35 protein-coding genes are annotated in these 40,558 nt (G+C 65.3%); 9 read left to right on the plus strand and 26 right to left on the minus strand.

Annotated elements, in window-relative coordinates; all coding sequences use genetic code 11:
• The first annotated feature begins 629 nt into the window (after window positions 1–629).
• A complete protein-coding gene (locus tag ABLE94_RS26510; protein ID WP_425476272.1) occupies window positions 630–1,163 on the plus strand; it encodes a nucleoside hydrolase in 534 nt (177 codons plus the stop codon).
• A gap of 424 nt (window positions 1,164–1,587) precedes the next feature.
• Here ABLE94_RS26510 and ABLE94_RS24310 read toward each other — a convergent pair whose 3' ends face one another.
• The 3 genes from ABLE94_RS24310 to ABLE94_RS24320 all read right to left on the minus strand — a co-directional run bounded on the left by ABLE94_RS24310 (window position 1,588) and on the right by ABLE94_RS24320 (window position 5,354).
• Window positions 1,588–3,003 carry a carotenoid oxygenase family protein gene (locus ABLE94_RS24310; RefSeq protein ID WP_348807579.1) on the minus strand — a complete coding sequence of 472 codons (1,416 nt, stop codon included), beginning with the start codon at window positions 3,001–3,003 and terminating at the stop codon, window positions 1,588–1,590.
• Between the two features lie 138 nt (window positions 3,004–3,141).
• Window positions 3,142–4,335, minus strand: coding sequence for a TY-Chap domain-containing protein (locus ABLE94_RS24315; protein ID WP_348807578.1), 1,194 nt, complete (start codon window positions 4,333–4,335; stop codon window positions 3,142–3,144).
• 98 nt (window positions 4,336–4,433) lie between these two features.
• Entirely contained in the window at window positions 4,434–5,354 is a 921-nt protein-coding gene (locus ABLE94_RS24320) for a hypothetical protein (RefSeq protein WP_348807577.1), read from the minus strand.
• A 443-nt stretch (window positions 5,355–5,797) separates the two neighbouring features.
• Here ABLE94_RS24320 and ABLE94_RS24325 point away from each other — a divergent pair, with 443 nt between their 5' ends.
• Window positions 5,798–6,565 (plus strand): T3SS (YopN, CesT) and YbjN peptide-binding chaperone 1, encoded by a 768-nt coding sequence (locus ABLE94_RS24325; protein WP_348807576.1) that lies wholly within the window; start codon window positions 5,798–5,800, stop codon window positions 6,563–6,565.
• Between the two features lie 143 nt (window positions 6,566–6,708).
• On the opposite strand, the gene ABLE94_RS24330 is transcribed toward ABLE94_RS24325, so the two are convergent.
• Window positions 6,709–7,032 (minus strand): hypothetical protein, encoded by a 324-nt coding sequence (locus tag ABLE94_RS24330; RefSeq protein ID WP_348807575.1) that lies wholly within the window; start codon window positions 7,030–7,032, stop codon window positions 6,709–6,711.
• Between the two features lie 460 nt (window positions 7,033–7,492).
• On the opposite strand from ABLE94_RS24330, the gene ABLE94_RS24335 reads away from it, so the two are divergent.
• Entirely contained in the window at window positions 7,493–8,485 is a 993-nt protein-coding gene (locus tag ABLE94_RS24335; protein WP_348807574.1) for a hypothetical protein, read from the plus strand.
• Between the two features lie 84 nt (window positions 8,486–8,569).
• Here ABLE94_RS24335 and ABLE94_RS24340 read toward each other — a convergent pair whose 3' ends face one another.
• The 3 genes from ABLE94_RS24340 to ABLE94_RS24350 all read right to left on the minus strand — a co-directional run bounded on the left by ABLE94_RS24340 (window position 8,570) and on the right by ABLE94_RS24350 (window position 11,672).
• Window positions 8,570–9,034: a hypothetical protein gene (locus ABLE94_RS24340; protein WP_348807573.1), complete on the minus strand. Its 465-nt coding sequence runs from the start codon at window positions 9,032–9,034 to the stop codon at window positions 8,570–8,572.
• A gap of 170 nt (window positions 9,035–9,204) precedes the next feature.
• Entirely contained in the window at window positions 9,205–10,875 is a 1,671-nt protein-coding gene (locus tag ABLE94_RS24345; RefSeq protein WP_348807572.1) for a thiamine pyrophosphate-binding protein, read from the minus strand.
• The gene (locus ABLE94_RS24350; RefSeq protein ID WP_348807571.1) at window positions 10,875–11,672 is read right to left on the minus strand and encodes a cyclase family protein; all 798 of its coding nucleotides are present in this window, start codon (window positions 11,670–11,672) and stop codon (window positions 10,875–10,877) included. Before ABLE94_RS24350 ends, ABLE94_RS24345 begins: the two co-directional genes overlap by 1 nt.
• Window positions 11,673–11,782: 110 nt before the next feature.
• On the opposite strand from ABLE94_RS24350, the gene ABLE94_RS24355 reads away from it, so the two are divergent.
• A complete protein-coding gene (locus ABLE94_RS24355; RefSeq protein WP_348807570.1) occupies window positions 11,783–15,145 on the plus strand; it encodes a DEAD/DEAH box helicase in 3,363 nt (1,120 codons plus the stop codon).
• 221 nt (window positions 15,146–15,366) lie between these two features.
• The gene (locus ABLE94_RS24360; RefSeq protein WP_348807569.1) at window positions 15,367–16,692 is read left to right on the plus strand and encodes a lipase family protein; all 1,326 of its coding nucleotides are present in this window, start codon (window positions 15,367–15,369) and stop codon (window positions 16,690–16,692) included.
• A gap of 41 nt (window positions 16,693–16,733) precedes the next feature.
• Here ABLE94_RS24360 and ABLE94_RS24365 read toward each other — a convergent pair whose 3' ends face one another.
• The 3 genes from ABLE94_RS24365 to ABLE94_RS24375 all read right to left on the minus strand — a co-directional run bounded on the left by ABLE94_RS24365 (window position 16,734) and on the right by ABLE94_RS24375 (window position 18,333).
• On the minus strand, window positions 16,734–17,033 hold the full coding sequence (locus ABLE94_RS24365) for a hypothetical protein (RefSeq protein ID WP_348807568.1): 300 nt from the start codon (window positions 17,031–17,033) through the stop codon (window positions 16,734–16,736).
• Window positions 17,026–17,481 (minus strand): CdiA C-terminal domain-containing protein, encoded by a 456-nt coding sequence (locus tag ABLE94_RS24370; RefSeq protein WP_348807567.1) that lies wholly within the window; start codon window positions 17,479–17,481, stop codon window positions 17,026–17,028. The genes ABLE94_RS24365 and ABLE94_RS24370 overlap by 8 nt, the downstream gene beginning before the upstream one ends.
• An 87-nt stretch (window positions 17,482–17,568) precedes the next feature.
• Window positions 17,569–18,333 carry a metallophosphoesterase family protein gene (locus tag ABLE94_RS24375; protein WP_348810134.1) on the minus strand — a complete coding sequence of 255 codons (765 nt, stop codon included), beginning with the start codon at window positions 18,331–18,333 and terminating at the stop codon, window positions 17,569–17,571.
• 332 nt (window positions 18,334–18,665) lie between these two features.
• On the opposite strand from ABLE94_RS24375, the gene ABLE94_RS24380 reads away from it, so the two are divergent.
• The 3 genes from ABLE94_RS24380 (at window position 18,666) to ABLE94_RS24390 (ending at window position 21,046) form a co-directional block, all read left to right on the plus strand.
• Complete coding sequence (locus ABLE94_RS24380; protein WP_348807565.1) at window positions 18,666–19,241, plus strand: hypothetical protein; 576 nt, start codon at window positions 18,666–18,668, stop codon at window positions 19,239–19,241.
• A gap of 147 nt (window positions 19,242–19,388) precedes the next feature.
• Window positions 19,389–20,528, plus strand: a complete 1,140-nt coding sequence (locus tag ABLE94_RS24385; protein WP_348807580.1) for a helix-turn-helix domain-containing protein — start codon at window positions 19,389–19,391, stop codon at window positions 20,526–20,528.
• A gap of 227 nt (window positions 20,529–20,755) precedes the next feature.
• Window positions 20,756–21,046, plus strand: coding sequence for a hypothetical protein (locus ABLE94_RS24390; protein ID WP_348810135.1), 291 nt, complete (start codon window positions 20,756–20,758; stop codon window positions 21,044–21,046).
• Between the two features lie 53 nt (window positions 21,047–21,099).
• On the opposite strand, the gene ABLE94_RS24395 is transcribed toward ABLE94_RS24390, so the two are convergent.
• From ABLE94_RS24395 to ABLE94_RS24470, 16 genes are all read right to left on the minus strand, one after another.
• Complete coding sequence (locus tag ABLE94_RS24395) at window positions 21,100–22,167, minus strand: DUF7159 family protein (RefSeq protein WP_348810136.1); 1,068 nt, start codon at window positions 22,165–22,167, stop codon at window positions 21,100–21,102.
• A gap of 477 nt (window positions 22,168–22,644) precedes the next feature.
• On the minus strand, window positions 22,645–23,709 hold the full coding sequence (locus ABLE94_RS24400; RefSeq protein WP_348810137.1) for an HNH endonuclease: 1,065 nt from the start codon (window positions 23,707–23,709) through the stop codon (window positions 22,645–22,647).
• Between the two features lie 74 nt (window positions 23,710–23,783).
• Window positions 23,784–24,479, minus strand: coding sequence for a hypothetical protein (locus tag ABLE94_RS24405; protein WP_348810138.1), 696 nt, complete (start codon window positions 24,477–24,479; stop codon window positions 23,784–23,786).
• Window positions 24,480–24,603: 124 nt separating this feature from the next.
• A complete protein-coding gene (locus tag ABLE94_RS24410; RefSeq protein ID WP_348810139.1) occupies window positions 24,604–25,617 on the minus strand; it encodes a nuclease-related domain-containing protein in 1,014 nt (337 codons plus the stop codon).
• Window positions 25,618–26,109: 492 nt separating this feature from the next.
• Window positions 26,110–27,254 (minus strand): IS3 family transposase gene (locus ABLE94_RS24415; protein WP_348810140.1). Its coding sequence is split into 2 segments (ribosomal slippage): window positions 26,110–26,987 and window positions 26,987–27,254, totalling 1,146 coding nucleotides; the frame shifts between segments, so codons are not numbered across the junction.
• A gap of 121 nt (window positions 27,255–27,375) precedes the next feature.
• Window positions 27,376–27,681 carry a hypothetical protein gene (locus ABLE94_RS24420; protein ID WP_348810142.1) on the minus strand — a complete coding sequence of 102 codons (306 nt, stop codon included), beginning with the start codon at window positions 27,679–27,681 and terminating at the stop codon, window positions 27,376–27,378.
• Window positions 27,682–27,860: 179 nt separating this feature from the next.
• A complete protein-coding gene (locus tag ABLE94_RS24425; RefSeq protein ID WP_348810143.1) occupies window positions 27,861–28,295 on the minus strand; it encodes a hypothetical protein in 435 nt (144 codons plus the stop codon).
• A 26-nt stretch (window positions 28,296–28,321) separates the two neighbouring features.
• Complete coding sequence (locus ABLE94_RS24430) at window positions 28,322–29,353, minus strand: hypothetical protein (protein ID WP_348810144.1); 1,032 nt, start codon at window positions 29,351–29,353, stop codon at window positions 28,322–28,324.
• A 170-nt stretch (window positions 29,354–29,523) separates the two neighbouring features.
• Window positions 29,524–32,709, minus strand: a complete 3,186-nt coding sequence (locus tag ABLE94_RS24435) for a helicase-related protein (protein ID WP_348810145.1) — start codon at window positions 32,707–32,709, stop codon at window positions 29,524–29,526.
• Complete coding sequence (locus tag ABLE94_RS24440; protein WP_348810147.1) at window positions 32,702–34,474, minus strand: hypothetical protein; 1,773 nt, start codon at window positions 34,472–34,474, stop codon at window positions 32,702–32,704. The genes ABLE94_RS24435 and ABLE94_RS24440 overlap by 8 nt, the downstream gene beginning before the upstream one ends.
• Window positions 34,458–35,657, minus strand: a complete 1,200-nt coding sequence (locus ABLE94_RS24445; protein ID WP_348810148.1) for a DUF6361 family protein — start codon at window positions 35,655–35,657, stop codon at window positions 34,458–34,460. The genes ABLE94_RS24440 and ABLE94_RS24445 overlap by 17 nt, the downstream gene beginning before the upstream one ends.
• Window positions 35,658–35,853: 196 nt before the next feature.
• On the minus strand, window positions 35,854–36,639 hold the full coding sequence (locus ABLE94_RS24450) for an endonuclease/exonuclease/phosphatase family protein (RefSeq protein ID WP_348810149.1): 786 nt from the start codon (window positions 36,637–36,639) through the stop codon (window positions 35,854–35,856).
• Window positions 36,640–36,690: 51 nt separating this feature from the next.
• Entirely contained in the window at window positions 36,691–37,380 is a 690-nt protein-coding gene (locus ABLE94_RS24455; protein WP_348810150.1) for a hypothetical protein, read from the minus strand.
• A 2-nt stretch (window positions 37,381–37,382) separates the two neighbouring features.
• Window positions 37,383–37,772 carry a hypothetical protein gene (locus ABLE94_RS24460; RefSeq protein ID WP_348810151.1) on the minus strand — a complete coding sequence of 130 codons (390 nt, stop codon included), beginning with the start codon at window positions 37,770–37,772 and terminating at the stop codon, window positions 37,383–37,385.
• A gap of 75 nt (window positions 37,773–37,847) precedes the next feature.
• On the minus strand, window positions 37,848–38,660 hold the full coding sequence (locus ABLE94_RS24465) for a hypothetical protein (protein WP_348810152.1): 813 nt from the start codon (window positions 38,658–38,660) through the stop codon (window positions 37,848–37,850).
• Window positions 38,661–38,667: 7 nt separating this feature from the next.
• Entirely contained in the window at window positions 38,668–39,681 is a 1,014-nt protein-coding gene (locus ABLE94_RS24470) for a nuclease-related domain-containing protein (protein WP_348810153.1), read from the minus strand.
• A 279-nt stretch (window positions 39,682–39,960) separates the two neighbouring features.
• Between ABLE94_RS24470 and ABLE94_RS24475 the strand changes: the two genes are divergently transcribed.
• Complete coding sequence (locus tag ABLE94_RS24475) at window positions 39,961–40,548, plus strand: hypothetical protein (protein ID WP_348810155.1); 588 nt, start codon at window positions 39,961–39,963, stop codon at window positions 40,546–40,548.
• The last annotated feature ends 10 nt before the right edge of the window (window positions 40,549–40,558 follow it).

Here is a 40,558-nt window from a genome sequence, read left to right on the forward strand (position 1 = left end):
CGCCGAACTATCATTCCGGGATGCCCCGCGAAACCTTCGGGTTTCGCGGGGCATCACCGCATTCCCGGCCCTTTTTCGCGCATCCACCGGTCGTGTTCACGCGGGCGCTGCTCGGTCCCGCGGTGCCCCCACGTTCACGCTCTCAGTGCACCGAGCGCGTGAGCATGCAGACACCACGTCGACAAGAACCAACCGCGCCACGCAGAGCAGAGTTCGCGCGGCACGTCCACGCTCGCGCGGCGCCCCGTCCTCGCGCGGACAGTGAACCGAGGGCGTGAGCATGCAGACACCGCGCCGGCATGCAGACACCGCGTCGACGAGCAGCACCCGCGCCACGCCGGTCTTCCCGCGGCACATGCTCGTTGGCGCGGCGCCGTCGTCTTCGCGCGCTCAGTGCACTGACCGCGTGAGCATGCCAGCACCGCGTCCACGAACAGCACCCGCGCCACGCCGGCCTTCACGCGGCACGTCCACGTTCCCGCGGCGTCTCCACGGTCACGCGCGCATTGCACCGACCGCGTGAGCGCGCGGGCACCGCGTCGACGAACAGCACCCGCGCCGTCACCGCCCGCCGGCCGGCAGAAGCAGACGATCCCAGCCCAGAAACCAAGCGGACGATACTGAACCACATGACGCGGAGAGGCACCGCGGGAACGCCCGTCCTCGTCGACACCGATGGAGGTCTGGACGACGTCGTCGCCTTACGTGCGCTGGCGGCGACCGGCAGATTGTGGGGTGTCACATCGACGTGGGGAAACGTGTCGGCGCCGGCGGCCGCGCGGAACGCGAGTCTCGCGGTACCGACCGTCCCGGTGTGGTCCGGCGCGAAGCGACCGCCGCCACGGTGGCGACCGTCGGCGGTTCATGGCCACGACGGTCTTGGGGACTCCACGACCGTCGCGCAGCGGATCTACCGGCCGACGTTGACTCCCGAACCGTCCGAGGTGATGATCGAGTTCGCCCGGTCGGAACCGAGCGGTGTCCTCCTGTGCATCGGTCCGTTGACGAACCTGGCGACGGCGCTCACTCGCACGGCAGCCGTACACAGTTGCGTCGCCTGCAGATCGTGGTGTCCGGCGGAGTCGGCGTCAGCCGATCACCGATGGACGCGCGGATCCGCGACACCAACACCCGGCACGACCCACAAGCGACTGCGTCCGTGATCCGGTCGGATCTCTCCATACGGTGGGTCGGGCTCGATGTGAGTCGTCGATTCATCCTGCGCCGCACGGACATGACAGCCGGCCAGATAGGGGGGTTCGCGGCGACGCGCTCCTATGGTTTGCGTCGACGCCCGCTGGGGCGGGGCTCCGGATGGTCGGCCCCGTGCCACGATCTGGTGGCCGCGACGGCGGCGGTCAATCCCGCAGCCTTCGCCTGGACCACCTCGACCATGCGGATCGCGACCCGTGGATCGAGCGCCAAGGTGTGCGGAACCACCGGACACCCAGGGCCATGGCCTGATTCGGACCGGTCCGAGGCCGCTGTGGACGTCGATCTCAACGCGGTGAGGGCGATGTGGAAACTCGCCCAGCTCGAGTCCAGAGACTGCCCGAGCGGGGACCACGAGCCTCTGCCCTGACGTTGTCAGCTCGCGTCTGCGTCGTCGGCCAGCCACGCCCCGTGCAGTCCCGCCGGCACCCGGATCGGCAGGTCGATGGTGGCGATCGGTCCGTCGGCGGGGGCGTCGGCGTCGAGAAGATAGAAGCTCGAGCGAAGGCTGTCCGGGTCGGTGCCGATCGCTCCCCAGTAGTCGTGGTGCGCGCCGGGTAAGAAGATCGGTTCGCCGATCGCCACGCCCGGGCTCCAATAGTCTTCGGTGCCCGCGGCGAGATCGTGGAACCACAGACTGTCGCGCGTGGCGTCGTCGTGCGGACCGCGCGCCACCGAGGCGACCCGGTGATGGTCGAGCGTGAGCAGGCGGTCGTCGACGCGCGGGAACTCCATGTCGAGTGCGTTGTCGCTGAGAACGTTCCGCGTGATGGAGCCACCGGCGTCGATGACGGCACGGGTGAGCGTCGACGTCGCCGGCCGGTCGACGTCGGCGAAGCCACCCGGATAGGTCCACTCCACGTAGTCGACGGTGATCGTGCCGTCCGGGTTGTCGAAGGCGTTGGCGAAGTGCCACACCCAGAACGGGTCGGTGTGCACCCACCGGACCGGGCCACCGTCGCGGGGGAGGAGTGCGATGCGGGCGCCGTCATCGGGTCGCCACGACAGCAATGAACCGCCCGTCAGCATCGCCTCGATGTCAAAAACCAAGGGACACAGAAACAGCACGACGTAATGCGCGGTCAACGCCATGTCGTGGATCATCATCGGATCGGTCACCCCGTCGACCGGTGTCGGGGTCCGCGTCACCTGACCGTCGGCGGCGATCACCGACCACGTCAGATACGGGGCCTCGAGAGCGTAGTTGAACACGATCAGCTCACCTGTTCGCGGATCGGTCTTCGGGTGCGCGGTGCTGCCCACCAGCATCGCGCCGTCGCAGTGGGTGGGACCGATCGTCGACAGATCCGTCGGATTCAGCAGGTACGGATGGTCGGATTCGGCCATCGCCATCAGCCGGCCCGAATGCCGGACGATGTTGATGTCGGGCAATTGGCGGAAGGTTCCCGCCAGGTCGGGACCGGCCTCCTCGGCGGGCGGGGTGTACCCGTCGGTGATGCCGGACCAGATGGCATGTCCGGCAGCCTCTTCCGCCGTCACCATCGGCGTCCGGACGAACTTGTTGGTATAGCCGACCCGCCCGCCGTCGAAGCGGATGCGATGGACCATGCCGTCACCGTCGAGCGGATAGACATACGAGCCGATCGGATCGAACCGGGGGTTCGGCCCGTTGCGGAGGTAACTGCCCCGCAGATCGGCCGGCAGGTCGCCGTGCACGGTGAGGTCGGCGACGTCGACCTCCTCACGTTGCGGCGCGAACACACCGGTGAGGTGACTGTGGTGGGCGATGTCGACCGGCGCGGGTCGGGTGGCGGGGGAGTCGGTGGTCATGGCTCTGGCCTCTCGGTACGACGTGGTCGGGGATCAGGCGTTCTCGACCGTGTCGATCCACCGGGCCATGGGAGTGAGCCTAGACCGAAATCGGACATCCCGGGGGCCGTGCGGCCGACCGCTCCCGAGATTCCGCCGTCACGCGATCGGTCGAATCCCCCGCCGCCCGGAATCCGGGAGCGCCACGATGCGTAAGGCCGCGCGCAGCTTGGCGGCCGTGGCCGCCCACGATCGCGCCTCGTGACGGCATGCGTCGCGTTCCTCGGCGTCACCGGAACGGTTCGCGTCGTCGGCGGAGGAGTTCCACGACGATTCCTGCTCCTCGCAGATACGGATGTACCGCAGCACCGCCGAGCGGTCGTGCTCGCAGATCTCGGCGACCTCGTGTGGGTTCAGGGTGGCGTTGTCGAGGTCGAGGTGCAGGATGGTGAGCAGTGCATCGGGTAGTGACCCCTCCTCGTCGGGGTCAGAATCCGTTGCTGTGGTGTGTTTTTCGCGGGTGGTGGCCAGTCGGACGATGCGTGGCGCGTCGTCCTCGACGAAGGTGAACCAGTCGTTGAGGGCGCCGTTGATGTTCTCCGGGACGAAGACGGCGGCATCGATGATGCGTTGGGCGACGACGGTCCGGCCGCGCAGGAGCAGGCGTATCGCCGCGTGGTCGGTGGGCTGTGCGGCGATCACCGTCGCGGCGTGCGCGGGATCGATCACCTTGTCGGTGAGGACGGTGAACACCTCGATGCACGGCGCGGAACCGCACACCCGCAACCAGGACGCGTAGGGCCGGGTCGGCAGCGGAAGGTCCCCGTCCTCGTCGAGGTCAATGGTGCATCCGGCGGCGGTCTCGAGCATGGTGTGGATCAGTGACCGCAGATGATCGGCGTCGTGCGGTGCGGTCCCGATCCGCAGGGTGGGTTCAGGCTCGGGTGACGGTGGCAGGAACGGGGCGGCGAGGAAGGCCGGATGCACCACCTGCCACACCTGGCGCAAGGTGTCGACGGTGAGCGAGGCGAGGTCATCGGCACGAGCCCGACTGCCCTCGGCGATGTAGCTGCCGTTGCGCAGTCGCCGCCAGCCCAGCGCACGGAGCTGCTCGACCTGCAGGAGATGGCGGTCGACGACGCCGTCGGGGGCATCGGCGCGCACCGTGATGCGTACCCGATGGGCGCCGGTGAGGGTGATGTCCAATCGCGTGGCCGTATCGTCGGCCACGAGGCCGGTCACCTGAAGCCAGGTGCTCTCCGAGTCGGAGAGATCACCGAGCACGTCCGCGAGGACCGCCCGGAATCCGCGCCAGGCGTCGTCGATCGACGAGTCGAAACCGTTGGTGCTCATCGAATCTCCTTTCGTCGGAGAGGGGTGGACCTCTCCTCGGCCACTACGTTACGGCGGGGGTACGACATATCCGTGCCCCGTTGGCGGGCGGTGGCGACTCACGCACCGCCGACGATGTGCGGGGTCGGCGGTGTGAAGCCGGTGTTGTCCGGCAGTGGGCTTTCACCGAGGTCCGTGCCGACCTCTCTGACGGTCTTCACCGTCTCGAACGGCGACGCTCCCTGCCGCGCGAGGGTGTCGTCGTACCAGGCGAACCACGGGAATCCGTACTGCGCGTACTCCTCGATCGTCAGCGGCCGATGATGCGGCGGCTCGTCGGTGAGCTGCTGCCACGACGCCGAGTCGATGATCCGGACCGACGCTCGCTCGCTGACATCCTGACACCAATTCTCGTGCGGCTGAATCGGTGTGGCGATGGACTGTGCGATGGACCCGCCGGCGCCGAGACCCATCGCAGGGTCATCGGGTGGTGCCGCGAAGCAGAGACCGTCGGCGACGATGGGCGCGATGTGCTGCCACTTGTCGCGACGGAGCGGCACCACCGAGAACTCGAGGGCGCCACTGTGGGCACCGGTCAACTGCTCGGCCACCGTGTACCCGGTGCCGAGGCGCCGCGCGACGAACTGCCGCACCGTGGTCGCGTCCACCCGGTAGCCGTCGAGCCACGGTTGCTCGTCGGTCTCGAGGTAGTCCCCGGCGTCGAAGTCCGGTTCAGCGGTGAAGGCGTCACCCGTGATCGCGTTGATTCCTCCCACACCCACCTTCACCAGGAACGAATAGCCCTTCGGCGCAGTGAAATCGATCCACGCGGCCTCTGACTGCCACATCGGCATCAGGACGTCGGCAGCACCATTGGTGGTCTCCCGAAGGGCGAAGCTGCCCAAACTGGGCGGCAGGCCGTAGGTCGTGTCGTCGTCGGGGACACGCAGTGTCCGGTGGAAGGTGATGTGCAGGACCGCGGCCGGATCGACCTCGGGGAACGCGAAGGTGAGCGTGTTGTGGTCGGTGGAGACGGTCATCGGGCAACCTCCTGGATCGGATGTGTGTGCCACGGTAGTGATGGGGTACGACAAAGTGCGTGTGTGATGTCGGACCGAGGTCGGACGACCCTCACGCGTCCCTTCTGTTCGCTTCACGCGGTCGGTTCGTGGCGACGCGGTACCCCCGCGCTCACGCTGGCTGTGCAATGACCGCGTGAGCGTGCGGGCGCCGCGTCGAGCAGAAGCTGCCGCGTGAAATGGGTTATGGACCAACACAACACACGCCCGGGCACACCCGTCATCCACCGACGTCCGAATTGTCGGTACCCGGATCTATGGTGTTGCCCAGACGGACATCGTCGATGACCGACGGCACGGGGAGGCAGCATGGCATCAGAGGATTTCGGGAGCGGGGATCGGGATTCGACGACGGGGTTCCGTCACCCGTGCGGAAGTTGCCGGACGGGACGGTTGAGGTGGCGGTGTCGTTGAACGCACGCGCCGCGGTCGCCGCCGCGTCGGAGGATGCCGGGCATCTGCTGACGATGGTCCGGGACACGCTCGCCGCGTGTCTCCAAGAGGACGTCGAGATCGTCCGCGACGTCATCGGTCTCACCTTCGACGAGATGCACACCACGATCCTCGTGTCGCCGGAGGCCCTTCGAATTGAGTTCTGCACCATCGTCGGCCACGAGACGCCCGACATGGAGTTGCTGGGTGCGGTGATCGCCGAACACTCGTCGCGCTGGCCCGACATCTCCATCGTTGTCACCAAAGCGCACGTGTTCGCCGTCAAGGCGGTGGATGCGAAGATCTTCTCGCCAGACAATCTCGTTGCCGCACTGGCCGACTGGCGTCGATTCCTGCGCGAAGGTGCCATCGACATCGAGGAGCAACTCGACCCCGGGATGGCACCGAATCCGGAGTGCGAGATCGAGGTGATGCCGCAGGCGTTGGCCGAGATGATCGTCCGGTACCACACCGATCGGAGCACGGTCACCGCCGATTCGATCATGCGTACCTCGCGGGCCAATGGGCCACTGTTGCGGCGCTACGCCCGAATCTGTCAGGCGCACATCGCCTTGTACACGGCGGTCGCGCCGAAGTTCGAGGCCCGCGGAGACGGCGACGAGGCCCGTCGTTGCGACAATCGGCGACAGGCCATGGAGACCTTCCTGCCGGTACTGCTCGCCGCGATAGCCCTGTCGGCGGAGAGCAACATGCGATGGGAGCGACCGCAGGGTGCGTGAGGAGCGTGCCGTGCGCGTCGCATGAGATGGCCGGGATGACACCATTCCTCGTAACTCACAGGTCCTAGAGAAGTGAGTTCATCCCGGCCACAGAGCTATTGGACAGTCGTCACAAGATGGATGTGGCGTGCAGTGGCCGTATGTCAGTTCTTGATGCCCACCCCGCGGTAGTCGACCGCGTACAGGATGGGGCAGACGACCGTCGAGGTCTCACCGCTGCGCGCCTTCTTCCATGGCCCCTCGACGAACTTGTAGAACGTCGCCCCTGGGATGGTCGGGTTGAAGCATGTCGCGTACGCCTGGTACCAGCCAGTTCCACCGGTGCACTTGGCTGTTGCGTAGGTGTTGCCGCCGCCTTTGGTGCAGCCGGTTGGCGCTGCTCCGGCAACACCAGTGGTGGCTGTCGCCACTGTGGCCGCGGCGCTGGCGGCAAGTACGGTCGCGGCGACGCGATTTCGAAGCTTCACGTTTTCTCCTGAGGTGACTGGACTTTCGACAGTCCCCGACTGCCGTCGACATTAGCGATGGCTGCGATCGACCACAGTCGGCCAATAGGGGGAGCCGAGCGAGATGTTCCGTGTTGAACCATTTGTCGCAATTGGTGATTCGGTGTCCTGGCGGCATTGGCGCGGGCAGTTCTGCTTCCCGCGGTACGCCCACACTCGCGCGTTCTGTGCAATGACCGCGCGAGCGAGCGGACGCCGCGTCGAGCAGCAGCTGCCGCGCGAAGCGTCGAGACGACACCGCAGGCGCCCCCACGCGGTGGACGGGGCCGGTTCTCCGCTTTGTCGTGAATAGGGTGAATGTACCGGTATGTCTATCGTCCGAACAGTCGAAAACCGAAGTGCAGCAGCCGCATAAGAGTTCCGAAGCGGGCGATATTGTTACGCTCCGAGCCTCATCACCAGCGTCCGAGGAGCCCCAGCGATGCGACCACTTCGACTACTACCCACCCTCGTCTGCGCGGCACTTCTCACGGCGACGGCGGCGTGCTCGTCGGTCAACGGTTCCGCCACGAGTGAGCAGTCCGGGGCGACGACGACGGCCGGTGGGTCCGCCAGTGCTGCACCGTCGTTGGCATTGAACGCGACTCTCGGCAAGGTCTGGGGTGCCAATCAAACCGGGTACGGCGAGATCAAGCCGGCGAAGATCTACAACGGCGGCGCCGGTGTTCTCGGCGAGGTCGACAACGTGGTCTGGTCGTCGTGGGGTGGACCGGAGGCGCATGCCGTCGGAACGGCGGCATGGGCGGACCCGACGAAGATCGAGGCCGATCTGTTCCCCGAACAGACCCAGGTGGTCGCGTTCAACCTCGGCACCTGCGACGGGCAACTGATGTATCAGAACCTGGAGTGGTACTTCCCGCAGCACGGTGAGGCCTTCGATCCCACGCACTACCTCAACATGTGCACGGGCCAGTATGTGACGGGCGCACCCACCTCCAGCGCATCCACTCCGACCAGCGCGGCAGCGCAGAACTCCGGCTCCTGGACCGGCACCACCCTGACGATCACCCCGACGTCGCTCGGCGTCGTGAAGGTCGGCATGACCATCGAGCAGGCCGACGCGGCAACCGGATTGACCTTCGAGAACAAGGGCGACGGTCAGCGCGGCCCCGAACTCAGCGGACAGAATAGTCTCGCCGTACGGGGCGACCCCATCACCTGTGTCGAGGCGTCGGGTAACAGCCCGACCGGACCCACCGTCATGACCGAGAAGGGCATCACCCTCGGTGATCCGGAGAGCAAGGTGACCGCGGCCTACCCCGATGCCACTCCGCTCGCGGCCGGTGGACCGTTTGCGCGGCCCGGATATCTCGTGACGCTTCCGGGCGGTCAGCTCGCGATCAACGTCGAGGAGGGCATCGTCGACCGGATCGCCGGCGGACCGGACGCGTCCGGGACGACCTGCCCGGGCTGAGCGCCACACGATAAGCGCTCAGACGCAACGATTCCCGCCGACGCGAAGGCCTCGGCGGGAATGGTTGTCGGATGAGTCAGCGTCTCACCACAGGTCGTAGCTGACGTTGACGTTCGGGAAGCCGGACTCGATGCGGGGCGTGTTGATGAAGTAGTGCCCACCCGAGGTCCCGGTCATGCCGGTGTTGACGTCACCGCGCACATTCTCGACGTTGTAGGTGGCGGTCGGGCCGAACGCTCCGATGTGGTAGTTCACGAACACCGTCTCCGAGGGGGCCGTCGGTGCCACCGCGACGACCGTCTCCGACGCCCCGGGGGCCAGGGTGAAGGCCGGCGCGTCCACCCAGTGCCCCGAGCCCGGGGTGGCCGAGGCGAGGAACTCGGTGCGGTTGGTGTGATTGGTCAGGGTCATCGCGACGGTCGGCTCGCCGGGGTGGGTGACCGGCACCGTTCCGGCCGAGGCGAGTCCGGCGCCCCCGACGGCGATGGCGGCGGCGATCCCGGTGCCGGCGAGAACGGCGAGGGTGCGGTTCTTGATGTTCTTCGACATGACGTGCTCCTGGTGTCTGTGACGTCCGGTCCCGGTGGGGCTGGGCTGTGTTTCTGACACCAATGACTTTGCCGTGCAACGCCACCACGCAAACCCCACCGACCGGTGGATCGGCCGGTGGATAGGTGCCTCCCCCAATCGGGGGAGGCACCTGTAGTCCGGTGGACTCCTCAGTGCCCGGCGAATGCCTCCGCCAACCACCAGGAACCGCCGTCGCTGGTGATCTTCGCGTCGATGACCAGCGGCCCCGTCGTGCCGCCGGCCTCGTACGACTCCAGCCAATCCCGCACCACGGCCAGGTCGCCCACCTCGCGCACCGTCACACCCGTGGCACCGAAACCCCGTGCAATGGCGGCGATGTCGGTCTCCGGGAAGGTGACCGTGGACATGTCCGCGTTCCCGAAATGATGCACCTCGGCGCCATAGGCGGAGTCGTTGTACACGATCACCACCAGCGGAAGCCGTTCCCGTACAGCGGTGTCCAGTTCGCTGATGGCCATCAGGAATCCGCCGTCACCGGTCCCCAGCACCGGTAACCGGTCCGGCTGTGCGGCGGCCGCACCGATCGCCGTGTACAACCCGAGCCCGATCGACTGGTACGCCTGCGTGAAGCAGAAGCCGAACTCGTCGGGCACCGACAGGTGCGTCGACGGGTAACCCATGAAGTTCCCGGAGTCGATGGACACGATCCGCTCGAGGGGCAACAGCCGATCGAGTTCGACGGAGAGCAGGCGAGGATCGATACGCTCGTTCGTGGACGAGTCCGCTATCGGAACATCTTGCCACCGTGACGATTCCACGATCCGTGCCTTCACCTCGTCGGTGCGGTAGCCGACCGGTGCCGGGTCGCCGGTCACCACCGCAAGAGCATCGACAGCGGTCAGTGCGCAATCGCCGACCACCCCGACGTCCACCGGACGATGCGCGCCGATCGCGTCGACGTCGTCGTCGACCTGAATGACGGTGGTGTCGGCGCCGATCAGCCGACCGTGGCGCATCGTCCACATGTTCAGCGCGCACCCCCAGCCGACGATCAGGTCCGCCCCGGCGATGAGGTCGGCGCTGGTGTCGGTGGAGAAGCCGCCGGAGATGCCGAGGGAGAAGGGATCGCCGGCGAACAGGCCATTCGTGACCGCCGATGTCGCGACCAAAGCGCCTGTCGCCGCTGCCAGTTCGGCGATCCGCGGACCCGCACCCCGGCCCCCGCGGCCGGCCACGAAGACCGGCCGCCGCGCATCACGCAGCGCCGCAACCAGTCTCGTCACCGATTCCGCGTCGGGACGGACCCGCGGTGGCGTGACATCGACCCGGATCGGGCCCACCGCAGTACCCTCGGACGCCGCCACATCGATGGCGACGTTGAGTACCACGGTGCGTCGTCTCGTGACCGCGGTCCGGTACGCGCGGATCACGTCGGCGACCGCGGTGGCCGACGAGTACACGCGGTCGGCGACCGCGCCGACGCTGCGGACCAGGTGTTCCTGGTCGATGCGGAAGTTGGATCGCAGTGCGGCGGCCGGGCTGTCGGCGGCCAGGACGATCATCGGGGTGCGGCTCTTGGCGGCCTCGGTGATCCCGGTCATCGCGTTGGTCAGGCCGCAACCCTGATGCAGGGTGACGACGCCGACGCGCCCCGACATCCGCGAGTAGGCGTCGGCCATGGTCGCGGCGCCACCTTCGTGGCGCGCGGCGGTGTAGGGCACCCCGCCGGCGCGCAGCGCATTCGTCATGACGAAGTTGCCGCTGCCGACCACCCCGAAGGCATGCCCCACACCGAGATCGGCGAGAACCCGGCCGACCACGTCGGCGACCGTCGGGCCGTAGGTGACCCCGGAATCCATCAGTTCGCGCCGTCGATCACCGCAAGCACCCGCGACGGGCTGCCGGTGCCGCCGACGATGGGCAATGGGCTGACGATCAGCACGGCTCCGGTGGCCGGCAACTGCCCGAGGTTGCGGAGTGAGGTGACGCCGTACTTGTCGTTACCGAGGAAGTAGTTGTGCACCGGGAATGCCGGATCGAAACCGCCGGCAAGGCCCGCGTCGACGCCGACGGTCTCCACACCCAGGCCGGTGATCTCCCGTTCGGTGGCCAGCCACTGCGCACACTCGACGGTGACGCCCGGGGTGTGTGAGCCGGTGTCGTCGGCGTTGAGGAACGCCGCCTCGGAGTGCCCGCGTGATTCCCACCCGGTGCGCAGCAGCAGCCAGGCACTGGCGGCGAGGCGACCGTGCTCGGCCTCCCACGCCTCCACATCGGCAACGGTGAGCAGGTAGTCGGGGTCGTCGGCGACCTTGTCGGTGAGGTCGAGCACCGCGGCCGGCCCGATCAGCCGCCGCGGCGGGATCTGCGACACGTCGTCGCCGTCGCGGCCGGTGATCCAGTGCACTGGGGCGTCGAGATGGGTGCCGATGTGCTCGCCGGTGTGGATGTTGTTGTGCCGCCAGAAGGGGCCGGGCTCGTTGTAGGCGCTGACTTCTTCGAGGCTGAAGTCGATCAGGTTGACGAAGGGTTCCGGCAGCCGCAGGGCGGGCGTGTCGCTGCTCAGCGGGGTGGTGAGATCGACGACCTGCAGTCGCCCGCCGGCGAGCGCGTCGACGAAGTCGGACAGGATCGAGGCGGTGTCGGATGTGGTCATCGTGGCTCCCTGTGCTGGTGATATTTGCGGTACGGCTGGGACTCATCATGCCCGGCGACACGCACCGAACCTGCGGATCGGTGCCGCGGGGTGCCGATTATCGTGATCGCATGGCGCCGTTTCTGCCATTGGACATCGATCCCAATGAGCTCGAGTACGACTTCGACCACGCGACCGTGTCGCGGGGCGTGGAGTATGCGAATGAACGCCGGATCAGCGACCTGAAGTGGAGCGCCGACGGTCTCGTTGTGGGTGGGCGGTGCCGCGGTGCCCGAGGACAGAGCTATCGGGTCGAGGCCGATCTCGATGACGTCGGTGGGGGCGATCGGGAGCTGATCGAGACGCGGTGCAGCTGCCCCGTCGGCTACAACTGCAAACACGGTGTCGCGTTGTTGCTCGCCGCCAGCTACCCGCAACCCGGGTTGTCGATCGTCGACACCGCATCGGCGAGTGCGTGGCGTCGCCTGCTCGGTGACCTGGCCCCCGACACCCCGGACGTGTCCGAGGTCGCCGGTAACGCGCTGCTGGGAATCCTCGTCGAGATGCCGGGAGCCACGGCGAACACCATCGAGGCGCCGACGCTCCGGCTGGTCACACCCGGCAAGACCGGAGCGTGGGTACGGACCGGGGTGAGCTGGCAGACGATCGAACCCGGTCACCGGTCGGCGTGGAATCGGTCGACACGCGACCATGCACCCGGATACTTCGTGCCCGAACAGCTCGGACCGGTGCGAGCCATCGGACGGGCCTTCCGCGCGAATCACCCCTACGGCATGGACCAAACCCTGGATCTGGCGTTGGCGCCGGCAGAGATCTGGGATCTGCTGGACGCGGCCGTCGACGCCGGCGTCACCCTGGTCGCCCACGCCAAGACCACCCACACCAGCACCATTGCGTTGCTGAGCGGTTCCTCGGCGCAGCTACGGGTCATCCGCGACGACGAGGGACTCGCCGTCGCCCCGAGCATCGCCCTCGACGGATACACCTGGGACGGATCGCCGGCCGAGATGATCGGCGACCCGGAACCCCACGGCATCGTCGCGCGCTCCGAGGACACGCTCCTGCTGGGGCCGTTCACGCCACCCCCGTCGATCGACGCGCTGCAGGAGTTGTTCTCCCGTGGCGTGGTGCGCATCCCCGACGACGAGGCCGAGGAGTTCACCAGCGAGTTCCTGCCCCGGCTCGTCGACGTGATGCCGGTGCAGGTGGCCGACGACGCCCTCGAGGTCGCCGAGACCACCGGACCGGAGTTGCTGCTCACCCTGCGGCCGACGGATGCCGGCACCCGCGCGACGTGGGAGGTCGTTTATCAGGTCAACGGGCAGCGACGCACCTTTGAAGGCGAGCACCGGTCGGGGATTCGCGATCGCCGGGCGGAAAATGCTGCGTGGCAAGCGATTCGGCCGCATTTGGAGCAGGCGGCGCGTCTGTGTGTGACGTGGCGCCGACAGATGATCGCCTATGCCGCGCACGTGGTCGGCGGCCCGGGACTGATCGAACTCGTTCAGCAGGACCCCGATGATCTCATCCGCGCGGCCGACATCCGGCAACTGACCCGATCGCTGGTGTTCACCCCGATGGAGACGGCGATGCTGCACGTCGAGGTGATCCCGCAGCTGGAGGAGCTCGGCGTCGAGGTGGCCATCCATGGTGAGGTCCTCGACTATCGGGAAGCGCGGTCGGCGCCCCAGATCTCCATCGGCGCAGATGGTTTCGGCGACTCCGACTGGTTCGGCCTGGCCATCACCATCGACGTCGACGGACAGTCGGTACCACTGCCGGATGTGCTGGCCGAACTCTCCGCGGAGGCCACGCACATGCTGCTCGCCGACGGGACCTACTTTGCCCTCGACACCCCGGAGCTGAGTCGCCTCGCCGCACTCGTTGCCGAGGCAAAAGCGTTGGGCGAGTTGGAGAACGGTCAGGTTCGGCAACGTTCCGTCAACGCCACGCTGTGGGAGGAACTGCTCGCGCTCGGCGTCGTCGACAAGGAGCTGGCGGTGTGGCGATCCCGGATGGAGCGCCTTGCCGCCGCGACGCCGCCCGAACCGTGCCCGACGCCGGACGGCTTCCGGGCCGAGCTGCGTGACTACCAGACCGCGGGTCTCACCTGGCTGAACTTTTTGTGGGAGAACAGGATCGGTGGAATCCTCGCCGACGACATGGGGTTGGGCAAGACCGTCCAGACACTCGCGATGGTCGCGGCAGCACTGAACGAGGAGCCGGACGGCCGCTTCCTGGTGGTGGCGCCGACCAGCGTCATCAGCAACTGGGTGGCCGAGGCCGAGCGCTTCGTCCCCGATCTGGACGTCCTCGCGGTGACCGCGACCAGTGCGCGTGTCGGTGTGCCACTCGCCGAGCGGGTGGCCGGCAAGCAGGTCGTCGTCACCTCGTACGCGCTGATGCGTATCGGGTTCGACGAGTTCGACGAGATCGACTGGACCGGAATACTTTTTGACGAGGCGCAGTTCGTCAAGAATCACAACAGCAAGGGATATCAGTGTGCGCGGCGGCTGCGCGCCGATTTCAAGGTCGCCATCACGGGAACGCCGATGGAGAACAACCTGATGGAGTTGTGGGCGCTGCTGACGCTGACGGTGCCCGGGCTGTTCTCCTCACCGAAGACCTTCACCGAGTTCTTCCGCAAACCCATCGAATCCGGTCAGGAACCCGAACGGTTGGCGTTGCTGCGCAGGCGGATTCACCCGGTGATGTTGCGGCGCACCAAGGAGCAGGTGGCCGCCGATCTGCCGGCCAAGCAGGAACAGGTCCTGTCGATCGACCTGAACACCAAGCACGACAAGATCTATCAGACCCGGCTCACCCGGGAACGGCAGAAGGTCCTGGGGCTGCTCGGTGACTTCGACGAGAACCGGTTCGCCATCTTCCGGTCACTGACGATGCTTCGGCAGCTGAGCCTGCATGCCGGGCTGGTGGAGGACAAGCACGCCGAGGTCGCCTCGGCCAAGATCGATTATCTCGCCGAGCAGATCCCCGAACTCATCGCAGAGGGCCACTCGACGTTGGTGTTCAGCCAGTTCACCGGGTTCCTGCGGCTCATCGAGGACCGGCTCGTCGGGCTGGGTATCGATGTCAGCTATCTGGACGGTTCGATGTCGGCGAAGCAACGCGGCGCCGAGATCAAGCGCTTCGCCAGTGGGAAGACCCAGGTGTTCCTGATCAGTCTGAAGGCCGGTGGGTTCGGTCTCAACCTCACCGAGGCCGATTACTGCTTCGTCTGCGATCCCTGGTGGAATCCGGCCAGTGAGGCGCAGGCCGTCGATCGCGCGCATCGGATCGGCCAGACCCGTCCGGTCAATGTGTACCGGCTGGTGTCGGCAGGCACCATCGAGGAGAAAGTCGTTGCACTTCAGGAGCGTAAACGCGAACTGTTCAACGCGGTCATCGATGAGGGTGACCTCTTCGGGTCGGCGATCAGCGCCGACGACATCAGGGAGTTGATCGGCGGGTAGCGCGTACGAGATGTTGCCCGGGGCGATGTAGTCGGGGCCACTACTCGGGTATGTTCACCGAACCTCACAGCGTGGCCGGTACGCGAGGGATGTCACCGGACCTGCACACCCGTATCGGAATCATGACGCCGCGCCGACCGTTGACATGAGTGTGGCGTGACTCCGTCGTCGGCGCCTGCAGCCTTGCGCACAGGAGTCCCGCGAAAGGATCGAGGTGTGCGATGAGTGTCGATGTGCGACGTGCCGGCCAACCGGAAACCCACGAGGAGCCGGTGCAACCGCGTGCCCTGCTGCCCACCGACGATTCGTTCTTCGACGCCCCCGACGACGTGGCGTCGCTGACGCCCGGTGAGGTCATCCGCTCCCGTCAGGTCGAGCTCAAGGACTTCTGGGCGTCGCACCACCAGAGTCAGGCGTGGCAGTTGCTGTACCGCTCCACCGACCTCAACGGGGTCGCCGGAGTGGCCGCCACCACGATCGTGCTGCCCCGGAAGCCTGCTCCGCACGGCCGGTTCATGTTGCTGTCGTTCCAGTGCGCCATCGACGCCGTCACGTCGGCATGCTTCCCGTCCTACGCACTGCGCAAGGGTACGGGCGCCACGCACGCGATCGCGCCGTTCGAGTTCCTCGTGGTGCGTCGTGCGCTCGCCAAGGGCTGGGCCGTCACGATCCCCGACCATGAGGGCATGCTCGGCGCGTGGGGCGCACCGCGCGAACCCGGATACCGCACCCTCGACGGCATCCGCGCGACCATCAACTTCGCCGGCAAGCGACTCGAGCCGAACACACCCGTCGGTTTGTGGGGCTACTCCGGTGGCGGCATGGCCACCGCGTGGGCGGCGGAGATGGCCCCGACTTATGCGCCGGAGCTCAACCTGATCGGCGCGGTCCTCGGATCTCCGGTCGGCGACATGGCGTCGGCATTGTTGCGTCTCAACGGTGGTTTCCACGCCGGCCTGCCGCTGATGGTGATGGCCGGTCTGCGCCGGGTGTATCCGGCGTTGGACGCGGCCTTCGAGGCACACCTCACCGAGACGGGTCGGCGCGACCTCGCCGCGATCTCCGAGATGGGGACCGTCGACGCGCTGCGCGAGTTCCGTAACCACGACATCGGCGACGACATCGACATCCCGATCGCCGACTTCCTCGCCCAGCCCGAGATCGTCGAGATGATGACCGACCTCGGACTCGGCTCCCACGAACCCACCATTCCGCTGCTCGTCATCCAGGCCGTCCACGACGAGGTGATCGGCATCAACGACATCGACGAGCTGACCGCGAACTACCGTGACTACGGCGTACCGGTCACCTACATCCGCGACCAACTCAGCGAACACTTCACCCTGCTCCCGTTCTCGGGTCCCCTCGCCGTGAAATGGTTGTCGCATCGACTCGAGGGCCGTCCCGCACGTGACCGCACCGTCACTTCACTTGTGGGGCAGCCACGTCCACGGTTCATGCGCACCCGTCGACGGGCACCACTCGCCGGTGGAGCCGAACCGTCACTCGCCGCATCGTCCGCTGGTCGAGCCGGTCCGGAGCGATAGCGGAGGACCGTGTCGAGGCCCCCGTAACCCGACGCCGAAACTCAACCCGCCAGTCCAGGAACCTCGGATTCGAGTCGCGCCCGTACGCCGAGAGCGGCCTGCACTGAGTCGCGAATCGCGGTCGCGAGTTTTGACAATGTCGGCTCGGACAGCTGCAGGAGATCCACCGACACATCCGAGCCGGGTGCGGCGAGTCCCTCGTCACGTACGACATCCCAAGCCTGATACGAGGGTGGCACGATGCCACCGAGGTTGATGACATCGGCAACGATGGCGCGCACGGAAGTGACGTCGACACCGGGCGCCCGGTCGACGTAGACCGAGGTTTCGGCGCTACTCATCACGGCCCCACGATACCGCGTCACCACTACCCATGAATATCAGGATCTCGCGGAGGCTGCGGCCGGAGACTCTCACGACGTTGGCGACCGCTCTGGTCGCGGTTGTGAGGTCGAGCGGGGTGCCGCTGGCGTCGAGCACTACGCGGTCTGTCTTCAGCGCTGCTCTGCGAATCTGCTTGTAAACCGCGTTCTCTGTTCCGACGGAGGTGCTCTTGATCTCCACCGGCAGACCGTCCACGAGTGCGTCGGCATCGGGAAGTTCGCTGGTGTCGTCGATCGACAGCACCCGAAACCCAAGGACGCGCAGCCTTTCCGCCGTGCGTCGTTCGCTACGTTGGAAGTGACGATCGGCGTCGACTTCAGGGGCAACGCGCTGCTCTTCGTAATACCGGGCCGCTGTCTTTCTCAAAGGGCGATCGAGGCCACCGGGTTTGTCGACGATCGTCAACTGGGGGAGCTCATCAAATAGGATGGCGCTGCCTCCAATCGATGTGAGCTATGCCCCTGAAGGGCTGGTCACCGCACGATCTTCTCGTCATCTCAGATCATCAGCCCCCACCTCAATCCTGTTGTCCCGCAACGTACCCATGTCATCGGCGAGGAACTCGACGCGGGTAACACCGACGGTGCATGTCCGCCGAACGTGGTGATGCCCGCAGATCTGCAGGCGTGGCCGCAGCGCACTGCGTGCCACCCCGACGATGGCCGCAGATTCCTGTGCGTACGCGAGCGCCCGCGGTGACCACATCGGCGCACGGGAGGCCGGGTACAGATTCAGCTCCGTGATGGCGTCATCAGGAGCGTCATGGGTGATGAAGACGTCGACGTCGCGACCTTCCACCTGCCCGATCAAGGACTCCACATCGTCGGCAGTGGGTGATTCCTCCGGCCACCAACTGACGCCTGCACGACGCTGGTCCCGGTCGATGCTGTTGGCGCCGGCGAGGCTAGCGAAGACCGCACCATCCCACTCCCAGACATTCGTGCGCGTCGCGACCCGGATGCTCGGATGTCGACGAGACCTCAGGAAGCCGTCGGCGTCGACACTGGAGAATCCGAAAGTCTTGTCGCCGAGCGTAAGTCCCGGCCAGTACTCGTGGTTCCCGGGGATGACGTAGAGGGTGCGGTCACCGAGCCGTTCGGCGACGGTACGTAGGTACCGTTGCCCGGAGGATCCCGACCACAATCCGAAATCGCCGACGTGGATCAGCCGGGCATCATCGTCGGCCGGCGCGGCGTCGAGGGCGTCGGCGGCGAACAGGGCATTGCCATGCCAGTCGCCGAACGCGATGAGCGTCACCACAGCCGGTATGTGGTTGTGGTGACCTCGAAACCGTGCTGTGTGGAACGGGTTTCGCAGCGCACTCCAGCGGCAGGCGTCGGGGTTACGGAAGCGGCGACGCGTGCAACCGCGACCCCAGAGAATCGTTGCGTCATCGAAGCGGATCCTTCCAACCGTTGAAGTGTGGTGTCACTGAGGACGTCAGTATGCCCGGCAGCTACGACAGTTCTCGTTGCCGAGGAGTTCCGACGAGGCCGAGGGCAATACGGTGCGGGCGGTTGATGCAGCCGGACATCCTTGTCGGACCTCTGGCATAGGGTCAACGACATATCGGTTGAGAGGACGGGGCGATGACGATGAGTTCACGGGCGATGGGTCGACGGTGGTCGAGGATCATTCTCTGCGTGGCGCTGCTGGGCGCAGTACCGCTCGGGGCGGCGTGTAGTGACGCCGACGCCGCGCAGACCTCCACGGTTGCGGGTTCGGCCACGGTGAGTTCCCTGGCGGCGAGTTCGACGGCAACGGTCGTCGACGTGGACCCGGCCGACTATCAACAGTCAGGCCAGCCGGGGTACTACCACTGGTCTTACGGCACGTCCCCGCTACGCGAATGTGCGATCTACCCGGGCGAGAACGGCGCGCCGACCCTGTTGTGCGCGGCCACATTTCCGCCCGGAACCCCGGATATGACCAACGACGTGTTCACCGGACCGCCCAACAGTGTCGTCCTCGCGGGTGAGAAGGTGGAGAACTACCTACAGCCGGAATGGGGCCCGACGACGCCGAAGCCGTTGCCCGTCGGACACCGGATCACCGTCTCCGGGCTGTCCTGCACGACGCTCGCCGAGGACTCCACCGAATGTCATTCGCTGGCAGCAGGATTCCGCATTGAGGCAGGAGCCGTGGTGGAGCGACACGACGGGTGAGGGGTGTTGGTCGACTGGGCTGCCAGCCGTGACCGGGTGAACCTACACATCGCGGTGATGGCCGGCTGAAGCCGATTCAGGCGGGTGCGGGTCGAATCGTCGTTGGGAATTTCCCAACGGCAGCGTACGGTGGAACGGGTGAACGACATGACCGCGATCGGCGACAGGATTCGCGAGCACATGCCGGCCGGGATGAGTCAACGTCAGCTTGCAGAACGTGCGGGTATGACACCCGACGCACTGTCCCGCGCCCTCAACGGGCAGCGTGGGCTGTCAAGTATCGAGGTCGCGCGGATCGCCGAAGTCCTGGGCGCTGATACACATTGGCTGATCACGGGTACGCCCGACCCGTTCCGGGTGGACATTGCGGCCCGGCACGCGTGGGATGCGCAGACCCGCACCCGCACGAATGCCGGTCGCGGCGAGGACCAGGCCGCGCTGGACAAGGTTGTCGATGTCTACCGCGCAGCCTTTCCGCGTGGCGCCGCGGCGTCGAAACAGCTTCCGCGATCGCCGACGATCATGCGGGAGCGTCTCGGCGAGGACTTCGTGTTCACGTTTGTCGAGAATGTCGAGCGTTCGTTGGAAGTGGACGTCATTCGGATTCCCGGGCTCAGCACCGATTACTCGTTGCGACTCGGCGATCGGGGCATCATTGTTCTGGCGAGCATGTCGAGTTGGTTTCGAAGCAATTGGTCACTGGCACATGAGCTGGGCCATCTGGCGCTTGGCCATCACGACCGACGGACGGCACAGCGGCCCAGGAGCGACAGCGACGAGAGGGCGGCGAACGCGTACGCATCGCAGCTCTTGATTCCTGCGGTGGCAATGGACCGCGTCGCCGCGGCTGCCGATGAACACGAAGTGGCGTCAATCGTCTGGCAACTCGGTGTCTCGACCGAATCGCTGAGAAACCGGGTCGACACGTCGCGAATCGCTTTCGATGCTTCAATTGCGCAGGCTATCAACAAATCCACGCTTCGGCTGATGCGTGATAATCCGACCGCGGTACCGCGTGGCGACGCATACGGTGATCCGGTCGCCGCGCGTGAGCGGGCGTCGTCGGCGCGATACTTTCCGCTGTCGCTCCTGGCTGCGCTTCGCGAGCAGACCATGATCGGGGCGGCGTCACCGGTGCACCTGGCGTGGGCACTCGACGTTCCGATCGATGATCTGGACTTTCCCGAACCTGACGACGACGCGGACGCCTTGCGATACGCAGCAATGGTGAGTGAAGCGGTGGGGCAGTCGGCCGGAACGACACTGTCGCCGGGCCCTGATACGTGAATTCTTTGACGTGGCGCGAGATCGCCACGAGGTCCGACGCTGTGTGCCTTCAACAATTCACGTGTACAACGGATCGACCGCGCACACCAGGGGGTCGAAAGCTGCCGCACCCCAGGCGATGGGAGTGGGAGGCACAGAGCTACCTACGGTCGGCATCTCAGGTCCTCAAGAGTGGCGACGTCCTTCTGGTGGGCGAGAATGGCGTTACGATCTCGGCGTGCGCCCACATGAAGCTCACGCCGATCGATGACAGTCTGGAGGTCTTCATTGCCGTTGCCGCCGTGAATATTTCGATTCGCGGGCACGGTGGTGCCGTCGCTGATGAACTACTAAGTCGTTGCATTGATGCCGGGAGAAAACGTGCCTCCGAGATGGGCCGGGCACGCCTCATTGTCACGGGCAACATCCATGTTGAGAACTTTCCGAGTCAACGCATGGTCATTCGCGCCGGACTCGAACCAGTGGGCCTGCCGGTCGGCGACTACCAGAGGTGGAGGCTCGTACTCGCGCTCCGGTGAGCCTTGTTCGCGTGGGACAGCAGCCTGTTCGGCGGCACCGTTCGCGACGAAGTTCAGGCCGACGACAGCGGCGTCGAAGTCGGCACAGCCGCCGCGAGAAGTGCCGCACCTCTCGCACATACAAGTTCCGGCTCCTTCGGCGTGACGACTGCGCAGTCGAACCGTTCACTGACAACCGCGGCCAGCAGTGGAAAGTCGGGAGCGCCACCGATCAAGACGACGTGATCGGGTGTCCGTCCCGCCGGCGCACATCGCTGCAGCGCGTCCACGACCTCGACGACCTGTGGGCGGGCGAGCCCGTAGAGATCGTCGAGGGTGATCACCACGTCGTGATGCTCGAGGCCGCGACGTCCCGGAGTCTCGATGTCGAGATGAGTGGCCATGCTGCGCAACGAGATCCGAACCTCAGCGCATCGCGCGCGAACCTGGGCACGCAGCGCCGGATGGGCCGGCACCGGATACCCGGAGCGAGACGCCTTGGCCAGAACACGACGCTCGAGCCGATCGTCGAGGTCGGCCACGCCGATACCGGGGAAACTGTGCGCGGTGACGGTGCTGAGATGACCGGAGTGCGGTCGGCGCGCGTACCCGACCACCGCTGAGGACCCACGGAGGTCGCACACGGCGACGCCATGTGACTCGTCGAGTCCGGTGGTGTGATCGATCCACTCGAGAGCCGCGTCGAAATCCGGTGCGAGAAGCGCGCGTTGACCGTGGAGCCCGGCGTCGACGAGTGTCCGATGAAACGATGACACCTGTGCCACAGTCCAATACGCCGGATGTGCGATGAGAACGCGGGAGGCGTGGGAGTGCACGGAGTCCTCGACGGCCGCGACGATCTGCGCGATGAGTGCTCCGGCCAGATCGTCGGCGAGACGGGCCGGGCCGCCCGACGATGTGGACAGTGGGCGCGGATCGCCGAGGTGGTCGAGGAAGTGACGGTAGATTCCGTCCTGTCGGCCGCGCCCGGGCAGTGTCGGCGATGATTCGGCGGGCCACCGGACTGCGACGGGGAAGATCTGGTGGGATTCGTGGAATGCGCTACCCCCGGGCGACGGGTCGTCGCTGACGACGGCCAGCACCCGGTCGGTCTGAAGATGAAGTCCGAGAACGATACTCATGGGAACCTCCGCGGTCATGCCTCTGTGCGTAGGTCGGCCCGGGAGGGTCTACCACATCTCAGTGTGAGCCCCTGACATGGGGAAATGCTGATGGCTGGATGTGGGATCGGTAACAGTAGGGCGGCGGTCGGTCGTGCCGGCGGCCGGGGCGTCAATCCCACAGAGTCTGCGGTCCGGACAGAGCTTCCCGCATCGACCGGTGCGCAGCCTGGACAGGTCATTCGGTCCCACTGATCGCACGGCCGGCCACACCGACGCCCGTGACGCGTGCAGAGGACAGGCGTCACGGTCACGCGCGGTTGAAACCGCAGTCGAAATCGCCGGACACCAACTCCGCACGGTAATCGCACTCGCCGCAGACGTAGGAGGTTGCGTCGCCCATGGCGTCACGCTCCGCGGCCACGATCGCCGAATGGTGGGATCGGCATTCAGCATTGCAACCGACACGTGCCCGGCACGTCTGCCACCTCGACGACGTCAGCCCCAGACGATATCGATACGGCCCAGTGGCGCCACTTGTCTCGCCGCATACCAGACCGGCGTCGACGGCGGCTGCGTCGAATACAGCCCATGCGCGGCCGACGCCACGCGGTCGTACTGACTGGGCCAGTGGATCGCTTGCGCCAGTTCGTCGAGGACGTCGCGGCCGCGGCCGAGGGCCCGGGTGACGTGATCGGGGTCCGGCAACAGGTCGGACTTGTTGCCGTTGCAACTCGGGCAGGCCAGGACCAGATTCGTGAGTCCGTCGATGCCGACACGTGACCACGGCAGGACGTGGTCGACGTGCCGGTGCGCCCGAAGGTGGCTGTGGCAGTAGAAGCAGTCGTTGCCGAAGTGCTCGCCGAGGATGTGGGCCGGGCGTTGCAGTGAGACGCGGTCGGCGCCGAACAAGTGGTGCGCGAGGTCGGGCCCCTCGTCGAGGAGTTGCTTGTTCATCCGTCGCACGTCGTCGACCCATGCCAGCTGGAAGGCCGGCTTCACCAGCGGTGCCAGGCGTGCGAGGGTGTGGCAGACACCGGGGAACAGTTCGATGCAGTTGCCGTGGGCCTCGATCACGCGGACCGAGTCGGTTCCGAGCCAGGCGTCGTCGTAGAGGAAACACTCGTAGCCGCCGGTGCCGACGCGTTGCAGCAGTTTCAGCGGATAGCGCACCAGATTCTTCTTCACCGCGAGCAGCGACGCCGCGTACACCTCGGGGGCGGCCGTCGCGGCGGAGTCCAGTGGGGACTCCCGCAGTCCCGGTGTCGCGACCGCCGCCCGCATCGCGGCGACCTCGGTGAACACCACCCCGCGACCGTCGTTGGACTGACGCAGGACATGGCCCTCCAGGGGCCGTAGTTGACGCCAGTACAGGTCCATCACCCGGTGCGTGAGGGCGTCGAGGTCGATGGTGACGGCGGCGTCGGGGTCGGTGGGGACCGATTCGACGGCGATGTCGAGGAGTGCGACCATCACCGCGAGTTTGTATGTCGCCGTGCGATGCCCGCCCTCGAGAACCGCGACCAGGCGTTGCCCGAGGGACAGCGGATCAGCGGCGGTCATGAGCAAAAGTGTAGGGAGTGTGGCCGGAATTCGGGTGCGCAGCGCCGATCCCGGGCGCGGGGTCGGCGCTCGCATCACCACTCGCGGTCGTGCACGCACAACCCCGGGCACCCGGGCCAGGTGGTGATGGCCTCGTGAAGGATCTGCAGAGCGGTGAACGAGTAGTAGCGCGGGGCAGGGGTGGTGACCCTCGTGAGGATTCGGGTGACGTGGTCGGTCCAGAACGGGCACCGTTCGCCGTCGGTTGGGCACCATTCGTGTAGCGCACGGGACCCGATGTCGTCGACCTCGCGGCGGGTGAGCCACCCGTCCGGGCCGAGGTGGTCGCGGATCACCCTGGTCAATGCGTCGTCGGTGACCAGCATCCGGCCGGCCACCTCGGGGACCATGGTGTCGGCGGGCTCGATCGGCCCGATGCGGTCGGCGGGCAACTCGCCCAGCAGACCCATGACGTCGGCGTGCCCGGCAACGGTGGCCACGATTGCCGCGACGATGTGTTCGGGCCGCACGGTTCCGTCGATCTCACCGAAGTGGTAGAAGCGTTCCGGCCCCACCTGCACCGGAGGGCGTTCTGTCAGAACAGTTTTCGTGCTACCGATCCACTCCGCGTCGCCCCACCAGGTACCGGACCGGAAGATGTCGTCGCGATCGCGGCGATACCAGCCGAGCATCCGTCGTCCGTCGAGGGACGGTACGGCGATCACGCACATCGCCGACCCGTCCGACAACCGCGACTCGGCCGGGATACGGCCCAGGGCGATGGCCTGCACGAAGGGATCGTGTGCGAGGTTGAGCCCAGGGTATCGATGAGGTCGGCGGAGATGTCGTGACGCAACATGGCCGCGAGGAGTGCGATCTCCACGTGTCTCGCTTCGTTTGTGCTCAACGTCGCGCTCACTTCATCCAGTCCAGAACGAGCTTCATCGTGTCGCATTGGCGCGCCCGCATCGTGTCGGTGTCCGCGCCGGGCTGCTCGGAGGTCAGCCACGCCATGACCGCAGGCAGCCAGTCGGTGCCGGCGATCAGCGTCGGCAGTTCCGCGGTGGACGCCGGCGCGGGGCATTCCATCGGCCGGCCATTGTTGCTGTGCAGCACCGTCCAACCGCGGACCTCCTTGTTGTCGGCGGTGAAGGTGGAGCTCAGGCGATCGACGGCGACGCCGAAGTTGGTTTCATGGGAGGTCAGATCGTGGCCGCGACCGCTGAGCACCAGGCCCGGACCGCCCCACCGATAGCTGTTTCCGGTCCAGTACTTGGAATCCAGCAGGGCGATCCTGTTGCCGCACACCAGGGCATGGTCGACGTCGGCCTTGTCCGAGCCGGGAAATCGCAGACCGTTCACCAGCTGCACCCCCGGATGATCATCGAGGTGTGCAGCGAACTCGTCGTTGGTGAGCTGTTCGCCGGCAATACCTTTCGTCACGTTCGCGGCGCCGAACTTCTCGACCGCATCACCCAGGTGCCCGGCGGGCTCACCGATGATCCGCTGCTCGAGCAACTTGGGTTCGATAGGCGTGTAGGCCTGTCCGTCGCGACGCCACGAACTGGCAACCGCCGCCACGGTCATGAGTGCGATGGGAACGACGCAGGCGAGGACCATAGCGGTGCTGGGCCACCACCACGCCATGAGCACCGCCACGGTCACCAGGAGGACGACGCCGAACTTTCCGGTCAGCGAGACCGCGAAGGCGATCGCCGCGATGATCGCCACGGCCACCGTGATGGCGATCGTCAGGAGTGCCGCGGGGACGAATCCGTGGTCGGACCATGCCTCCCACACCTCCACCACCCAGCCGACGAGAAGGAAGAGGCCCGCCAACGCGGTGCACGCGGTCGTGATGGCGTCGACGGTCCGGCCGTGCGGGGTGCGGTCCACCCGGGGGAGGTCGTAGTAATCGGTGGGGTTCATTGTCGTCTCCTGATGAGTCGGTGAGTGCGGACGACATGAACACTAGAGAGGGGGTCTTGAGGGTTGCGGCACGAGAAATCGGGGTAAACGTGCAGGTCAGAGCGAAGGTGAACAGAAGGTGAACGGGACGCGCATGTGCTGCTCGGTCAGAGGATTGCGAACCAGAAGACCTCACCGGTGTCGGGGAGATGGTCGAGGGAGTCGACGGCCTGACGGATGCGCAGCATCACGTCGTGTGTCCTGCCGGGCCATCCTCGGAAAGGAACCGTGTCGGAAGATGTGAGGTCACCGGCGGCGACGCCGCGCTCGACGAGGTCCCGGCCAGATCGAACATGAACTGCCGCCGGCTTCGAGTGCCGTCCCGCCGCGAGCGGCCGCGGCAGAGCCGACGATGGGGGAGAATCCGAGCCAATCGGCGCGGGCGTAGTCGACCTGGCAGGTCCCCGATAACCGGTCCAGTCGGTGCTAGAGCCAGTTCCTTCTTACGGTTGGTCAGTCGATCTCGCAGCCCACGGGGTGATGCCGGTGGGTGCATCCGGCAGCGTACTCGGCCGGGGTCTGGTAGCCCAGCGCTGAGTGGCGGTGTCGGTGATTGTGGTCGTCTTTGAAGTCGCCGATGACCACACGGGCCTCCAGCAGCGTGGGCCAGTGGTTGCGATTCAAACACTCGTCGCGCAACCGGTTGTTGAACGACTCGATGAACCCGTTGTTCCACGGCGTGCCGGGCGGAATGTAGGAGATCGCCACCGACCCAGCGCAGAACTCCCGTAGGGCTTCTGAGATGAACTCAGGGCCGTTATCCATACGCAGCACCATCGGCGGGCCACCCCAGATCGCGAAGACCTTCTCCAACTCCTCGATCAGGCGCTCGGAGGTGATCGAGCGGTCCACGATGTTCACCAACGACATCCGGGTGTGCTCATCGACCATCGACGCGATCTTGATCTTGCGTCCGTCGACGGTGGAGTCGAACTGAAAGTCCAATGCCCACACCACTTTCGGTGCATCAGCGACCACGACTGGCACCGACGACTGGCCCGCCCGCTTCCGGCGCGGAGCGCGTCGCACCTGCAATCCTTCGTCCTTCCACAACCGGTGCACTTCCTTCTTGTTGACCTCATCGCCCTCGTCGAAACGTAGCCACGCCCATGCCCGACGGAACCCGTGGCGAGGGTTCTTGCGGGCATAGGTCCGTAGTTGCTCACGCAGGCCGGCATCGGGATCGGCCGGTGTCTGCGCCTGCGGCAATTGCCGATAAGCGGAGCGGGCGAGCCCAACAACCTTGCACGCCTTGCGTTCTGACATGTTCATGCGCTCTTTGAGCATGTCGATGCCCGCGCGTTTGGCTGTTGGGCTCAGAATTTTCCCTTCGCGATCTCCCGCAGTGCGTCCTTCTCCAACTCCGCATCGGCGAGGAGCCGCTTGAGCCGGCTGTTCTGCTCACGCAGCTCTTTGAGTTCCTTGGTGGCATCAGCGTCCATGCCGCCGTACTGGCGGCGCCAGTTGCACAACGTCGCGGCCGACACCTCGAGGTCGGCGGCGATCTCCTCGCCGGTCTTACCTTCCGCCGCCAACTCATCAGCCCGGTGCAACTTGCGCACGATGTCCTCCGCCGAGTGACGCTTCCGTCCTGCCATGATCCCTATCGTCCCTTCGTGCCCTCATCAGGGCAATCAGGACTCTAAAACCAACCGGACCGGTTCACGGGGGACACGCCAGACCAGGTAGCTCAGTTCGCGCTCGTAGGCGGCTGCCAGGTCACCGTCCACGACGCGCTGCCCTCGCCGCGAAATCATCGAGTGCGCCGAGCACGTCGTTCGCCTGCCACATTCGATTCCGGTTGAAACCGGTGAACTCCTGCAGCACCCCGGCGTCCACCAGCGGGGTGATGGCCCGGCCGGCGTTGGTGGGGGAGATGTCGAGTGCTGTTGCGACGGTGCGGGTGTCGACGACGGGTGTGACATCTCCGGAGCGGTAGGCGTCCAGGGTGGCGAAGTCGTGTTCGGTGTCGGCCGTGGGCCGCGACTTGTTTTCGGCGTTGGCTTCGGGCGGATCTGACGGCATGATCCTGCCATGCTCTCACTTGTTGGATAAGTGAGAGCATGGATGATGATCGGCGGCTTCTACGACGAGCCGAACAATCCGGCCAGGGTGCGCCACGCCCGCGCGCGGTCATGACACGTGGCGATGTCAGCGCATTGCCAGGCCACTGGCCACGCAGATCGCGGGGAAGTGATGACGACCTACAGGTCCCAGACCTGGTCCGGATCGTCGAGTGCCGCACGAATCTCGCTGAGGTTGCCCAGATCTGCCAGCGGTGAGCTTTTCGCTATATCAACTACGCCGTTGACCATCTCGCTGATGGCTTGAGCGTTGCCGGATTCGATTGCGCCGTCCAGCCTTTGAAACATCGCATCGATACTCGCGCGGCGCTCTGCGAACACGTTGTCGAAGTACGATCGTAGGATGCCTTCGGCCGCCTTGATTCGTGTCACTTCGGTCGTCTCGTAGGCGGTGATCCGCGCCTGAGCGGTCTTCTCTGTAGCGTGAACTTTGATGCAGTCGCTGGCCGCTTCGACCAATTGGTTGAGTGCTGCGAACCCATCGAGTGACGTTGGTAGAGAACGCTTCGGTGGGACGACCTGGCCCTGAAGCGGAGTGGAATCGTTGGCTGACACGGGGGCTCCTCGAGGTCTCAGGTCTCTTACGGTGTTGCGCCAGAGGCGTCGGAACCAGCGAATGCAGTGTCAGCAGACGTGGAACCAGGGTCAGCCGACCGTGTGCGAGCCGTCGGTGCGACACGGTACTTGACGGTGAGATCGTGGCCGGCGTCGGTCAGGTCTCCCGCTTGGTCGATCACTGGGGTAGTGGCGATGTCGACCACGCCTTTGACCAGAATCATGGCACGCTGGAACTGAGACGCGTGACGAGCCGGGTCGAAGGGTTGTGCTTCGAGGTCGTCCAGTGCCAGCGCGGCTTTCGCTGACATTTGGGCCAGAAGCTTGCTGAGTTCGGCGGTGCGCGTTCTGACAGCTTCCATCTGGGTATCGGCAACGGCCAGCTTCTCGATCGCCACCGCGATCTTCGCCTTGTACTCCAGCGCTTTTGTGGACGCCTTCTTACCCTGGCCTTTGACGACAAAGCCCGCTGCAAGAATGCCAGGACCGATGGTGACGAAGTTCAGTACCACCGCGCCCAGGGCCATACCGCCGCCTCCGGACGCCAGTGCGCCGCCGCCAAGCCATGCGAGAGTCGCGCTTTCGGCCGCGGCACCGGAGAGCCCGGCAATCGCTGTTCCCGTGCTCGCCGCTCCGAAGGTTGCTACTGCAGATGTTGTGGCAGTACTCGCCCCTATACCGACCCCTACAGAGCCGATCACGCCGCGAATCCACTCGGAGGGCGAAGTATCGAGTGAACTGTTTCCCTGCATGAGGTTTACGGTTGCGTCTATGCCGTCGACCAGCAGCTTCTCGTTGTCGCGTACCTTCTTCTCGTTGCGAACCAGGAAGTCGTGCATCCGCAGGACAACTGTGCTCAGAGCAGTTTCCTGGGCTTTGCCATAGTCCATGATCTCGTCGTTGACAGCCTGAACCAGGGTTTCGCTCTCGGCGCGGCGTGCAAAATACCGGTTGCTGGCGGCTGCCAGCTCTGACTGCGCCTTCTTGATGTCGTATGCGCCCTTCCCGCCGAGGGCGATACCGCTGCTGCCGGCCGCTGCTCCGACCGCGATTGCCACGAGGGGGATGAGAGGGAGAACCATGGATGACCTTTCTCGATTGCGCTGAGTGTGCCATACGAGTCGGACATTTCCGTCGCTGTGGAGCTTGTTTGGTCCGATCAGACGGAAGGAGCGAGTTCCGAGATGCCTGAGCCCGGCGTCAGTTGCGTTGAATCGAACTCGCTTCCTCACGGCCGCAAATCCACCCGCCACCGCTCCGCGTCCTCGGCGCTGACGCCCGAGGCCTCGATCAGCTCGAGCAGATCTTCCTGCCGCGGCTGCCCAAAGGCCAATCGGTACAGAGCAACTCGATGATGCATCTGATCCAACCGGGCGAGATCGGTACTCATCCGGTACGCCATCACCTCTCGAACGACCGTGTACGGGCCCGGATACACCCAGTCCGGTGCCAGCCCCTTGACCTCCGATTCGTGATGCTCGGCCCGGGCCAGCCAGTACCCCTCGTCCCAGGGCGTCGACGACCCGCGCATCTCGCGGCCGTACGCGTGGGCAATGTTGCGTCGCAACGCATGTCCCCGAAATCGGTTTACGCGGCCATCGCGTTGTTCGAAGTCGACCGGGTTGGACGGCACGTTCCAGTGCAAGAGGTGATGGCACCAAGGGTGGAAATCGATGCCCTCCTGACCGACACTCGTCGACACGAGGACGAACGGCCAGAAGGGTGAATTGAACGCGGCACGGATCTCGCTGGGCCGGGCAGACTGCTCGTCCGGCTTCGCGTCGCCGTAGCGCATCGCGAAGCGTGCGTGGAACTCGATGTCGTCCCCACTCTGCAACGGGTCCTTGGCGCGGTAGTTGGCCGAGGTCAACCGGAGCGCGTTGGATGCAGTGACGGCAAACGCCTGGATCACCTGGTCGTCGAAGACGCGTTGTCCTTCGACCCCGACCAGGTGATAGAGATACTCGTCCAGCACTGCCTGCAGATTTCCGTCGGCGCAGTACCGCAGAACCCGCTGCCAGTACGAGGTTTCGTCCGGGTACAGCTGGTTGAGAAGCAGCGTCGACTCCCAGCGATTGAACAGTGTCCGAAAGCCAGCGGCGATTATCGCGGCTGCAGCCCACCGGCCGCCGGAGGTCACGTTCGACAGGTCCACGGGTAGACGCCCCAACGCCCGCCACGCGCAGTTCGCCGGGGAATGGATGGCGATTCGGGCAACCTCGACGGTCAGATTCTTTGGGGTGCGAGTGAGGTCGACGGCTCGTGTCCGCGCGGTCAATAACTCTGCGACGTAGTGTGCGAGGGCATCCGGTGTGTCCTGCATAGGGTCGGTGATGAGCGAGTCGCCCTGTGTCGCACCGGAGAGGGCGTGTGCGCAGCCGTCCACTCCGAGCCCCTCTAACGCTTCGTCGAAACCCTTGCCGGCCAAAGTGATCGGCCACTGCCAGGTCAGTGAAGCATACTCGCTGGCCTCAGACAGCTTCCGGTGACGAGGCAAGGCACGGCGAAGCTCGCTTGCCAGGGTCCGCTCCGCCGTCGCTGCGTGCACCGTTCGAGAAGCCCCGTCCCGCAACAGCAATGGATCTCCCCGTTCGGCGAGCTCCGGAAGGGGAACGAAAGGGATCAGTGAGGTCATGGCCGAAGGTCGGCGGTTCTGCATCCTCAGTCGCAGCCGCGGGCGAACCCGTCTGAGGCCGTCGGGGGTGTTCCTGACCCTGACATCGGACGCTGATGCGATACGTCGACTGGCGTCGTAGCTGAGCAGCGATGCCACCGCTGTCGGTGCCGCCGACCACGACGAGAAGATCAACTTCTTGGTAATCGTCGTCACCGCAGGATCCGAATAGGCACCGCCGGGCGTGAAGTACGGCAACGACGCCGGCACCCAGAGAAGCCGCTGCCATCCCGCCTCGGTCGTCGACGAGATCAACGCCGACATGCGGGTGTTGTCGGCGGGTATCTCCTCGAAACGGCGGACCACGTCAGAATCGATGCGTGACAGGGACTCAACGATCGCCAGTGTGTAGTCGTCGTTGTCGGCGATGGCGTCGCGCATCTTCCGTCCGAGTTGGTAGGCGTCCATGAAGTGCAGGACGTGGGGTACCGATTTCCAGACGTCGAGTGGGAAGCCGGTGCCGAGATGATCGGCCATCCGAGCAAACCCGAGGTACTGACGTACGGCTTCCACGCTGACGGTGTCGGCGGTGGTGACGGTCTCGGAGACCATTGCCCGGGTCGCCGCGACAGGTCGTTCGGTGCGGCACATCAGGTTCAGGAGTTCGGACCTGAGCTCCCTCGTCTCTGTCCGAGGCTCCGTGCCCCTGGTGATGTTGTCGCGGAAATCCTTCAGGAGTTTCTCGATGCGGTCGACCGCCGCGGCGTCTCGGCCGCCTTTCGCCAGGAAATCGACGGTCTGACGGAACTGGGCGAGATGGCCCCCCGAGGCGTCGGCGGTGTCCTCGTCGAGACTGGTGAAGGACCGAAACGGCGTTGCGGACAGCAGCAGGACTCGTGCCTGCATATACCCGAACAGTGCGTGCGCCAGTTCCCCGGCCTCGGTCCGTTCATCGAGCAGGTCGGAGAACCGTTGGAACTCATCGAGAATCACCAGGTTCGGTTCCAGTGCTTCGACACCCGCACGTGCCAGATGTGATCGGAGCTCGCCCACGATCTGTGCGGCGGCTTCGGTACCGCCCGGTACCGATGGGCGACCGGCGGTGTCCGCCAGCAGAACCCGGAATCGATGCAGCGGCGAGGTGCGGTCGGTTCCCGCCTGGCGTACCGACCTCATGAAGGTCTTCACGATGCGCGTGTCGAGATGTCCGGCGTGCTGAACTTCGAAACGGCGTGTGTGATCACGGAATCGTCGCCAGTCCTTCACACCTCCCTGGAAGATGCGATACGCGGCGGTTCGTTCGCTGCGACCGAACCCGAGCTGGTCGTCGAGGAGGATCATCAGCAGGGCTCTTTCATCGATCAGTCCGGTGCGCCAACCCTTCTCGAAGGAAGTCTTCGGGGTCAGCGGCACCAGGTTGACGGGTTTGGCGCCGACCACTGGTGGGGTGTCGAGGTCGGCAGCCCCGGCGGCGAGGAGGCTGAGCCGTGTCGGCAGCGGGACCTCGGTGCCAACGACGTTGAGGCGGTTCACGTTCTGGCGGGCGACATCGGCGTTCGAGCACACGTAGACGATGTCGATGCGGTTGACATCGTCGTCATTCTGGAGTCTCTCTATGGTGCGAGCGATGACCCCGCGTGCGATGAGACTCTTGCCCAATCCGGTGTCGTCGGCGACCAGGAACCGGCGGGCATCGCCGGCCTCGTAGAACCGGTCGACGACGTGGTCGACGGTCGTCCGTTGAAAAGGACGCAGATCCGCGAGGACGGGGCGCGCGGAAAACGCTGCACGGCTACTCATCTGAAGGTTCCGCCCCGCGCAGGGCGCCATTCACGGCCGACCACAATTCTGAAAAGCCTACAGGCAGTACATGTTCGGGGCCATCCTCTGCGATGATGTCCTCCACAATAGGACAAGCCTTGTCGAGTGCCTCGGGTCGATCGGCGGCGGTGCGGATCAACATCTCGAACAAACCCCGTGCGGTGTCGGGGTGCCTGTCACGGCGATTCGTGGCGGGATGCGGTTCTGCCAAGTCGTCGGCGAGGGTGTCGTCATCGGGGCCCAGCAGCAACTGGAGTAGGCGAACGAACTCTTCGATGGAGGTGATCACGCCGGTCGGTGGTCCGTGGGCCCGCTGGGGACAATGCTCACCGACCTGAGCTCGGATCACGGTGCTGCGCGGACGCCGGCCCGAGCGCGTTGCGCGGATGATGAACAGCGCGGTCGCATCGGTCGGTTCCACGTCGAACTCGGCATCGACCGGCTGATCGGAATCAAGATCGCGTTCCATCGCCGGCTGGGTCAGCGGGGCGAGGGTGAGTCGCACGTCGTCAGCCGCCGGGAGCTCGTGGGACGAGGTGACATGCATCCGACGTTGTTCACCGTGGCGGTTTGTGTCCACGGTGAGCTGAGTACCGGCGACGTCGCGAAGGTGCGCATCGAGGGCATCCCCGGCGGGGTTGCCGCGGGCACGTCGCGGTGACGCGGCCGGTTCCAACGGGACAAGAATCGGACCCATGCCTTTGTCGCCGAGCATCTGATCCACGCTCGCGGATTTCCCGGCGTCGAGCTCCACCAAGAACTCGACATTGCCACCCCATGCAGCTCCGGTCGGACTGGCCGATCCGATGAACAGGTGGGATCGGTGATTGCGTTGGGCGCAGACCAGATTCGCGTGCAAGCCGCGCAGCGCGGCGGGACGGGCGGCGGTGTCCATGTCGGTGGGAATGCCGGCGTCTGGCGCCAGAACGTAGCCCGCCACACCGTCGGGCAGCGCGGACGATCCCAGGTTGTCGAACGCCTGCTGTGTGGACACGACACAGCCGTCGCTGCCACCCCTGAAGAGGGCGGTCACCGCAGCCGCATCGAGGTCAGGCGACACGATGAGCTGTTTGTTGCCCGAGAAATCCGGGCGGGAGGTGACGCCCGGAATGCCGAGGGCGTGGAAGGCGACGTCGGTCACGCCCGCGGGTGGTGTCCAGTGGGCGTAGCGAATTTCGGCGCTGAGGTCGGTGATCCTCTTGCGCCGTGCGGAGGTGAGTGGCACGACGGTGGCGGCGGGGAGGTACTCGATCAGCTTCGACAGGAGGTGATTGCTCGAGGACGGGCGTGTGGAGGCGTACCCATCCAAGACGACGGCCACGTCCCACGACTTGTCCGGGGTCAGGTCTCGGGTGAGAACGATGAGCTTGTAGGCGGTGGTGCCATCCGCGCAGGCGTATCGCGCGAGCCAGAGTTTCGGACCGAAGAGAGACCCTTGTCGGTGATGGACCGCGTGGAGGGTCCCTTCGAGGAGTGTCAGCAGGCGAGAAGGCTTCTGTGGAACCGCTACTCGGCCGGCCTGGTGGAAGATGTCGATCTTGTCGACCGTGGTGTGCAGTGCGGCGAAGATCTGCACTGAGTCGGCTGCGTGCAGGTCGGTGTTGCCCGCCGCCGCGAGTGGCGCGATGAGAGCGCTGTTGAGGTCGAGTGCGCACGTGGTCCCGACCAGATGGGTGAGCTCGGCATTGCTTGGCGGCCGGATATGTTCGGCGAGGGTGGTTCGGTCGTCAGGCGCCAGCATCATCGGTTAGCCCCTGCACGATGTCGGCGACGATGCGCGAGACCTGTGGCCATCGGAAGTCGAAGGGCTCGCTCCCGGACGCTCCGTTCCATGACGCGACGAGTCGTGGGTTGCGCAACCTTGAGTGCTGGTTCTTGTTGTAGCGTTCGCGGTCGGCGACCAGGCCACGCAGAGTGTTGTCATCGGATGCCCCGTCAGCACCGGTGTCTTTCATCGCGGTGACCCAGTCGTCGACGAAGGTTCGGACCGCCCCGGTGATGGGGGTCGTGCGCGCGGAGTTGACCGTGTCCCAGAAGCCCCCGACATCCCAGTCGACGATCGATTTGGATTGGTCTGTGATCCGAGCCGACCATCCGTCCAGACGTTCTCGATACCGCGCGATGGGCTCATTGACGGCGTGTAGGTCTGCGCCTTCGTATAACTCGGCGACGAGCAGGTTGTAGAGAAGCCCGGCTCCGTTCATGACCAGTGAGAACAGGCGCGCGTGCTCGACGGTGTCTTGGACCGGCTCCGGTGCGTCGGCGAGCGCCGGGTGCTGCCATGGTGAGGCGGCGGGGGCGGGTAATGGTGTGGCATCGGTCAGCAGAACGCTCAGGTAGGAACCGCGGGTCGAGGTCACGATGCGATCGCGGAGCCACTCGGCTTCGTCGTGGGTGAGATCGAATCCGTTCTCGACTACCTTCGGGAAGTCGGCAGGCCCACCAATCGAGATGGCCCATTCTGCGGGCAACGCCTCCTCGTCGATACCGGAATGACCTGTTACCGAGCCGATTTGGTGGAGCTGATTCGGTGCGGAAGCGACGCGGAGAATGCGATACCGGCGAAGGGCTGTCCAGTAGAGCTGCGACGGAAGGGTTTGACCGCCGGCGCGGCCGATGAGCCCTTCGGTTGCGCCGGCGGTCTTCATGGCGAGGATCAGGCGGCGTTCTGCTTGTTGCGCTTTGGCCAGCAGTTCGGTCCCCGAGTTGTTCCGAGCAGCGTCGTGGTAGATCCAGGGAAGGAACAGGAAGTAGCGAGCTCGAGTGTGCTGCGTGGACGATCCCGGAAAGAGAGTGTCGGACAAAGCATCCCGAATCCGTCCGAGTCCGAGTTCGTCCAGGGTGCCGGGCTCGGTGAACCTGTGGACGAGTTCGCGCATCAGTCGCTCGTCGTGGGCGGAGGAATCGAGCCAGGCGATCAGGGACATGGGAGATGGTGACCGAGTTCGACAGGCTCTACTGGGTGGACGCGAGTTCCAGTGGACAGTCGATGCCCTCGGTGTTCTCGGCGATCTGGTACATGAAGACATAGGGTAGCGGGTGACAGTCGGTGCGGACGGTGTTTGGCCGCCCGCAACCATGCGCGTGTATTGGGATCGAGCTGCATGGACTGTTTGCGCGTCGTCATTGAGCGCCCAGACGGGCAGTGACCAACCTGTGGTCGCTGAGTGCACCGGTGTCGTCATTTACGTCCACGATGGAAACAGCGGTCTGCGCAGCCGTCGGCTTGTCGGCAAAGACATGGTCTAGTTGGCGGGCGTCGCGCGCACCTACGTGCCACGTATCGATGGGACCGCGGGTTCCGTCGGTCCGCGTCGGCACGACCTCGGTGAAATCGGTGTTCGAGTGCACCCAATCGAATGCGGTGCCGGCCCAATCCTCAGGACCGCCACGCCCACTTTCCGAGCGAATGAGGTTCCAGTCGCCGCCGACGATGTACCTGGGGTCCTGTCGTCGCCGAACACTCTTGAGTGCTTCTTGATAACTGCCGTAGCAGTAGGTGCCGGCAATTCGGATGCTGCCCACTTCGGGATGGATCATGCGCGCGCTCTGCAACTCCAGCCAACCGCCGACACCCCTCGGGCTCAATCGTGACTGGGTGATCGAGAACTCGGAACGACGTTCGATCAGGTCGGCACGGCACAACAGCAGTGCGGTTGTCTTCAGGCCACCGACGGAGCGGCCGGTGATCGACTGGAAACCTCTGCTCTGTGCCCAGTGGGCCCACTCCGAGCGCGCCAAAACGCTGACTTCGGTCAATCCGATGGCGATCTGAGCATTGATACTGTCCAAGAACTCCATCTGCCGACCGAGTCGCCGTCGGGTGGCGGGTGTCGCCGCCGAACTCCGACCGACGTTCCACCAGACGACGTCTGGTGGCCTATTCGGAGGATCGCGGAACTCAGGCACGAGTTAGGGACTTCCGTGCTGTGACTTGCGACGGTGCCACAGACGAGTGCATCAGCTCGGCCGTCGGGACTCACTGGGAACCACATAGGTGAAGGTTAGATCCCAAGGTGCACAACCCCATTCAGAAATTGCTTCCACCGCCAGCCGGCCCGACACCCCCACAGTGTCGTCGGAGAACGGTGCCCGTATGGTCTGTCCTGACCCGGATACCGCAGGTGGCCACATTCTGCTAGTGCCGGGTGCCGGTGCGGTCTCGATCACCATCTCGATCCGTTCGTTGGCGCCCATTGCGGCCAACAGACAGTAGCGCGGCTGGGACTCCCATCCGCCCTGCTCTACGACGAGAATCTCGCCGCGCTGGATCGCACCGATTGCACCGCGACTGATGAGATCTGCCAGCTCCGCCCAGGGGTTTCCAAACACTTCGGTCGCTGGTGTCAACGCGAAATAGGTTGCGGCGCCGCGATGACCTTCGTCAGATGTCTCCAATGGCACTCGCGCCTGGAGCAGCAGCGCGGTTCCGTCATCGTCGATGAAACCCGCCTCGCGATAGCGGCCTTGTTCAATTCTCGTGCGCGCGATCCGGCCGACCCCGACCATTGCGGCGAGCTGATCTAAATCACAAACCGACCACAGTGATGGCTCGTCGCCCCAGACCTGGAGCACCCCGCCCACGGGCGCTCCCAGTACGACGGTGGAAAGGATGGCGCCTTCGGTGAGGCCGAACTCGTTCTCGCTCACAACTACTCCCTCTTACCGTCTTGGCTTTGCGGCTCGGAATCCGTCTGGCTGCACAGTTCTTCCGGGCAGCCGTGCCAGGTATTGGCGCCTTCGCGGACGGCCTTCGCGGCCATGGCAGGGCGGTAGCGGAGAGCGATCGGTGTGAATTTCTTGACCGATCGATTGACATGGTCGTCGAAGAACGAACACACCTCGCGGAGATCGAGGATGTGCTGGGTAACGGCGCGGACTTTCTGGTGACTGACCCAGTCGTCGTCCGAATCGAGAAACTCCAACACGTCGTCGTCGGTGAGCTCGCAGCCGCAATCACACGGATAGAGAGGCGAACTGACCTGCGGGATCGTGATGACGGGCGCGTTCACGGGTGTCGACGTCAGAGCGGGGATGGGCATCGGGACTCCTTCGAATGGTGTGAGGTCAGGCTGGCATATGGGTACGACAGAAACGGTGGGCTGCTCCATCGATCGTCACCAGTCAGCATGAATGCACAGTTTTGGGCAGCCGGGCCAGGATGCGATCGCCTCGCGAATGATGCGCACTGCCGTGTGTGAGTAGTAGCGGCCGGCGGGGCCGGCGACCCGGGTGATGGCGTCTCTCGTATGTGCTGGGAGAAACGGGCACTCCGCCCCCGCGGTATGGGTCCAGTCATACATCGCGGCTGAACAGATGACGTCGATCTCGTCGCGGGAAAGCCAGCGGTCCTCTCCCACGTGGTCACGGATCAATGTCGTCAGCGGATCGCCCCTTACGGGCATCCGGCGGGCGACTTCCGGTGGTGCGTCGTCTTCATTCGGCAGGCCGATGCTCCGTAAGGGAAGTTCGGTGAGCAGGCCCATGACGTCGGCCTGTCCGGCTACGGTGGCGATGATCGCGGCGGCGATGTGTTCGACGAGAACCGTGCCGTCGATGTCGCCGAATCGATAGAAGCGTGCTGGCCCGACTTCCACGGGTGGCCGTTCCGTCAGAATTGTCCTGGCGCTCTGCACCCACTCCCGGTCACCCCACCAATTGCCCGAACGGAAGATGTCGTCGCGGTCGCGGCGATACCAGCCCAGGACCCGCCGGTCATCGAGTGAACAGACGGAAACGAAGAACATCGTTGTTCCGTCGGGCATCGTCGAGTCGTGGGGGACACGGCCGTCGGCGATCGCGGTGACGAATGGGTTCGCGGTGAAGCTCTCGCCGAGCAGATCGATGAGCTCGTCGGAGATCGAGCGGTCGAGCATGGCCATCGTGAGTTTGAGCAAGGCGCGGTCGGATGGCTGACCGTTGGTGTTCATTCGCTCCTCACTTCGTCCAGTCCAGAACGAGCTTCATGGTGTCGCACTGCGTGGCCTGCAGTTCCTCTGTGGCACAGGCGACCTGCGTGGAGGTCAGCCATGCCATGACGGTGGGCAACCAGTCGGTGCCGGGAACCAGGGTAGGCAGTACAGCGGTCTCCGCGCCTGGTGGGACGCAGTTCATCGGCCGACCGTTGTTGCTGTGCAACACCATCCACCCGCAGACCTGCTTGTTCTCGGCAGTGAACGCGTCGGTCAGGCGCTGGACCGCCACGTCGAAGTTGGTCTCGTGGGAGGTCAGGCCGTGGCCCCTACCGGACAGGATCAAACCAGCTCCACCCCACTGGTAAGTGCCGCCGGCCCAATACTTCGAATCGAGCAGGGCGACCTTGTCGCCGCACACCAGCGCGTGATCGATATCGGCCTTCTCCGACCCAGGGAAGCGTAGTCCGTTGACCAACTGCACCATCGGATAGGTATCGAGGTGAGCGGAAAAGGTGTCGTTGGTGAGCTGTTCTCCGGCGATGCCCTTCGCGACGTTGGCGGCTCCGAACTTCTCCACCGCATCGCCAAGGTATCCGGCGGGCTCACCGATGATCCGCTGTTCGAGCAACCGCGGCTCGACGGGCATGTAGGTCTGTTCGACCCTCCGCCACGACTCGGCATAGGCCGAAATCGTCATCAGCACCACCGGCACCGTGCACGCGAGCACGATCCAGTTGGTCGGCCACGCTGCCAGCAGAATCAACGCCGGGAGCAGAGCGGCGGTGCTGTACTTGCCCATTCTGCTCACGATGAGACCGGCGATTGCGATGGCGACGAACCCCACCGTGACGACGACGGAGACGACCACCGCGGCACCGACCCCGTGCTCGGACCATGCATTCCACATCCGCGTCGCCCACATGACAACGAGGAACATGCCGGCCAACGCCGTGCTCGCGGTCCTGATGGACTCAACGGTTCCGCCCAGGTGGGTGGCAACCCGGCGCGGGTGATCGTAGAAATCGGAGGGGTTCATGTCGTCTCCTTGATGCGTGGGAACAGGGACGGCACGAACGCTACGGGCCCGAATTTCTATGTGCGGCATCATATAATCCCAGCTCAGACGTGAAGATGAACAGAAGGTGAACAACCTCGCGCGGGCGTTGCCGACGTGTCCCGCGGTGCGGGCGGGCGATGAACACCAGATGCGGAGCAGCGTTTCGGGGGAGAAATGTCGGATGCAGAACGTAAGGTGTGGAATTCAAGCAATCGTGTGGAACGAACGCCCCAGTCGGGGTCGGGGAATGAGGGATGCGTGAATTCGATCAGCTCCTTTTTGGATTTCGTCCTGAGAACGTTGACCCTTGTCGACGGAAGTGACGAGCGGGAGGTCTTCAATGCGGGCCTGCCTCGCGTACCGGCGAAACAGCTTGTGGCCGTTCACGTGGAGTCGCCTGCACATGTTGACCCAGCGACAATCGAGCCTCAGAACGAGAAGAGTTACATCCGCGATGCCTGGGCGCGGAAGGGTAACACCACCCCCGATTACGGCCTTTCGGGAGCGCTGAGCCCTGACAAGCTTCATGCACCCAAGACCCGACTTCGTTTTGATTCCTTGGCCACCGCCCAGGCGGGGCCCGGCCACTGGCTCCTGATTCTGGAGACGTCGGCTAAGCCGGTAAAGATCAAGGCGTCCACGCTCGCCTCACCGGCCTGGGCTGCAAGTCCAGACACTGCCGCCGACTGGAAGCTCGACGCAGATGTGTGCGTGATCGAGAAGGCTCAGATCTGGGATCTCCTGACGTTCTTGTGGGTGGGTTACGGCCAGGGCAGTTCGGGGCAGGCGCCGCCGCGGGTGAGTTCGGCCATCGCTATCAGCGCTTCTGGCGTGTGGAATCCGTAGGCCCGCTTGG

The organism is Gordonia sp. VNK1, from assembly GCF_040049135.1.
In the GTDB taxonomy this organism is placed as follows: domain Bacteria; phylum Actinomycetota; class Actinomycetes; order Mycobacteriales; family Mycobacteriaceae; genus Gordonia; species Gordonia oleivorans.

What these genes read in the sequence shown, in the direction of transcription:
- ABLE94_RS24465 (WP_348810152.1), bottom strand. Translation starts at nt 38,660, where the DNA reads ATGAACACCAACGGTCAGCCATCCGACCGCGCCTTGCTCAAACTCACG.
- ABLE94_RS24350 (WP_348807571.1), bottom strand. Translation starts at nt 11,672, where the DNA reads ATGACCACATCCGACACCGCCTCGATCCTGTCCGACTTCGTCGACGCG.
- ABLE94_RS24310 (WP_348807579.1), bottom strand. Translation starts at nt 3,003, where the DNA reads ATGACCACCGACTCCCCCGCCACCCGACCCGCGCCGGTCGACATCGCC.
- ABLE94_RS24320 (WP_348807577.1), bottom strand. Translation starts at nt 5,354, where the DNA reads ATGACCGTCTCCACCGACCACAACACGCTCACCTTCGCGTTCCCCGAG.
- ABLE94_RS24410 (WP_348810139.1), bottom strand. Translation starts at nt 25,617, where the DNA reads ATGAACCCCACCGATTACTACGACCTCCCCCGGGTGGACCGCACCCCG.
- ABLE94_RS24440 (WP_348810147.1), bottom strand. Translation starts at nt 34,474, where the DNA reads ATGATGCTGGCGCCTGACGACCGAACCACCCTCGCCGAACATATCCGG.
- ABLE94_RS24400 (WP_348810137.1), bottom strand. Translation starts at nt 23,709, where the DNA reads ATGACCGCCGCTGATCCGCTGTCCCTCGGGCAACGCCTGGTCGCGGTT.
- ABLE94_RS24445 (WP_348810148.1), bottom strand. Translation starts at nt 35,657, where the DNA reads ATGTCCCTGATCGCCTGGCTCGATTCCTCCGCCCACGACGAGCGACTG.
- ABLE94_RS26510 (WP_425476272.1), top strand. Translation starts at nt 630, where the DNA reads ATGACGCGGAGAGGCACCGCGGGAACGCCCGTCCTCGTCGACACCGAT.
- ABLE94_RS24435 (WP_348810145.1), bottom strand. Translation starts at nt 32,709, where the DNA reads ATGAGTAGCCGTGCAGCGTTTTCCGCGCGCCCCGTCCTCGCGGATCTG.
- ABLE94_RS24460 (WP_348810151.1), bottom strand. Translation starts at nt 37,772, where the DNA reads ATGCCCATCCCCGCTCTGACGTCGACACCCGTGAACGCGCCCGTCATC.
- ABLE94_RS24390 (WP_348810135.1), top strand. Translation starts at nt 20,756, where the DNA reads ATGAAGCTCACGCCGATCGATGACAGTCTGGAGGTCTTCATTGCCGTT.
- ABLE94_RS24315 (WP_348807578.1), bottom strand. Translation starts at nt 4,335, where the DNA reads ATGAGCACCAACGGTTTCGACTCGTCGATCGACGACGCCTGGCGCGGA.
- ABLE94_RS24365 (WP_348807568.1), bottom strand. Translation starts at nt 17,033, where the DNA reads ATGAGTAGCGCCGAAACCTCGGTCTACGTCGACCGGGCGCCCGGTGTC.
- ABLE94_RS24345 (WP_348807572.1), bottom strand. Translation starts at nt 10,875, where the DNA reads ATGGATTCCGGGGTCACCTACGGCCCGACGGTCGCCGACGTGGTCGGC.
- ABLE94_RS24340 (WP_348807573.1), bottom strand. Translation starts at nt 9,034, where the DNA reads ATGTCGAAGAACATCAAGAACCGCACCCTCGCCGTTCTCGCCGGCACC.
- ABLE94_RS24360 (WP_348807569.1), top strand. Translation starts at nt 15,367, where the DNA reads ATGAGTGTCGATGTGCGACGTGCCGGCCAACCGGAAACCCACGAGGAG.
- ABLE94_RS24380 (WP_348807565.1), top strand. Translation starts at nt 18,666, where the DNA reads ATGACGATGAGTTCACGGGCGATGGGTCGACGGTGGTCGAGGATCATT.
- ABLE94_RS24420 (WP_348810142.1), bottom strand. Translation starts at nt 27,681, where the DNA reads ATGCCGTCAGATCCGCCCGAAGCCAACGCCGAAAACAAGTCGCGGCCC.
- ABLE94_RS24395 (WP_348810136.1), bottom strand. Translation starts at nt 22,167, where the DNA reads ATGAGTATCGTTCTCGGACTTCATCTTCAGACCGACCGGGTGCTGGCC.
- ABLE94_RS24385 (WP_348807580.1), top strand. Translation starts at nt 19,389, where the DNA reads ATGACCGCGATCGGCGACAGGATTCGCGAGCACATGCCGGCCGGGATG.
- ABLE94_RS24355 (WP_348807570.1), top strand. Translation starts at nt 11,783, where the DNA reads ATGGCGCCGTTTCTGCCATTGGACATCGATCCCAATGAGCTCGAGTAC.
- ABLE94_RS24335 (WP_348807574.1), top strand. Translation starts at nt 7,493, where the DNA reads ATGCGACCACTTCGACTACTACCCACCCTCGTCTGCGCGGCACTTCTC.
- ABLE94_RS24470 (WP_348810153.1), bottom strand. Translation starts at nt 39,681, where the DNA reads ATGAACCCCTCCGATTTCTACGATCACCCGCGCCGGGTTGCCACCCAC.